General features: G+C 37.4%; 54 protein-coding genes (1 of these 54 running past the window's edge). 10 read left to right on the top strand and 44 right to left on the bottom strand.

Going from position 1 to position 57,671, the window contains the following annotated elements; all coding sequences use genetic code 11:
• The 15 genes from atpG to DET63_RS06470 form a co-directional block, all read right to left on the bottom strand.
• Window positions 1–15 carry the start of a F0F1 ATP synthase subunit gamma gene (gene atpG, locus DET63_RS06540; RefSeq protein WP_002016283.1) on the bottom strand. Its footprint begins 846 nt before the window's first position, so 15 of the gene's 861 nt are visible here — the first part of the coding sequence; its start codon is at window positions 13–15; its stop codon lies off the left edge, out of view.
• A gap of 326 nt (window positions 16–341) precedes the next feature.
• Window positions 342–1,850: a F0F1 ATP synthase subunit alpha gene (gene atpA / locus DET63_RS06535; RefSeq protein ID WP_113936192.1), complete on the bottom strand. Its 1,509-nt coding sequence runs from the start codon at window positions 1,848–1,850 to the stop codon at window positions 342–344.
• An 11-nt stretch (window positions 1,851–1,861) separates the two neighbouring features.
• A complete protein-coding gene (gene atpH, locus DET63_RS06530) occupies window positions 1,862–2,404 on the bottom strand; it encodes a F0F1 ATP synthase subunit delta (RefSeq protein ID WP_002113044.1) in 543 nt (180 codons plus the stop codon).
• Window positions 2,401–2,907 carry a F0F1 ATP synthase subunit B gene (gene atpF, locus DET63_RS06525; protein WP_002113045.1) on the bottom strand — a complete coding sequence of 169 codons (507 nt, stop codon included), beginning with the start codon at window positions 2,905–2,907 and terminating at the stop codon, window positions 2,401–2,403. The genes atpH and atpF overlap by 4 nt, the downstream gene beginning before the upstream one ends.
• 128 nt (window positions 2,908–3,035) lie before the next feature.
• On the bottom strand, window positions 3,036–3,254 hold the full coding sequence (atpE, locus tag DET63_RS06520) for a F0F1 ATP synthase subunit C (RefSeq protein WP_000052064.1): 219 nt from the start codon (window positions 3,252–3,254) through the stop codon (window positions 3,036–3,038).
• A 56-nt stretch (window positions 3,255–3,310) separates the two neighbouring features.
• Complete coding sequence (gene atpB / locus DET63_RS06515) at window positions 3,311–4,030, bottom strand: F0F1 ATP synthase subunit A (protein ID WP_002089740.1); 720 nt, start codon at window positions 4,028–4,030, stop codon at window positions 3,311–3,313.
• Window positions 4,031–4,037: 7 nt separating this feature from the next.
• Window positions 4,038–4,430, bottom strand: a complete 393-nt coding sequence (locus tag DET63_RS06510) for an ATP synthase subunit I (protein ID WP_002016288.1) — start codon at window positions 4,428–4,430, stop codon at window positions 4,038–4,040.
• Complete coding sequence (locus tag DET63_RS06505) at window positions 4,430–4,654, bottom strand: AtpZ/AtpI family protein (RefSeq protein ID WP_002089742.1); 225 nt, start codon at window positions 4,652–4,654, stop codon at window positions 4,430–4,432. The genes DET63_RS06510 and DET63_RS06505 overlap by 1 nt, the downstream gene beginning before the upstream one ends.
• Window positions 4,655–4,680: 26 nt before the next feature.
• Entirely contained in the window at window positions 4,681–4,794 is a 114-nt protein-coding gene (locus tag DET63_RS06500; RefSeq protein ID WP_000232963.1) for a DUF4024 domain-containing protein, read from the bottom strand.
• 375 nt (window positions 4,795–5,169) lie between these two features.
• A complete protein-coding gene (gene upp / locus DET63_RS06495) occupies window positions 5,170–5,799 on the bottom strand; it encodes a uracil phosphoribosyltransferase (RefSeq protein ID WP_002139017.1) in 630 nt (209 codons plus the stop codon).
• Window positions 5,800–6,070: 271 nt separating this feature from the next.
• Window positions 6,071–7,312: a serine hydroxymethyltransferase gene (gene glyA / locus DET63_RS06490; RefSeq protein WP_002016291.1), complete on the bottom strand. Its 1,242-nt coding sequence runs from the start codon at window positions 7,310–7,312 to the stop codon at window positions 6,071–6,073.
• A gap of 253 nt (window positions 7,313–7,565) precedes the next feature.
• On the bottom strand, window positions 7,566–8,138 hold the full coding sequence (locus DET63_RS06485; RefSeq protein ID WP_002089746.1) for a TIGR01440 family protein: 573 nt from the start codon (window positions 8,136–8,138) through the stop codon (window positions 7,566–7,568).
• Window positions 8,139–8,204: 66 nt separating this feature from the next.
• On the bottom strand, window positions 8,205–8,648 hold the full coding sequence (gene rpiB, locus DET63_RS06480; RefSeq protein WP_000869917.1) for a ribose 5-phosphate isomerase B: 444 nt from the start codon (window positions 8,646–8,648) through the stop codon (window positions 8,205–8,207).
• A 96-nt stretch (window positions 8,649–8,744) separates the two neighbouring features.
• Entirely contained in the window at window positions 8,745–9,185 is a 441-nt protein-coding gene (locus DET63_RS06475; RefSeq protein WP_113936191.1) for a low molecular weight protein arginine phosphatase, read from the bottom strand.
• 246 nt (window positions 9,186–9,431) lie between these two features.
• A complete protein-coding gene (locus tag DET63_RS06470) occupies window positions 9,432–9,929 on the bottom strand; it encodes a PTS sugar transporter subunit IIA (protein WP_002016294.1) in 498 nt (165 codons plus the stop codon).
• A 386-nt stretch (window positions 9,930–10,315) separates the two neighbouring features.
• Between DET63_RS06470 and DET63_RS06465 the strand changes: the two genes are divergently transcribed.
• Both DET63_RS06465 and DET63_RS06460 read left to right on the top strand, forming a co-directional pair.
• A complete protein-coding gene (locus tag DET63_RS06465; protein ID WP_113936190.1) occupies window positions 10,316–10,702 on the top strand; it encodes a DoxX family protein in 387 nt (128 codons plus the stop codon).
• Between the two features lie 167 nt (window positions 10,703–10,869).
• Window positions 10,870–11,481 (top strand): flavin reductase family protein, encoded by a 612-nt coding sequence (locus tag DET63_RS06460; protein WP_113936189.1) that lies wholly within the window; start codon window positions 10,870–10,872, stop codon window positions 11,479–11,481.
• A gap of 190 nt (window positions 11,482–11,671) precedes the next feature.
• Here the strand turns inward: DET63_RS06460 and DET63_RS06455 are convergent, their stop codons facing one another.
• The 15 genes from DET63_RS06455 to spo0F form a co-directional block, all read right to left on the bottom strand.
• Window positions 11,672–11,950 carry a DUF3935 domain-containing protein gene (locus DET63_RS06455; RefSeq protein WP_000197480.1) on the bottom strand — a complete coding sequence of 93 codons (279 nt, stop codon included), beginning with the start codon at window positions 11,948–11,950 and terminating at the stop codon, window positions 11,672–11,674.
• 81 nt (window positions 11,951–12,031) lie between these two features.
• Entirely contained in the window at window positions 12,032–12,163 is a 132-nt protein-coding gene (locus tag DET63_RS30550; protein WP_001037633.1) for a hypothetical protein, read from the bottom strand.
• A 19-nt stretch (window positions 12,164–12,182) separates the two neighbouring features.
• Complete coding sequence (locus DET63_RS06450; protein ID WP_113936188.1) at window positions 12,183–12,731, bottom strand: manganese efflux pump MntP; 549 nt, start codon at window positions 12,729–12,731, stop codon at window positions 12,183–12,185.
• Window positions 12,732–12,808: 77 nt separating this feature from the next.
• Entirely contained in the window at window positions 12,809–13,849 is a 1,041-nt protein-coding gene (locus tag DET63_RS06445) for an L-threonylcarbamoyladenylate synthase (RefSeq protein WP_113936187.1), read from the bottom strand.
• A gap of 108 nt (window positions 13,850–13,957) precedes the next feature.
• Window positions 13,958–14,416, bottom strand: a complete 459-nt coding sequence (locus DET63_RS06440; protein ID WP_002016300.1) for a GNAT family N-acetyltransferase — start codon at window positions 14,414–14,416, stop codon at window positions 13,958–13,960.
• A 49-nt stretch (window positions 14,417–14,465) separates the two neighbouring features.
• Window positions 14,466–15,326 (bottom strand): stage II sporulation protein R, encoded by an 861-nt coding sequence (gene spoIIR / locus DET63_RS06435; RefSeq protein ID WP_113936186.1) that lies wholly within the window; start codon window positions 15,324–15,326, stop codon window positions 14,466–14,468.
• A gap of 342 nt (window positions 15,327–15,668) precedes the next feature.
• The gene (gene prmC, locus DET63_RS06430) at window positions 15,669–16,520 is read right to left on the bottom strand and encodes a peptide chain release factor N(5)-glutamine methyltransferase (protein ID WP_002143879.1); all 852 of its coding nucleotides are present in this window, start codon (window positions 16,518–16,520) and stop codon (window positions 15,669–15,671) included.
• Window positions 16,520–17,587, bottom strand: a complete 1,068-nt coding sequence (gene prfA / locus DET63_RS06425) for a peptide chain release factor 1 (RefSeq protein WP_002139009.1) — start codon at window positions 17,585–17,587, stop codon at window positions 16,520–16,522. Before prfA ends, prmC begins: the two co-directional genes overlap by 1 nt.
• 352 nt (window positions 17,588–17,939) lie before the next feature.
• Complete coding sequence (locus DET63_RS06420) at window positions 17,940–18,524, bottom strand: thymidine kinase (protein WP_002016305.1); 585 nt, start codon at window positions 18,522–18,524, stop codon at window positions 17,940–17,942.
• A 110-nt stretch (window positions 18,525–18,634) separates the two neighbouring features.
• Window positions 18,635–18,880: a type B 50S ribosomal protein L31 gene (locus DET63_RS06415; RefSeq protein WP_000643447.1), complete on the bottom strand. Its 246-nt coding sequence runs from the start codon at window positions 18,878–18,880 to the stop codon at window positions 18,635–18,637.
• Between the two features lie 569 nt (window positions 18,881–19,449).
• On the bottom strand, window positions 19,450–20,721 hold the full coding sequence (gene rho / locus DET63_RS06405; RefSeq protein ID WP_002016308.1) for a transcription termination factor Rho: 1,272 nt from the start codon (window positions 20,719–20,721) through the stop codon (window positions 19,450–19,452).
• A gap of 503 nt (window positions 20,722–21,224) precedes the next feature.
• The gene (glpX, locus tag DET63_RS06395; RefSeq protein ID WP_002016310.1) at window positions 21,225–22,190 is read right to left on the bottom strand and encodes a class II fructose-bisphosphatase; all 966 of its coding nucleotides are present in this window, start codon (window positions 22,188–22,190) and stop codon (window positions 21,225–21,227) included.
• Window positions 22,191–22,373: 183 nt separating this feature from the next.
• The gene (gene murA, locus DET63_RS06390; protein WP_113936184.1) at window positions 22,374–23,663 is read right to left on the bottom strand and encodes a UDP-N-acetylglucosamine 1-carboxyvinyltransferase; all 1,290 of its coding nucleotides are present in this window, start codon (window positions 23,661–23,663) and stop codon (window positions 22,374–22,376) included.
• 347 nt (window positions 23,664–24,010) lie between these two features.
• On the bottom strand, window positions 24,011–24,868 hold the full coding sequence (locus DET63_RS06385; protein WP_002016312.1) for a class II fructose-bisphosphate aldolase: 858 nt from the start codon (window positions 24,866–24,868) through the stop codon (window positions 24,011–24,013).
• A gap of 211 nt (window positions 24,869–25,079) precedes the next feature.
• Window positions 25,080–25,448 (bottom strand): sporulation initiation phosphotransferase Spo0F, encoded by a 369-nt coding sequence (gene spo0F, locus DET63_RS06380; RefSeq protein WP_000398592.1) that lies wholly within the window; start codon window positions 25,446–25,448, stop codon window positions 25,080–25,082.
• A 202-nt stretch (window positions 25,449–25,650) separates the two neighbouring features.
• Here spo0F and DET63_RS06375 point away from each other — a divergent pair, with 202 nt between their 5' ends.
• Entirely contained in the window at window positions 25,651–26,175 is a 525-nt protein-coding gene (locus DET63_RS06375) for a DUF2529 domain-containing protein (protein ID WP_061690339.1), read from the top strand.
• A 33-nt stretch (window positions 26,176–26,208) separates the two neighbouring features.
• On the opposite strand, the gene pyrG is transcribed toward DET63_RS06375, so the two are convergent.
• From pyrG to DET63_RS06335, 8 genes are all read right to left on the bottom strand, one after another.
• Entirely contained in the window at window positions 26,209–27,816 is a 1,608-nt protein-coding gene (gene pyrG, locus DET63_RS06370) for a CTP synthase (protein WP_002016314.1), read from the bottom strand.
• A gap of 257 nt (window positions 27,817–28,073) precedes the next feature.
• On the bottom strand, window positions 28,074–28,604 hold the full coding sequence (rpoE, locus tag DET63_RS06365; RefSeq protein WP_002016316.1) for a DNA-directed RNA polymerase subunit delta: 531 nt from the start codon (window positions 28,602–28,604) through the stop codon (window positions 28,074–28,076).
• A gap of 165 nt (window positions 28,605–28,769) precedes the next feature.
• Window positions 28,770–29,399, bottom strand: a complete 630-nt coding sequence (locus DET63_RS06360; RefSeq protein ID WP_002034889.1) for a TetR/AcrR family transcriptional regulator — start codon at window positions 29,397–29,399, stop codon at window positions 28,770–28,772.
• Between the two features lie 64 nt (window positions 29,400–29,463).
• A complete protein-coding gene (gene acdA / locus DET63_RS06355; protein WP_002016320.1) occupies window positions 29,464–30,603 on the bottom strand; it encodes an acyl-CoA dehydrogenase AcdA in 1,140 nt (379 codons plus the stop codon).
• Between the two features lie 22 nt (window positions 30,604–30,625).
• Window positions 30,626–31,756, bottom strand: coding sequence for an acyl-CoA dehydrogenase (locus DET63_RS06350; protein WP_113936183.1), 1,131 nt, complete (start codon window positions 31,754–31,756; stop codon window positions 30,626–30,628).
• A 72-nt stretch (window positions 31,757–31,828) separates the two neighbouring features.
• The gene (locus tag DET63_RS06345; RefSeq protein ID WP_002089768.1) at window positions 31,829–32,680 is read right to left on the bottom strand and encodes a 3-hydroxybutyryl-CoA dehydrogenase; all 852 of its coding nucleotides are present in this window, start codon (window positions 32,678–32,680) and stop codon (window positions 31,829–31,831) included.
• 49 nt (window positions 32,681–32,729) lie between these two features.
• Window positions 32,730–34,013 carry an acetyl-CoA C-acetyltransferase gene (locus DET63_RS06340; protein ID WP_113936182.1) on the bottom strand — a complete coding sequence of 428 codons (1,284 nt, stop codon included), beginning with the start codon at window positions 34,011–34,013 and terminating at the stop codon, window positions 32,730–32,732.
• A 9-nt stretch (window positions 34,014–34,022) separates the two neighbouring features.
• Window positions 34,023–36,134, bottom strand: a complete 2,112-nt coding sequence (locus tag DET63_RS06335) for a (Fe-S)-binding protein (protein WP_002130078.1) — start codon at window positions 36,132–36,134, stop codon at window positions 34,023–34,025.
• 378 nt (window positions 36,135–36,512) lie between these two features.
• Between DET63_RS06335 and cls the strand changes: the two genes are divergently transcribed.
• From cls to DET63_RS06320, 3 genes are all read left to right on the top strand, one after another.
• Window positions 36,513–37,706 carry a cardiolipin synthase gene (gene cls, locus DET63_RS06330; RefSeq protein WP_113936181.1) on the top strand — a complete coding sequence of 398 codons (1,194 nt, stop codon included), beginning with the start codon at window positions 36,513–36,515 and terminating at the stop codon, window positions 37,704–37,706.
• Between the two features lie 33 nt (window positions 37,707–37,739).
• Window positions 37,740–38,693, top strand: a complete 954-nt coding sequence (gene uvsE / locus DET63_RS06325; RefSeq protein ID WP_113936180.1) for a UV DNA damage repair endonuclease UvsE — start codon at window positions 37,740–37,742, stop codon at window positions 38,691–38,693.
• A 128-nt stretch (window positions 38,694–38,821) separates the two neighbouring features.
• Complete coding sequence (locus tag DET63_RS06320) at window positions 38,822–41,500, top strand: DUF4084 domain-containing protein (RefSeq protein WP_113936179.1); 2,679 nt, start codon at window positions 38,822–38,824, stop codon at window positions 41,498–41,500.
• Window positions 41,501–41,516: 16 nt separating this feature from the next.
• Here DET63_RS06320 and DET63_RS06315 read toward each other — a convergent pair whose 3' ends face one another.
• Complete coding sequence (locus DET63_RS06315) at window positions 41,517–41,663, bottom strand: quorum-sensing peptide PapR (protein WP_002068556.1); 147 nt, start codon at window positions 41,661–41,663, stop codon at window positions 41,517–41,519.
• An 88-nt stretch (window positions 41,664–41,751) separates the two neighbouring features.
• Window positions 41,752–42,609, bottom strand: a complete 858-nt coding sequence (locus DET63_RS06310) for a helix-turn-helix domain-containing protein (protein ID WP_113936178.1) — start codon at window positions 42,607–42,609, stop codon at window positions 41,752–41,754.
• 191 nt (window positions 42,610–42,800) lie between these two features.
• Between DET63_RS06310 and DET63_RS06305 the strand changes: the two genes are divergently transcribed.
• Both DET63_RS06305 and DET63_RS06300 read left to right on the top strand, forming a co-directional pair.
• The gene (locus DET63_RS06305; protein ID WP_235661761.1) at window positions 42,801–42,959 is read left to right on the top strand and encodes a hypothetical protein; all 159 of its coding nucleotides are present in this window, start codon (window positions 42,801–42,803) and stop codon (window positions 42,957–42,959) included.
• Between the two features lie 62 nt (window positions 42,960–43,021).
• A complete protein-coding gene (locus DET63_RS06300) occupies window positions 43,022–43,345 on the top strand; it encodes a bacillolysin (RefSeq protein WP_113936177.1) in 324 nt (107 codons plus the stop codon).
• A 12-nt stretch (window positions 43,346–43,357) separates the two neighbouring features.
• On the opposite strand, the gene DET63_RS06295 is transcribed toward DET63_RS06300, so the two are convergent.
• The 4 genes from DET63_RS06295 to DET63_RS06280 are packed head-to-tail and all read right to left on the bottom strand — an operon-like array spanning window position 43,358 to window position 46,721.
• On the bottom strand, window positions 43,358–43,960 hold the full coding sequence (locus DET63_RS06295) for a response regulator transcription factor (RefSeq protein ID WP_002089785.1): 603 nt from the start codon (window positions 43,958–43,960) through the stop codon (window positions 43,358–43,360).
• Window positions 43,957–45,087 (bottom strand): sensor histidine kinase, encoded by a 1,131-nt coding sequence (locus tag DET63_RS06290; RefSeq protein WP_113936176.1) that lies wholly within the window; start codon window positions 45,085–45,087, stop codon window positions 43,957–43,959. The genes DET63_RS06295 and DET63_RS06290 overlap by 4 nt, the downstream gene beginning before the upstream one ends.
• A complete protein-coding gene (locus tag DET63_RS06285; protein WP_113936175.1) occupies window positions 45,088–45,822 on the bottom strand; it encodes an ABC transporter permease in 735 nt (244 codons plus the stop codon).
• Window positions 45,819–46,721 (bottom strand): ABC transporter ATP-binding protein, encoded by a 903-nt coding sequence (locus DET63_RS06280; protein WP_016102315.1) that lies wholly within the window; start codon window positions 46,719–46,721, stop codon window positions 45,819–45,821. Before DET63_RS06280 ends, DET63_RS06285 begins: the two co-directional genes overlap by 4 nt.
• 157 nt (window positions 46,722–46,878) lie before the next feature.
• On the opposite strand from DET63_RS06280, the gene map reads away from it, so the two are divergent.
• Both map and DET63_RS06270 read left to right on the top strand, forming a co-directional pair.
• Window positions 46,879–47,673 (top strand): type I methionyl aminopeptidase, encoded by a 795-nt coding sequence (gene map, locus DET63_RS06275; RefSeq protein ID WP_080001788.1) that lies wholly within the window; start codon window positions 46,879–46,881, stop codon window positions 47,671–47,673.
• Between the two features lie 722 nt (window positions 47,674–48,395).
• Window positions 48,396–57,671: SpaA isopeptide-forming pilin-related protein (locus DET63_RS06270; RefSeq protein WP_258550629.1), on the top strand; the 9,276-nt coding region annotated here is incomplete at its 3' end.

The following is a 57,671-nucleotide window of genomic DNA, read 5'->3' as shown; positions in this document are numbered from 1 at the left end:
GCGTAAAGATGCCACAGGTTTTCACCACCTTTTTTCCGGAAGTTGGCACGATTAGTAAGAATCCTCTTCCTAATCTACGTTGCAAGATATTCTTGCTCATGATTGAAGGAAAAGAATAGGTGCACCTACTCTTTTCCTTTACATAACCGTCAGCAATCTCAAAAGCTGAGATGCCTTTTATATGATCTAGCTAAGCCACAGTCGACTTCACTTTTTATTTATCTAGCTCCAGCGGCTTGAATGCTCGGTGGCTTCACTTCTTCCTACGAGGCAAAGACCGCCTCTTCGTCAGAAGCTCCATCCCCCTCACATTCAGAACGAGCCGCTTCCGCTTTTATTTATTATTCAGAAGCTACGAATACTTTTTTAAATCCGTTAATTGCTGCTGCAAATTTGTCGTCATCCGCAAGTTTCTTAGTTGTGCGAATTTCGCTTAATAAGTCAGTTGCATTTGAATCTAACCAAGCATGGAATTCTTCTTCGAAACGAGTGATATCTACTACTGGGATATCATCTAGGAATCCACGTGTTAAAGCGTAAAGAATGATAACTTGTTTCTCTACACGTAACGGTTTGTGTAATCCTTGTTTTAATACCTCAACTGTACGAGCACCACGGTTTAGTTTCGCTTGTGTTGCTTTATCAAGGTCAGAACCGAACTGAGCGAACGCTTCTAACTCACGGTAAGATGCAAGGTCAAGACGAAGTGTACCTGATACTTTACTCATCGCTTTAATCTGAGCAGATCCACCAACACGAGATACAGAAGTACCCGCATCGATCGCTGGACGTACGCCAGAGAAGAATAGGTCAGATTGTAAGAAGATTTGTCCATCCGTAATAGAAATTACGTTTGTTGGGATGTAAGCTGATACGTCCCCTGCTTGTGTTTCGATGAAAGGTAGTGCAGTTAAAGAACCGCCGCCTCTTGCATCACTTAATTTTGCTGCACGCTCTAATAAGCGAGAATGTAAGTAGAATACATCCCCTGGATATGCTTCACGACCTGGAGGACGACGTAATAGTAATGAAAGCTCACGGTAAGCCGCTGCTTGTTTTGATAAGTCATCATATACTACTAATACGTGTTTACCATTGTACATGAACTCTTCACCCATTGTTACACCAGCGTAAGGAGCTAGGTATAATAATGGAGCTGGTTGAGAAGCTGATGCAGTTACAACGATTGTGTAATCTAATGCACCGTGCTTACGTAGTGTTTCTACTACGTTACGTACAGTTGATTCTTTTTGTCCGATAGCTACATAGATACAAACCATATCTTCATCTTTTTGGTTAATGATTGTATCAAGTGCAACTGCTGTTTTACCTGTTTGACGGTCACCGATGATTAACTCACGTTGACCACGGCCAATTGGTACAAGAGCATCGATCGCTTTAATACCTGTTTGAAGTGGCTCATGAACAGATTTACGATCCATTACACCTGGTGCTGGACTTTCGATTGGACGAGTGTTTGTTGTATTGATTGGGCCTAAACCATCAACTGGTTGACCTAATGGGTTTACAACACGACCGATTAGTTCTTTTCCTACTGGTACTTGCATGATGCGACCAGTACGACGAACTTCGTCACCTTCACGGATTTCTGTGTAAGGTCCTAAGATAATGATACCTACGTTGTTTTCCTCTAAGTTTTGTGCTAGTCCCATAACGCCGTTAGAGAACTCTACAAGTTCACCAGCCATAACGTTATCAAGACCATGAGCACGCGCAATACCGTCACCAACTTGGATAACTGTACCAACATCACTAACTTCGATTTCAGACTGATAGTTCTCGATTTGTTGCTTTATCAGTGCGCTAATTTCTTCAGCTCTGATGCTCATGTGCTTCACCCCTATCTATTCTTCATTAATTCACGCTGAATACGTGCTAATTTTCCTTGTAAGCTTCCGTCGTAAATGCGATTTCCAATACGTACTTTAATGCCGCCTAGTAAATCTTCATCTACAACATTTTTCACGCGAATTGCATCTTTTCCTGTTTTTTTTGCAAATGCTTCTGCAATGTTAAGTTTTTCGTCTTCTGATAGAAGACGAATAGAATATACAGTTGCATCCGCTACGTTACGTTCTTCATTAGCAAGAACAACATATTCATCTGCAATTTCAGGTAGAATATCAATACGCTTGTTATCAATTAAAATATATAACGTATTTAAAATAGATTCAGAAACAGATGCGAATACGTTTGCAAGAAACGTTTTCTTCTGCTCTTTTGAAATGTTCGGTTGCGTTAAAAAGCTATGTAGTTCTCCGTTCTTTACATAAACGTTTTGTACAAGGCGTAATTCCTCTTCAAACATTTCTAATACGTGTTTTTCTTTTGCAATTTTGAAAAGAGCGACAGCATAACGTTTTGCTACAATCCCATTGCTCATCGCGCTTCTCCTACTTCTTTAATATAATCGCGAATTAACTTCACTTGATCTTCTTCTTTTAACTCTTTTTCAATTACTTTAGAAGCAATTTGAACAGATAAAGAAGCGACTTGTTCTTGTAAAGCAGCAATCGCTTGCTCTTTTTCGCGTTGAATTTCTTGTACAGCAGATGTTTTAATTGATTCTGCTTCTTCTTTCGCAGCAGCAACAATAACATCTTTTTGATCTACAGCTTGTTTTTTCGCTCTTTCGATTAACTCTTGTGCTTCAACACGCGATTGTTTTAACATTTCACGTTGTTCTTCTACTAACTTCTTCGCTTCAGTGTTACTTCTTTCTGCAGCGTCGATTTCATTAGTAACATGCTCTTCACGTTCTTTCATAATTCCCATTAAAGGACCCCACGCAAATTTGCGTAGCATTACTAATAGAAGTAAGAAAATGAACAATGTATAAGCAATCGTTCCAAATGGAATGGAAGCCCCTAATAATAAAGTTGGCACAAGGATTCACTCCCTTCAAAATATCTAAATTGATCATATGAAAAAAAAAGACATACGTTTAGTTCATAAAGCAATGGCGAAGAAAGTTCAAAAAACACTCTTCGCCATCTATGTAAGGGGAGTCTCCCTTATTTGTTCATTACGATGAAAGCAATAACTACACCGATAATTGGAAGTGCCTCAACTAATGCAACCCCGATGAACATAATTGTTTGAAGTGCGCCTTTTAATTCTGGTTGACGAGCAACACCTTCGATTGTACGTGATACGATAAGACCGTTACCAATACCTGCACCTAATGCTGATAAACCAATTGCAATTGCAGCTGCGATTACACCTAAACTCATTTAATTTGTCCTCCTTTGTATTATAAAAAAATAAATTTTTTCTTACTTAAATTATATTAATGGTCATGGCTTACTTTATGAGCCATATAAACCATCGTTAACATTACGAAAATAAATGACTGGATTGAACCAACGAATACGCTGAATCCCATCCATGCTAACATCGGTACAAGTGCACCTAATGCTCCTAAGAATGATGCCCCACCTAACTTAGCAAGTAATCCTAATAAGATTTCACCTGCGTAAATGTTACCAAATAAACGAAGACCTAACGTTAATGTGTTAGCAAACTCCTCAATAACCTTTAATGGGAATAAGAATTTCATAGGTTGGAAATAACCTTTAGCATATTCTTTCGTACCCTTCATCTTAATTCCATAGTAATGGGTGAGGGTAACTACCATCACGGCTAATGTTAATGCAACTGCTGGATCAGACGTTGGTGATCTCCACCATGCAATATGTTCGCCAGCCTCAACTGTTGAATACATGAATGGTAAACCAAGGAAGTTCGATACGATGATAAACATGATAAGCGTAACGCCAAGCGTTAAGAATCGTCCACCTGTTTTCCAGTCCATCGTACTATTGATAATCCCTTTCACGAAGTCAAACACCCATTCCATGAAGTTTTGCATTCCGGTTGGGCGAAGCGCTAAGCTGCGAGTTCCGATAACAGCGATTAAGAAAACAATAACTGCTGCTACAGTAACCATCATAACTGATGACAAATCGAACGTTAAACCTAGAAATTCAACTAATTTACCGTGTTCCACTAGTAATTCACCTCTCTTCCCTGCTCGTATACTCTAAATAAAGAAAATCTATGATCATGACAAGGTATCCTGTCAGCAATCCTACACCTAAGCCCCACATCGCAATTAACTCTTGATATTTGGCTGCAAATAAAATTAATAACCCAATCGTGGCGAATCTTGAATATGTACTTACCGCTGTCGCCTTAAACTTCACGTTTTCTCCATTTGTTACGCGATCTAATAGCTTGTCTGTTCTACGTGCAATGATGCGCAAACTAAGAAAACTGAAAATCGTTCCGATAATCAGCCCAAGAAATACATCCTTGTAAGAGGTAATTCCCCATCCTAGCACTAGAAGCGCAAGCAAGTAGTACATATATTTCTTTTGTCGTTGGACAAGTCCATGTACGTCTATCATCATTGCTCTCCCGAATAGTAATGTTGAATGAGTCGAATCATTGCGTATACCCCTGTTCCTAACCCGAGTAATAACCCTATAATAAGAAACAACGGAAACGTTCCAACCTTATTATCAATCCATTGCCCACCAAAGATTCCAATAAGAATAGAACCAACTAACTGAGCAAGTATTCCTGACATTAAAGCATACGCTTTTATATGGCTGCGATCGTTTTTTTGCAAGGATTCATCCCTCCAATATGTAACCCTCATTCACGATGTGTTAATAATAACTCATTTTTCTGCATAAATTCTATACAAAATAAAAAGTTTACATTTTCGTCACGGAATAGATGCATTTTTGTCACTGAAAGCCCTACCATCTATCCCCGTTGTTAGCATACAATAGGGTATTAACAGTGTCAACGAGAAATCGTAAAAAATCAAAAAATTTGAGTATTAGGCATTTCCTCCCAAAAATGAAAACGTTCCCCTTCTAAATACTGGTTAGAGATATGCAATTTCTAACAGTTTTCTCTTTATAATAGAAGAAAATGTTCACAAGTTTGTCACTATTATATTTTTAAGATATAGCGCTTTCCTTCCATAATATAGTGTCCCCAAGACGTAAGACTTCTATATTATATGTGATGTGTATATAACTTATGTTGTATATACCCTGTATATTTATCTCCCCCTCCCCCGTGCGCTGAGGGCGAAAAAAAAACGAGCGGGGAATCCCCCTCTCGTCTGTTGTCTTACTTCGTTCCGAATAAACGGTCACCAGCATCACCAAGACCTGGAACTACATAACCATGGTCATTTAACTTCTCATCTAATGCCGCTACATAAATATCAACATCAGGATGCTCTTCCTGCACTACTTTTACTCCTTCTGGAGCAGCTACGATACACATTAATTTAATTTGCTTTGCACCGCGCTTTTTCAGAGAATTAATTGCTTCAGCCGCAGAACCACCTGTTGCTAGCATCGGATCTAGTACGATAAAGTCACGCTCTTCTACATCCGTTGGAAGTTTCACATAGTATTCTACCGGTTGCAATGTTTTAGGATCACGGTATAGACCAACGTGTCCTACTTTTGCTGCTGGAATTAATTTCAGAATTCCATCAACCATTCCTAAACCTGCACGTAAAATCGGAATTAAACCAAGTTTTTTACCAGCGATCACTTTTGTTGTCGCTTTGCTTACAGGTGTTTCAATTTCAATGTCTTGAAGTGGAAGGTCGCGAGTAATTTCGAAAGCCATTAAGCTTGCTACTTCGTCCACTAATTCACGAAAATCTTTCGTACCTGTATTCTTATCGCGAATATATGTAATCTTATGTTGAATTAACGGGTGATCAAATACATACAGTTTTCCCATGTGAATCTCTCCTTTAGATGATATTCATGCGTTTACACGCTTTTTTACACTATTTACGATTGTAAAGAAAACGCTACTAATATTCAAGGGCAAATTTGGTAAAATCGTGAATTAGAATGAATCTATCTAGTATCTTTACCAATTATGGGAGCTGTATCCTTCATTATATCGCCAAAATTTATTCATCATTTGTATACATACTTTAAAAATAATATATGTCCACAAAAAAGACTGCCAAAACAATTACGTTTCAGCAGTCTTTTTCAATCTATTATAGATCTGTATACATTGGGAATTTGCTCGTTAACGCTTCTACACGCTTACTTGCTTCTTCTAATGCAACTTCATTCTCATGATTTTTTAATGTATAAGCAATAAGTGCCGCAATTTCATCCATTTCTTCTAAACCGAAACCACGAGATGTTACAGCTGCTGTACCGATACGTACGCCGCTTGTTACAAATGGGCTTGCTGTTTCAAATGGAATTGTATTTTTGTTCACTGTAATACCAACTTCATCTAATACGTGCTCTGCTACTTTACCTGTAATTTCTAAGTTACGAACATCAATTAAGATTAAATGATTGTCTGTTCCACCAGAAACAAGTGTAAGTCCTTCTTTTTGAAGACCTTCAGCTAAGCGGTTCGCATTATTAATGATATGTTGTGCATATGTTTTAAACTCATCTTGTAGTGTCTCACCAAATGCAACAGCTTTTGCAGCAATTACGTGCATAAGTGGGCCACCTTGAATACCCGGGAAGATTGATTTATCAATTTGTTTTGCAAATTGCTCTTCACATAAAATCATACCACCACGTGGACCACGTAATGTTTTATGTGTTGTCGTTGTAACGAAATGTGCATGTGGTACTGGGTTTGGATGTAAACCAGCAGCTACTAAACCAGCGATATGTGCCATATCAACCATAAAGTATGCACCCACTTCATCTGCAATCTCACGGAATCGTTTGAAATCGATAACACGAGGATATGCACTTGCACCTGCAACGATTAATTTTGGTTTATGTTCTTTCGCTTTTGCTAATACATCATCGTAATTAATACGGTGAGATTCAGCATCCACGCCATATTCTACGAAATTATATTGTACTCCACTGAAGTTAACAGGGCTTCCGTGTGTTAAGTGACCACCATGAGATAAATTCATGCCAAGTACTGTATCGCCTTGCTCTAAAATCGTGAAGTATACTGCCATGTTCGCTTGTGCACCAGAATGTGGTTGAACATTTACATGCTCTGCGCCAAAAATTTCTTTCGCGCGATCACGTGCGATATCTTCTACTACGTCTACGTGTTCACAACCACCATAGTAACGTTTTCCAGGATATCCTTCAGCATACTTATTCGTTAGAACAGAACCTTGCGCCTCCATTACTGCTTCACTTACGAAGTTTTCCGAAGCAATTAACTCGATCTTTGAACGCTGTCTTCCTAGTTCTGCCTCAATTGCAGCAAATACCTTTTCATCTTGACGTTTTAAATGATTCACCAAAATCCCCCTTTTCTGAACGAATTACATCAATTCCCAATAGTTTTTTCTCATTTATTCAGAAAAAACGAAAATTCAGGTTGTAATTCTTTCGAACCTTCATGTTTTCAACTACATTCTAACATGACTTTCTATATCATAAAAGAAAAAAAAAGACCAAAATTGGTCTTTTCTTTCTTCTATTATAAAGTCAGACCACATACCTTTTACCTTTCGATATAAAGCTGTTATAAGACTTTATAATTTTTCATGTTTAACGGCACGGAATAGCTTCTTCATTTGCCGCATAAACGGCACGTGCTCCACCTATTAGTTTCCCACGTGTTTTCGCCATCGTTACATGCGCACTTCCTATTTCCTTCACACTTGTACGAACCGGTACAGCTACATGCTTTAAATGCATACCGATAAATGTATCGCCGATATCCATTCCTGCATCTGCTTTAATAAACTCAATTACTACCGGATCTTTAAAATTGTGATACGCATACGTCGCTAATGCACCACCTGCTGATCTAACAGGCGTAACTGTTACAATTTCAAATTGATATTTCATCGCTACATCTCTCTCAACTACTAAAGCACGATTTAAATGCTCACAACATTGAAACGCCAATTCAATACCTGTTCTCTCTTGAAATTGTTTTAATTCAGAAAAAATCGCCTCTGCCACTTCCATCGTTCCTGATGTTCCAATTCTTTCACCTAGCACTTCGCTCGTGCTACACCCCACTACAAAAATTTGGCCTCTTTGCAGCGTGGCTTGTTCTTGGAAATCAGAAAGCGACATTTGCAGCTGTTCTCTTACCTTTACGATCTCTGTCATTACGCCTCTTCCTTTCACAGGTTGGTTCACCAAATTATATTTCATACTACTTATAGTTAGAATCTATTACTTTGTTTCGTACGTTTTAATTTTTCCTACGCGGTTTTCGTGACGGCCACCTTCATAGTCAGTTGTTAGCCAAATTTTCGCGATATCACGCGCTAGACCAGCTCCAATTACACGCTCGCCCATTGCTAACATGTTAGTGTCATTATGCTCTCTCGTTGCTTTCGCACTGAAAGTATCATGAACTAATGCACAACGAATACCATTTACTTTGTTTGCTGCGATTGACATACCAATGCCTGTCCCGCAAACTAAAATGCCACGATCTACTTCACCATTCGCGACCATTTCTGCTGCCGGAAACGCAAAATCAGGGTAATCAACAGAACCAGCTTCACATTCACAACCTAAATCAATATATTCAATATTTAACTCTTCTAATAAACTTACAAGTTCTTTACGGATATTCATACCGCCGTGATCAGATGCTACTACTACTTTCATTTTTACCCCTCCAAAGTTTCAATCAATTATCTTCATTTCACACTCGCTACCTTAATGCAACAAAGTGATCTCCAATATCGTATTATACACGAAACATTAACCTTCTGAATGTTTTTCCAGTAAAGTTTGTACAAGTTTTTCCATCTCTTCTAACGTTTCTTTATAAATAGAAAGCGATCCGCCAAATGGATCTGAAATATCCTTACTTATACCCTCAGTTAATCCATATAATGTATCCAATTTCTTTTCAACACTCGGATAATGCCCAAGTACAATTTGCTTATGGTTTTCCGTCATTGTTACTACAATATCCGCCCAATCAACCAAAGTATCGTTTACCTGCTGCGCGGCATGATCGATTACAATTCCTTTTTCAGCTAAAGCTTCCTTTGCATGTACCGACGCATCGCTTCCAGGATAGGCGAAAACACCAGCAGATTGCACTTCAAATTTACCTTCTCCATAATGGCGAAGCAAAGCCTCAGCCATCGGACTACGGCATGTATTTCCAGTGCAAACAAATAACACCCGTTTCATCTAAACCCACCCCTTTTTTCTGTTTCCTACCATTTATCATAGCGTACATTAGAATAGAACAAAAGGAATGTGAATATACGAAAGGCGCATTTCTCTTATATTTTTTCTAAGAAAAATGCGCCTTATCCACATATATGTGAAACCCTATTTCCAAGTGCCCAAAGTATTTCACCATACATAATGAACACACTACAAAACAAAATAAGGAATCCATTTCATACGAAACAGATTCCTTTCATACAATAATTATTTCATTGTAACTTTCATTACTTCTGTTGAACCTTTTGTAGCTGTTACACCTACAGTTGTCTTAATAGACTCAGCTGCATCTGTGTTTGTAATAACGATTGGAGTAATTGTGCTTTTCGCTTTTTCACGAATTAATTCTAAGTCGAATGAGATTAATTTATCTCCAGCTTTTACAGCTTGTCCTTCAGAAACGTGAGCTTCGAAACCTTCACCTTCCATTTTTACAGTTTCTAATCCAACGTGGATTAAAATTTCTGTACCGTTTTTCGCTTTAATTCCAATAGCATGTTTCGTGTGGAATAATTGTACGATTTCACCATCAACTGGAGATACAACTACACCTTCAGTAGGATCGATCGCAACACCGTCACCCATCATACGACCAGCGAATACTGGATCTGGTACTTCTTCAATATTTTTCACTGCTCCAGTTAATGGAGCTACGATTGTTTCTTCATTTGTTTTTGAACCAAAACCGAATAATTTTTTAAACATAGGATAGTCCTCCTTATAATTTACCTAAAAGTTTATAGGGCAATCTCTATTCAAGATCGAAATACACGTAAGACTTCATACTTCGAATGTTATACTGTAAAAACGCTTTCGAAATAAATTATGCCATTACTACTAGACTCTTATTGTAGCGCCTCACAAAATTCCAGTCAATTCTGATTGTCTGAATAACAATGAGAAGTTAACTTCTACTTATATTTTCTCTTTTTTTACCCAACTTGTCTAGAGGTCTTCACTACATTTTGTTTTTTGTTGTTAATTTGTAAAATTTAATTCAAACTTTTTTCGAAATCCACTTGACTAAAGTAAGTAACTATTTTATTATTACTTACATAAGGTAAGTTAATAACTTTTAGGAGGTTTTTTAAATGATGGATTTCGGTCTTCTTATTATTCGTCTTATTATAGGTATTACATTCATGGGTCATGGCGCTCAAAAATTATTTGGGTGGTTCGGCGGTTACGGTTTAAAAGGAACAGGTGGCTGGATGGAATCAATCGGTTTACGCCCTGGTGTATTCATGGCATTTATGGCTGGTGCAACTGAACTATTAGGTGGTTTCTTATTCGCATCAGGTATTTTCATTACAATTGGTTCATTATTTATCGTCGGAACAATGTTAATGGCAATCTTCACTGTTCACGGAAAAAATGGTTACTGGGTAACACAAAACGGATATGAGTATAATTTAATGTTAATCGCTGTTGCTGTTGGTGTAGCTTTAATTGGCCCTGGTGCTTACGTTTTACTTTAATATTTATCTCTATTTCAAGATATTTACCAAAAAAGAGATTACTTCAGTACAATCGAGGTAATCTCTTTTTTTTACATCATCAAAAAAATATTATTTTCAGCAGGAGATTCCCATTGATATCTTGTAAAGGAACAATAAGTATTCATATTTAGAAAGGGGATTACAACATGTTATCCATTAATCCAAACGAACAAACCGAAAAAGATAATTACAAATTACTAACAGGAAGTATCATTCCACGTCCCGTTGCATTCGTTACTTCTGTAACTAAAGATGGTGTATTGAACGGTGCGCCATATAGTTATTTCAATATCGTCGCTGCCAATCCACCACTTATCTCGGTTTCAGTACAACGAAAAGAAGGAAAACCAAAAGACACTTCCCGAAACGCAATCGAAAAAGGGGAATTTGTCGTACATATTTCTGATGAGTCTTACGTAGAAGCGATCAATGAAACAGCTGCCAACCTACCACCCGATGAAAGTGAAATCGAATTAGCAAAACTAACACCGATCGACAGCGATGTCATTTCTGTACCAGGGGTGAAAGAAGCAAATATTCGAATGGAATGTGTATTAGAACGCGCTATCCCGCTCGGCGGAACTGAAGACTCACCAGCTTGCGACCTACTAATCGGCCGCGTCGTTCGCTTCCACGTTGCAGAACACTTATACGAAAACGGCCGAATTCACGCCGAAGAACTAAAACCAATAAGCCGCCTAGCAGGACACAACTACGCAAAACTAGGAGAACAATTTGAATTAGTGAGGCCCATTTAAAGGCGGAAGCGGCTCGTTCAGAATCGCAGGGCATTGGAACTCTCGACCTTGAAGCGCTTTTTGCTTCGAGCGAGAGAGTGAAATGACCGGAGATTCTAGCCGCTGGAGCTGGATATATTTAAAAGCGCAAGCGGCTCGCTCAGCTCCTGCACTCAAACATAAAATCCCCCGCTAAAAGCGGGGGATTTTTTCACTGTAATTCTTCCTTCTTCTCTTCTAATGCAGGTAATTTCTCTTTTTTAGATTTACTAAGCTTTATTACAAAGAAATATAAAGAAAGCAATGTAATAAGGAAAACTATTAAAAACGGGTACGGAGAATAAAAAGTACGCGCTGCCTCCGTTTTCCCCGCAACAAATTTCAATGACTCAATATCTAAAAACTCAGCAAACATTTGTACACCGAGCATACTAAACCAAAAAACAAAAAAACTAATAATAATACCAAAAACTTGCTTCAATCTCGTCATCCATCTCATCCTTTCTATATTTGTAATTTTTTAGCGCGATCAATATAGTACAAACAGAACTATGCACAGAAAGGAACGATCTCACCATTCACAAATTAACTTAATCCAACCTAACATCGAAATTTGCAAAATAATACCCCAGATTATTAGCCTTCTTAGCCATCTAGGAAAGAAGGTTAAAAACTTAACATACCATTCCAATAACTTGTTCATAATTCCCTCCTATATAAAATTATATAGGAAAAAGGAGATATAATCCAAATCCAACCAGAATGATACCACCTACTATTTCACCATATGTACCAAGCATATTTTTGGCATGCCTACCGAGCAATAAACCCATCCACGCCAGTAACATACTTATTAGTCCGAACAATAATATCGTAATAATTGTCTCTGCTCCGTAAATTCCAAGACTAAGACCTACTGAAAAACTATCTATACTGACACCAAATGCAAATACAAATAAACTAATTCCAATTGGAGCAGTTCTAGTCTCTTCACTTTCTAAAATAGATGAATATACAATATAGAACCCTAGCCCAATCAATAAAATAGCTCCTGCAAAATTCGCGACATCCCCATACTTCTCTGATAGAAAACGTCCTAGTACCATTCCGATAAATGGCATAATAATATGAAATATCCCAATCGTCATACCTATATAAAGGATTTGTCTTAACTTTAATGTTACCATCCCCATACCGAGGCTCACTGAAAATGCATCCATCCCCAGGGCAAATGCCATAATTATTAAAGGTATTAATTGTTCAAGTGTCATTCATATCCCCCCTCGGACGTGCTACTTCACAATATGCTTATCCGAGGAAAAATATTCTGTTTGCTAAAGGTACATTATCATTCAGTGATAATATGATGTCCCGCAGCTTTTGTTAAACGATTCATAATTGCATTTCCTATACCTTCATTCGGGAATGATTCACTAAAAATAACATCTACTTCACTTGCATCAAACGTTCTAAGCACATCATATAACTTAGTCGCAACGCTGGCTAAATCGCTTCGCACACCACAAGACAATACAACATCTGCACTATACACATGTTGATACTCTTCGGTCGTTAATACACCTACTTTAAATCCTTCTTTCTTTTTCTCATCTACAATACGTTGAATAAACTCACGGGATCCTTCAACAATACTAAGTGGCGCTTTCGGTGCATAATGTGTATATTTCATTCCAGGCGATTTCGGTTTTTCTTTCTCATCCTTTAAAGCTGGATCTAAAGAAACATTTCCTATTACTGCTTCCAATTGTTCCTGCGTAATCCCACCAGGACGTAAAATCGTCGGAACTTCGCTCGTACAATCAATTACAGTTGATTCAACACCTACTCCTGTCGCCCCGCCATCAACAATACCAGCAATTTTCCCATTTAAATCTTCATACACATGAGAAGCTAACGTTGGACTTGGGCGTCCTGAACGATTCGCACTCGGTGCCGCAACAGGCACGTTTGCCTCTTCAATAAGGGCGAGCGCTACTGGATGATCCGGCATCCTCACTCCGACTGTATTAAGTCCTGCCGTAACCCTCTCTGAAATCCCTTTTTTTCTCGGTAAAATGATTGTTAATGGTCCTGGCCAAAAATGCTCCATTAACTTTTCTGCAACCGGCGGAATTTCTTTTACGATACCATCTAACTGAGATTTTGTTCCTATGTGGACAATCAGTGGATTATCGCTCGGTCTCCCTTTCGCTTCAAAAATTTTCGCTATCGCTTCATCATCCATTGCGTTTGCTCCTAACCCATAAACCGTTTCCGTTGGGAAGGCCACCGCTTCATTTTCTCTTAATAATCTCGCTGCTTCTTTTAATTGTGGATAATATTTTTTTCTTTCCACAACATTATCCACAACCCACATATTTGTATGCATTTTTTCCCACGTCCTTTTCTACCATGAAATACTTGTCTATTTTTAGTTTACTATGAGATTTATCCAAAAGACAAACAAGGTTTATCCACAAAATGTGGATAAACCTTGTTAATCCGTGGATAACTTTGTGAATAGCTGACAATTTAGTATTATTGCATTTAGCTCTTTTATATTTTTACAAAAGTGTTCTAACTGTCGAATTTCCTCTGGCACTTCCTCTTTCTCTATAATGACAAAGTTAAAAAACTGAAAGATGGTCACAGATTGTGGATGATTTGTGAGTAAGTACAATTGTCGAATATCTTTTTCTTTCATATACTGCAAAAACATCTCGAAAAAATATAAGAAAGTCTGTTTATCCACATTAGGTGTGAATAAACAAGAACGGATAAGTGCATTTTCTCCACTTTGTTCATATCCAATTACCGCTCGTATTTCTCCCGCCTCTTCCAAGATCATAAATTGTGCGTACAACTCATTTATTTTATCATCTTTTTTATTAGCTTGTCCGAAAAAAGAATGTAATCTTTCTACATCTGCTTTCGTAGCAAAATACACGTTCTTCATAGTAAATCCCTCCTCATTGATATATATGAGGAAGGATTTATTAATAGCACTATTTAGAGAATAAAGATGTAAAAGCTTCGACGATAAATAATTTAACCTCTGGTTTCTCTTCCTCTTCTACTGTTACATACTCATTTTGCTTTTCTTGTTTTTGCTCCACAGGTTTCTCCACTTTTTCCACAGTTTTTGTTTCTACTTTTTTTACAGGCTGTTCTTCTACTTGTGTTTCGTGTTTTACTACTTTCTTTTCAGAATCTGTTACTTTTTTTGCGACTTCCTGCTTTACAACCTTCGTTTCTTTCACTTTACCCTCTTTCTTCTCTGGTACACCCACTACTTCCTCATCTTGCTCCTTAACTTCCCCCTCCTCAGGAGATTCAGCCTTCACAACATGTTCTTCTTTCCTTACAGCTGTACCACTTGAAAAATCTAAGAAACACATCGGTGGAAATAATACACACCACCAGTTTGCACCTTCACCTTTTCCAATTGTAATAAGTACCGCTTCATATTCTCCTGCCGGATAAATAAAATTCCCATATACCTTTGTAGGAAACTTCACATTCTTACCGAATTTCACTTGAAACGCCTCTTTACTTCCTTCTCTTTTCAGCGTATTCGCCACTGTCTTTTCAATTTCAGGAATATGATTTTGAATTACTTTTCGAGCTTCTTCAAATGACGTTAAATCCGCTACCCATCCATCAATTTGCACTTTCACTTCATCACGTACTTTACGTTTTAATGCCTGATCTTTATCGGAATCACTATTAGCTAAAATACGTAATCGAACGGCCTCTTTCGGAATAACAGTAGGCCCTTTTGCATCAGCTTTCATATATCCAAACTGCACAAGTAACTGTGCACCAATTAATAATAAAAGAAAGTAAGCAATAACTTGTTTTTTCATTTCCTCCACCGTCCCCTCTAAAAACAGTGTGGACAGACTTTCATCTTTCTAAACTATTAAATTCGAAATCTATATAAAAAACCGATAGAAAAGCATTTTTTTAATTGGCGAGAGGGACTGGCTATGTATAGGAGCGGTCAGGGCCTTTTCCTGCCACGCGCAAAGTTTTAAAACAAAGACAGGCAACAAGGTGTATGTCCATTTTTATCTTTATGACAGCAATCTATAGGTAATAAGAGGCGTATTTTCTCTGGAATAATACCCCTTACCAAAATTCTAAATAAAATGTATGGCTGAGTAGTTACGAATTTTTCATACAAAAAATAGAGTAAGGCTTATGCCTTACTCCATCTCTGCAAATACCATGCGATCTTTTCCATTAATATCAAATACAACTTCGACTTGAGCGCGCGGGAAAGTTTGCTGTAATAATGCTTTCACATCTTCACCTTGCCCTACACCAATTTCAAACGCCACAATCGCCTTTTTCTGTAATACATTCGGCAATTCTTCCATAAAACGACGATAGAAATCTAGTCCATCTTCACCACCAACAAGCGCACGCTTCGGCTCATGCTCCTTCACAACAGTAGAAAGACCACGCCAATCTTCCTCTGGTATGTACGGAGGATTGGAAACAACAACATCTAACTTCTGACCTGTTTCATAAAACGGAGACAGTAAATCGCCGTGATAGAAAGTTACATCCGCCCCTAAAGTTTTTGCATTTTCTTTTGCAACTTCAATCGACTCCTGTGCGATATCTACTGTATACACATGAAGATTTTTATTTTCTAAAGCGAGCGTAATAGAAATCGCTCCACTACCTGTTCCAATATCCGCTATGTGAAGCTCCTCATTACCGAAATGGCGCTCAATTCTCTCTAGCACTCCAACTATAAGTTCCTCTGTTTCCGGTCTTGGTATCAATACCTCTTCATTTACAAAGAATGATCGGCCATAAAACATTTCATAACCGAGCATATATTGGATCGGAATACCTTCTACATGGTTGTGGATAAATTCTGCAAAACTTTTCTCTTGTTCCGCAGTTATTTCTTCACGCATATTCATGAGCATTCCGGTTCTGTTTGTCTTTAATACATGACAAAGGACAATTTCTCCCGCATTTTCATCTCGTCCATTTTCCTGTAAAAAAGAAGAAGCCCATTTCAGGGCTTCATAGACACGCATTACTCAGCTGCCTCCATCTTTTGCGCCTGATCTTCCATCACTAAGGCATTGATGAAATCATCTAACTTACCTTGTAGGATTTGATCTAGCTTTTGAATCGTTAAACCGATTCGATGGTCTGTAACACGGTTTTGCGGGAAGTTATACGTACGAATACGCTCTGAACGATCTCCCGTACCAACAGCTTGTTTACGGTTTTGATCATACTCAGCTTGCGCTTCTTGTCTAAATTTATCATAAACACGTGCGCGTAATACTTTCATCGCTTTTTCTTTATTCTTAATTTGTGATTTCTCATCCTGACAAGATACAACTACACCAGTCGGTAAATGTGTTAAACGTACCGCTGACATCGTTGTATTAACGCTTTGTCCACCAGGGCCACTAGAAGCAAACGTATCAACACGAACATCTTTTTCATGAATATTAATTTCTACTTCTTCTGCCTCTGGTAGTACAGCTACAGTTGCTGTAGATGTATGAATACGTCCACCAGATTCCGTTTCAGGAACACGTTGTACACGGTGAGCACCATTCTCGAATTTCAGCTTCGCGAAAGCACCTTTACCATTAATCATAAAGATAATCTCTTTATATCCACCTAACTCTGTATAGCTCGCTTCGATAATTTCAGTTTTCCAACCTTGTACCTCAGCATAACGGCTATACATACGATATAAATCACCAGCAAATAAAGCTGCCTCGTCACCACCAGCAGCGCCACGAACCTCAACGATAACGTTTTTATCATCATTAGGGTCTTTTGGAACAAGTAAAATTTTCAGACGTTCTGATAATGTTTTCTCTTGTCCTTCTAATTCAGAAACCTCTTCTTTTACCATATCACGCATATCAGCGTCTAACTTATCTTCTAACATTGCTTTTGCATCTCGTAATTGCTCACGAACATCTTTATACTCACGGTACACCTCTACCGTGTCCTGAATATCAGATTGCTCTTTTGAATACTCACGAAGCTTATTTGTATCGCTAATAACCTCTGGGTCACTTAACAATTCATTCAACTTCTCATAACGATTTTCTACAGCTTGCAAACGATCTAACACACCATTCACCTCTACATCCTAGTATCTAATACAAATAGTATATGGTACTTAATCAAAAAAACGCAAATTATATTTAAAAGCGTAAGCGGCTTGTTCAGAATCGCAGGACATTGGAACTCTCGACCTTGAAGCGCTTTTTGCTTCGAGCGAGAGAGTGAAATGGCCGGAGATTCTTGCCGCTGGAGCTAGATAATATTTAAAAGCGCAGGTGGCTTGTTCAGAATCGCAGGACATTGGAACTCTCGACCTTGAAGCGCTTTTGCTTCGAGCGAGAGAGTGAAATGGCCGGAGATTCTTGCCACCAATCTTCATCTATTTTCGAAAAAAACCCGCTCTACATAGCGAGTTTAATTTATCTTTGTTTTGTAGGTACTGCATGACAATGACGACAACGTGGTTCGTACGATTCTGAAGCCCCAACTAAAATAATTGGATCATCAAATGCCGCTGGTTCTCCATCAATTAAACGTTGCGTACGACTTGCAGGAGATCCACATTCAGAACAAACTGCCTGCAATTTAGTTACATGTTCAGCAATCGCCATCAGCTGAGGAACTTGTCCAAATGGTAGACCACGGAAATCTTGGTCTAATCCAGCTACAATGACACGATAGCCACGATTTGCCAATACTTGCACCACTTCCACAATGTCCCCATCAAAAAATTGTACCTCATCGATTGCAATAACATCCATTTCTTCTGTTACATGGTTAAATATATCTTTTGAAGCTGAAACAGGAACTGCTTTAACCTTTAATCCATTATGTGATACAACATCTTCTTCACTATAACGATTATCAATACATGGTTTAAATACAATTGCATGTTGTTTCGCAAATTGTGTACGGCGTATACGGCGGATGAGCTCTTCTGATTTTCCAGAAAACATACTCCCGCAAATCACTTCAATCCAACCATTTTGATTCATTAAGTACATTGAGCTCTCCTTTCATCTACTTTCCTAATCCAAAGTAGGGCAAAGGTTTAATATTTTCGCAAAAAAAACAGACAAGCGAATACATACACTTGCCTGTTTTATGTTCTTTATTACTTAATACCGTATTTCTTATTGAAGCGGTCAACACGTCCGTCTGCAGTAGCAAACTTCTGACGTCCAGTGTAGAATGGGTGAGAATCAGAACTGATCTCAATTTTTAGTAATGGATAAGTGTTACCATCTTCCCACTCAACAGTTTCGCTAGAGCCTTTTGTAGACCCGCTTAAGAATTTGAAGCCAGTGTTCGTGTCCATAAATACAACTTTATTGTAATTTGGATGGATTCCTGCTTTCATTCTTTTCATCTCCTTCCGCCCTGAATCATTTTCGAAACAGAGTTTTTCATCTTCAGCTGCTTACACAACTATATTGATGAAACACATATGATGAAATTATAACAAGGCTAACTCCATTTTGCAACTACCTGTTTTTGTCTTTTTAAAAATTAAAAGCACAAGCGGCTCGTTCAGAATCCAGGTCACTTCAAGCTCTCGACCAAGAAGCGCTTTTTGCTTCGACCGAGAGAGCGAAATGACCGGAGATTCTTGCCGCTGGAGATGGATATACCTAAAAGCACAAGCGGCTCGTTCAGAATGAGAGGGGGATGGAGCTTCTGACGTAGAGGCGCTTTTTGCCTCGTAGGAAGACGCGAAGCCACCGACCATTCTAGCCGCTGGAGATGGAACTAGATACACCTTAAAGCGCAAGCGGCTGGCCCAGAATCGTAGGGCACTTCAAGCTCTCAATCCAAATATGATTTTCATCTCAAAAAACAAATTTTTCCATATATTACTCTCTCTAATATTCCCTTAAAAACATAAAAAACTCGCTTACTACGAAATAAGCGAGTCCCCATCTTTTCCCTTTACTTAGTGGTTACATACCTTTTTGAGTCTGCAACAATGTTTTGTAAAAATTCTTCATTTGTCTTTGTTTGACGAAGTTTACGTAAGAAGCCTTCAACAAAGTCTGGTGTATCACGCATTGTTTTACGAATACCCCACAGCTTGTCTAAATGTTCTTTCGGAATTAATAGGTCTTCTTTACGCGTACCAGAGCGACGAATATCAATCGCTGGGAAGATACGGCGCTCAGCTAATGAGCGATCTAAGTGAAGTTCCATATTTCCAGTTCCTTTAAACTCCTCGTAAATTACATCATCCATACGAGACCCTGTATCAACAAGCGCTGTTGCTAAAATCGTTAGGCTACCGCCCTCTTCGATATTACGCGCAGCCCCAAAGAAACGCTTCGGTCTATGAAAAGCAGCAGGATCAATACCACCCGATAAGGTTCTACCACTTGGCGGAATAACAAGGTTGTAAGCACGCGCTAAACGGGTAATACTATCCATTAAAATAACAACGTCCCTTTTATGTTCTACAAGACGCATTGCACGCTCTAATACAAGCTCAGCTACTTTAATATGATTCTCTGGCACTTCATCAAAAGTAGAACTTACAACATCACCTTTAACAGAACGTTCAATATCTGTTACTTCCTCTGGACGCTCATCAATTAAAAGTACAATTAATTCTGCTTCCGGATGATTTGTTGTGACACTGTGTGCAATTTCTTTTAACAGACTTGTTTTACCAGCCTTTGGAGGCGCAACAATTAAACCACGTTGTCCAAATCCAACTGGTGCGATTAAATCCATGATGCGTGTCGGTAACTTTTTCGTTTCCGTCTCCAATTTCATTTGGCGATCTGGGTATAACGGTGTTAATGCAGGGAAATGTACACGCTCTTTTGCTGAGTCTGGATCATCTCCATTTACAGCTTCAACTTGTAGCAATCCAAAATAGCGCTCATTTTCTTTCGGAGGTCGTACTTTACCAGAAACCTTATCTCCATTACGTAAATCGAAACGACGAATTTGCGAAGCCGAGATATAAATATCTTCTGAGCTTGGAGAATAATTGATAGGACGTAAGAATCCAAATCCTTCTGATTGAATAATTTCTAATACGCCTTCCATGAAAAAGAAACCTTCTTTTTCTGCTCGAGCTTTTAAGATAGAGAAGATTAGCTCTTTTTTCGTTAACTTGCTGTAATACGAAATCTTAAATTCCTTCGCAAGCTCGTATAACTCTTTTAATTTCATGTTTTCTAATGCTGCAATTGACAAATTCATTCAGACACCACACTTTAACTTTATTCTCTTTTCACATGGGTAAAGGGAAAAATACGGAAGGCAAATAAATAATAATGAAAGGCAATAAGTTCAAGTAGGATAATATTCACTATTGTAACCCTTTTATCTAGTTTTAATCAATACGTTGAAACACAAATACAAGAAGCGAAGACAAGAAAATTTGTCTTCGCCTTTTCATATTTCTTTCTTTTTTCTACTCACCTGATTTTAAGGCAGAATAGATAAGGTATTTCTGCTTGTATTTAATCCAGCTTCAGCAGCTAGAATGGTCGGTGGCTTCACTTCTTCCTGCGAGGCAAAAAGCGCCTCTACGTCAGAAGCTCCATCCCCCTCCCATTCTGAACGAGCTGCTTACGCTTTTTATTTAATCCAGTTCCAGCGGCTAGAATCTCCGGGCATTTCACTCTCTCACTCGAAGCAAAAAACGCTTCAAGGTCGAGAGTTCCAATGCCCTGCGATTCTGAACAAGCCGCTTGCACTTTTTATTTAATAACCAAATTCGGTTTTTTATTTAAGCTATGGCGGCCGTCTACGAAGCGTACTGTGCCTGATTTTGCACGCATAACAAGTGATTGTGTTGTTCCGACGCTACCTTTAAATTGAACGCCTCGTAATAGTTCTCCGTCTGTTACACCTGTTGCTGCAAAGATTGCATCGTCACCTTTTACTAAGTCTTCCATACGAAGGATACGATTGATATCTTCAATACCCATTCTTTTACAACGAGCTAGTTCAGCTTCGTTTTGAGGTAAGAGCTTCCCGTGAATTTCTCCACCTAAGCATTTTAATGCGACCGCAGCTAATACACCTTCAGGTGCTCCACCAGAACCGAATAGAATATCTACACCAGTACGGTCAAATGCTGTATTGATTGCTCCAGCTACATCTCCATCGTTAATTAATTTAATACGAGCACCAGCTTTACGAATTTCTTCGATAATTGCTTGATGACGTGGACGGTTTAAAACTGTCGCTACAACATCTTCGATATCTTTATTTTTCGCTTTCGCCACTGCACGTAAGTTGTCGATAATAGGTGCGTCAATATCAACTGCACCAACTGCTTCTGGACCAACCGCTATTTTATCCATGTACATGTCAGGAGCATGTAACAAATTGCCGTGATCTGCAATTGCAATAACAGCAAGCGCATTCCATCCGCCAGCTGCTACGATATTTGTCCCTTCTAAAGGATCAACTGCAACGTCTACGCGTGGTCCATATCCTGTACCCAACTTCTCTCCGATATATAGCATTGGCGCTTCATCCATTTCACCTTCGCCAATTACAACTGTACCTTTCATCGGAATTGTATCAAATACATCACGCATAGCTGATGTTGCTGCACCATCTGCCTCATCTTTTTTTCCGCGCCCCATCCAACGCGCTGATGATAATGCTGCAGCCTCTGTTACACGTACTAACTCCATAGATAAACTTCTTTCCACGATAATCCCTCTCCTTTAAATCTTTATATTTCTGCCGTATTTTGTGAACCTTGTTTTTCTATAAAGTGTACTTCCGTTAGTAGTGATTCTTCGCTCCCCATTAACGGAAGTATCACCACCTTATCCCGATTGGTGAGGGTTAATAATCAGCGTGGGATACCCCATACTGATTAAAGTTTCACTTTATGCATTCTTCATTTCTTCAATTTCTTGCTTTGTCATTTGTTCTCGCCAAATGTTTGCACCAAGCCCTTTAAGCTTGTCTACTATATTTTCGTAACCTCGATCAATATGATCAAGTCCCGTCACTTCTGTAATGCCATCCGCCATTAAACCCGCAATAACAAGGGACGCACCAGCTCGTAAGTCACTCGCTTTCACCTTCGCACCTTGTAATAAAACAGGTCCAGTCACAATTGCTGAACGGCCTTCTACTTTAATTTGCGCGTTCATACGGCGCAATTCGTCAATATGCTTGAAACGTGCGCTGTAAATTGTATCGGTTACAACTCCTGTTCCATGCGCTTTTGTTAAAAGCGTTGTAAACGGCTGTTGTAAATCTGTTGGAAACCCTGGATATACAAGCGTTTTTATATCAACTACTTTTAACCTTCTATTGCCGTTCACTGTAATTTGGTCATCGTTCGTTTCAACTTGAACACCAGCTTCTCTTAGCTTCGCCGTAACGGACTCTAAATGCTGAGGAATAACATTATCAACTGTTACTTCTCCTCCTGACGCTGCTCCTAAAATCATATACGTACCAGCTTCAATACGGTCTGGAATAATAGTGTGGTGACAACCGTGCAGTGAATCCACACCATCAATTCGGATTACATCTGTACCAGCACCTTTAATACGTGCGCCCATACTCGTTAACAATGTAGCTACATCAATAATCTCTGGTTCTTTCGCTGCATTTTCAATAACAGTTCTACCTTTCGCTCGTACAGCCGCTAGCATAATATTAATCGTAGCTCCTACACTAACAACATCTAAATAAATACGTGCCCCACGTAGTTCGTCTGCTCTTAAATAAATGGCACCTTGTTCATTTGTAACATATGCCCCTAACGCTTCAAACCCTTTAATATGCTGATCAATCGGTCGTGGCCCTAAATGACATCCACCTGGAAGCCCAATAACAGCTTTTTTAAAACGGCCAAGCATTGCACCCATTAAATAATAAGAGGCGCGCAATTTTTTCACTTTTCCATTTGGTAAAGGCATCGCAACCATGTTAGAAGGATCGACTACCATCTCTTCTTCCTGCCCATAAGTTACTTTCCCTCCAATTTCCTCTAGTAAGTCTCCTAACATTTTCACGTCCGAAATATTAGGAACACCGCCAATAGTTACTGGAGTATCTGCTAAAATTGTCGCTGGAATTAGTGCAACAGCACTGTTCTTTGCACCACTCACACGAATCGTTCCATTTAAAGCTCTTCCGCCTTCAATTAGCAACTTTTCCATATTGAGCTCCCTTCTTGTGAATGTATTTATCTTCTACTTCTTTATAAGAAGTAGAAGATTCCCCCTTAAGAATCTCAATCACTCTTTCCATCCTGAAACTCAATAAGTAGAAAACCATCACCTGTAGCTCCCCTGCTATACAAATAGATGAAGATTAACTATTCATCGAATCAAATTACTCAATTCAGATACTTACCACATTTATTAATAGGACTATGCACATTATTTTCTATATTCGCAAACCAAAAATTCACTTTATAAAATCTTTAGACTTGTTCGCGCTTTCATTATACAACGAAAGGAAACCGTCTAAAAGACTAGACGGTTTCCAAAACGGAATTTTATTCTTACGCTTTACCGTTAGAACCGAACTCACGCATTTTACCAGCAACAGTTGCTTTGATAGCGTCGCGGCCAGGTCCAATATATTTACGAGGATCGTAAACTTCTTGGTCTTTGTTTAATGCTTCACGAACAGCTTTTGTAAACTCAATTTGGTTCTCAGTGTTTACGTTAATTTTTGAAGTACCTAAAGAAATAGCTTTTACGATATCAGCAGTTGGGATACCAGTACCACCGTGTAATACTAAAGGTACGCCAGTGAAGTCGCGAACTTGTTCCATTTCAGCGAATCCTAAGTTAGGCTCACCTTTGTAAGGACCGTGTACAGAACCTAAAGCTGGAGCTAGGCAATCGATACCTGTTGCTTCAACAAGGTGCTTACACTCTGCTGGATCAGCGTAAATTACGCCTTCAGCGATGATGTCGTCTTCTTGTCCGCCAACTGTTCCAAGCTCAGCTTCAACAGATACGTTACGAGCGTGTGCGTATTCTACCACTTTTTTAGTAGTTTCAACGTTTTCATCGAATGGGTGGTGAGAAGCGTCGATCATTACAGATGTGAAACCTGCATCAATTGCTTCTTTACATTTTTCGAAGCTTGAACCATGGTCAAGGTGAATCGCTACAGGAACAGAAATGTTCATTTCTTCGATTAAAGCTTTAACCATAGCTACAACTGTTTTGAAACCAGTCATATGACGAGCTGCACCCTCAGATACACCTAAGATTACAGGAGATTTTTCTTCTTCCGCAGCAGCTAAGATAGCTTGAGTCCACTCTAAGTTGTTCATGTTGAATTGACCAACTGCGTATTTTCCTTCTAGTGCTGTGTTTAGCATTTCTTTCATAGAAACTAAAGGCATGGTGAATCCTCCTAAAAAACGTTTTTTGTATCCGATAAATTCTTATCGCTGGTAGTATGACCAGAATAAGGTAAAATATGTATATTTACATACCGGACTTCTTTCTACACTCAATAGGATAACAACTTGTACTCAAAAACTCAACTGTATTCACCTGCTCAATAGTCCATGTAAACGCTTTTTTCCATATTTTTTATAAAAAATTCATTTTTTACGCCTCTACAGCAAGCTGATCTCTCACTGCTTGACGAATCTCATCAATATCAAACGGTTTAGCAAAGTGCATTAAAGCTCCTAAATCTTTCGCTTCTTGAATCATATCCAATTCTCCATAAGCAGTCATTAAAATCACTTTAATACTCTCATCAATTTCTTTTACATGTTTTAAAATCTCTATACCATCCATACCTGGGATTTTCATATCTAACACTACTAAATCCGGATTATCTTTTTTCACGATATCTAAAGCTTGAAATCCATTCGCTGCTTGGAACGTCTGATAACCTTCTTTTTGGAACACTTCATGCAATAAAACACGAATGCCATATTGATCATCAACGATTAAAATTTTCCCTTCCATAACTCCCAACCTTTCTGTGTAAGTACAAGATTTAAAGCTTCTTATATCTTATCGGTTTATTTTCGCTACTCTTTGCCAAATCCCTTCCTATTCTTTCTTATTTTACCGTTTCCTATTTTGTTATGCCACCCTACTATTTCCCCTTTCCAAAAAAAATAAGCTATAATGAGAACCAGCTAACACGAAAGAAAGGAGCAACAACATGTTAAAAATTTTCTCGACTCAATTAAGTGGATATTTCTCCCGAATTTCTCAAAAAGAAGAAATGAATATAGAAGATAGCGCTCGTCTACTTGCCCAGGCGTTAGTTGGCGATGGCTTCATTTACTTGCACGGTACAAACGAAATGGAAGGTATTGTTTCAGAAGCATTATTTGGCGCCGAACCAATGAAACAAGCAAAACGTTTAATAGAAAACAGTGAACCGGCGGCAGTGACTTCTGCGGACCGCGTACTTCTTATTAGTCGTTTTTCGACAGATGAAGAAATTATAAAAACCGCGAAAAAACTTCATGAAGAAGGCCAATCTATCGTTGGAATCTCGGCTATTCAAGAAGGTGTTGAATCACTGGAACAATATACAGATGTACATATTGATACAAAGCTGTTAAAAGGTCTTATTCCAGATGATGAAGGTAACCGCTATGGGTTCCCAAGTTTAATTATAGCTTTATTTGCTTATCACGGATTGAAATTTACAATTGATGAAATGTTAAACGAATATTAAAAAAAGCGCCCTATTTCAGGCGCTTTTTTTTTATTACTTGCTCTCTTTATTCGTAATAGAAGCACTTACGAAGTCATGGAACAATGGTTGTGGACGGTTTGGACGAGATACAAGTTCTGGATGGAACTGTGCTGCCACGAACCAAGGGTGATCTTGTAATTCAATAATTTCCACTAGACGACCGTCTGGGCTTGTACCAGAGAATACAAATCCTGCTTTTTCCATATCTGGACGGAATTGATTGTTGAACTCATAACGATGACGATGACGCTCATATACAACCGGCTCATTGTAAGCATTGTAAGCATTTGTTTCTTCAGCAAGCTTACATGGGTATAGACCAAGGCGAAGTGTACCACCTAAATCTTCTACATCTTTTTGTTCTGGTAATAAATCGATAATTGCATAAGGTGTGTCAGGATTAATTTCAGAAGAGTTAGCTCCTTCTAATCCTAATACGTTACGTGCAAATTCGATTGATGCAAGTTGCATACCTAGGCAAATTCCTAAGAATGGAACTTTGTTTTCACGAGCATATTGAATTGCAACGATTTTACCTTCTACACCACGATCGCCGAAGCCACCTGGTACAAGGATACCATCTGTATCGCCAACTAATTCTTTTACGTTCTCTGCTGTTACGTGCTCAGCATTTACCCATTTCACTTCTACATCTGTGTCGAATGAATAACCTGCATGACGAAGCGCTTCTACAACAGAAATGTATGCATCTTGAAGCTCTACGTATTTACCAACAAGAGCGATTTTTGTTTTCTTAGAAAGGTTACGTACTTTATTAACTAGCGCAGTCCAATCTGTCATATCTGCAGCTGGATTGTCTAACTTCAAGTGATCACAAACGATTTGGTCCATGTTTTGTTCTTGAAGAGATAATGGAACTGCATATAAAGTATCTGCATCGCGTGCTTCGATAACTGCTTTTGTATCGATGTCACAGAATAATGCAAGCTTGTCTTTCATGTCCTGAGAAACAGGTAGTTCTGTACGAACAACGATAATATTTGGTTGAATACCTAAGCTGCGAAGCTCTTTAACGCTATGTTGCGTTGGTTTTGTTTTCATTTCACCCGCTGCTTTTAAGTACGGGATTAACGTACAGTGAATGTACATTACATTGTCACGACCGATGTCGCTCTTAATTTGACGAATTGCTTCTAAGAATGGTAGAGACTCGATATCACCAACAGTTCCACCGATTTCTGTAATAACAACGTCGGCATTTGTTTCGCGACCAGAACGATATACACGTTCTTTAATTTCGTTAGTAATGTGAGGAATAACTTGAACTGTTCCTCCTAAATATTCACCACGACGCTCTTTTTGAAGAACTGAAGAGTAAATTTTACCTGTTGTTACGTTGCTGTATTTATTTAAGTTGATGTCAATAAAACGCTCATAGTGACCTAGGTCTAAGTCCGTTTCTGCACCATCATCTGTTACGAATACCTCACCGTGTTGGTAGGGGCTCATAGTCCCTGGGTCTACGTTAATGTATGGATCAAACTTTTGAATAGTTACGTTTAAACCACGATTCTTTAAAAGTCTTCCAAGAGATGCTGCTGTAATACCTTTACCTAAAGACGATACTACACCGCCTGTTACAAAAATATACTTAGTCATGAAAAAGCTCCCTCCTATTTTGCTGTTATATAATCACCGTTGCAAAGCGCAACGTATGTAGATAACACTGTATCCATCTTATTGTTAGACTCTTTTTATTTTCTAAACAAAAAACAAAAAAGAAAATTGCTCCCCTCATCACATAAAGTAATAAGTAGGGAGCAATTTTCTTTTATATTTACACTTTAAAAGTATTATCGTCTTTTTTTAAAGAGCCCAAAAATGATTCTACATGGACGATAATGAAAAGTCAAGAACTACCGCTCTTCCTCTTCTTCTTCTTCAGTTTCATCATACTCAAGTTCTTCTTCTGCGAAGTCTTCATTATCTTCTTCTAAATCATCAAGATCATCATCTTCATCGTCTGCGTCTTCGTCTTCAAGAACTTTGTCCAAATCTACTACATCTTCTTCTACTTCTTCTGCTTCTTCTTCTTCTACATCATCTTCTTCAATGTAGTCGTCAAAACCGTCTTCTTCAACTTTGCGTTTCTTCTTCGGTTTTGGCTGAGGCAGAATTTCTTCATCAATTTGCTCATATGGGTACCAGCTACGTAGCCCCCAACGATTTTCTCCTAAATTAATGAAACGTCCATCGATGTTTAAATCTGTATAAAATTGTGCGAGTTTCGTATTAACTTGCCCTTGAGATAGTCCCAGCACTTGAGCGATTTCTTGAACCAACTCGTTGAATGTCGTTGCTTGTCTTTTATTCCCTAAAACACTATGTACAACTTCAATCATTGAACATTCTTTTAGCTCTTCTGGTGAATATTGCTTAAAACCCACTTATGCGGCACTTCCTTTCTTCAAATATAAGCTTATATATAACGGTCTGCTTAAAAAAATCCATACTATTCATTATAAACAAAAGTCGCACAAATATGCTACAAAAAAAACGGGAAACTTTTATCCCGCTATTTACGGGCAATAAAATTATAATTTGTCCATTCTTTATTTCGGAGACATATGTGCTCCTTGCAGTACATACCTAATTTGCATTTCTGTATATTCTTCGAGAGTATACAGTTTTTGTAGGGCCCAACGTCTAAATCCCCACATTTGTCCTTGTATGAAAATATTATGTGCAAGAAGCTGTATTTCCTTTTTATTTAGTGTAAATGTCCCATTTTCCGTACACTGCTCTAAAATATCCTCAAACATCCCGACCATTTGAAACTCTTTTTCTAATACATATGGAAGTGATTCTTTCGGTAAAAAACGTACCTCTTGATACATAATTAATACTTCTTCTTGCAATTCATCCATCACTTTAAAATAATTCATTATCGCTATCTTTAAGCTTTCTATACTTCCCTTCTCTGTACACACTACTTCTTCTAACCGCTCTTTTACATGTTCATAAATACTATCACAAACTAAATATAATACATCATCTTTTGTGCGAATATACTCATAAAGTGTTCCGATACTAAATCCAGCCGCTTTCGCAATTTCTCTCGTTGTTGTACGCGGGAATCCTTTTTGCTTAAACAGCTGCACCGCACCTTTAATCATTTGTTCACGTCTTAACGCAACTAATTTTTCATCTTTCACTGACGCATGTACATTATGTTTAACCATCCCTTCACCTCTCTCTATTATTTTTGGAAGTAAAAAGCGTAGGAAAATACCTACGCTTTTGTTCCTACTTCGTTAACATACGAGAAATTACAAGCCTTTGAATCTCTTGTGTTCCCTCATATATTTGTGTAATCTTTGCATCGCGCATATAACGCTCTACTGGATAATCTTTCGTATAACCATAACCACCAAATACTTGTACCGCTTCAGTCGTTACCTTCATCGCTGTATCACCTGCAAATACTTTTGACATCGCTGACTCTTTCCCATACGGAAGCCCTTCAGATTCAAGCCAAGCCGCTTGATATGTTAAAAGACGCGCTGCCTCTACATCCGTTGCCATATCCGCAAGTTTAAAGCCAATTCCTTGTTGCGCCGCAATTGGCTTCCCAAACTGATGACGTTCTCTTGCATATTCTACAGAAGCATCTAAAGCAGATTGTGCAATACCGACTGCTTGTGCCGCAATACCATTACGGCCGCCATCTAATGTCTGCATCGCAACTTTAAATCCTTGGCCCTCTTCCCCTAGTAAATTCTCTACAGGAATACGGCAGTCTTCAAATATAATTTCAGTTGTTGGCGAAGAACGAATCCCTAGCTTACTTTCCTTCTTCCCAACCGAAAATCCTAGCGTATCACTCTCCACAATAAATGCACTCGTGCCGCGCTGCTTCGAATCAGGATCTGTTAATGCAAAAACAACATAAATATCAGCAATACCGCCATTTGTAATAAAGATTTTCGAACCATTTAAAATGTAATGGTCCCCATCTCGTTTTGCAGTCGTCCTCATTCCACCAGCATCTGATCCAGAGCTTGGTTCTGTTAAGCCATATGCACCAATTTTCTTCCCTTCAGCCATTGGGCGCAAAAACTTTTGTTTTTGCTCTTCCGTTCCAAATTTAAAAATTGGCCATCCAGCAAGTGAAGTATGTGCAGACAACGTTACACCTGTAGAAGCACATACGCGGGATAATTCTTCAACGGCAATTACATACGCCAAGTAATCGCTTCCAATTCCGCCGTATTCTTCAGGCCACGGAATACCGGTTAAACCAAGCTCTGCCATTTGATCGAATAAAGCGCGATCAAATCGCTCTTCCTCATCACGCTCTGCTGCTGTCGGTGCTACTTCATTCCTTGCAAAATCCCGAACCATTTTTCTTATCATTTCATGTTCTTCTGATAATTTAAAATGCATTCCCGTCTCCCCCTCTGCCTTTTTATAAAGCTCGACTAATTACAAGCTTTTGTATTTCGCTCGTTCCTTCATATATTTGCGTGATCTTCGCATCACGGAAAAATCTTTCGACTGGATAATCTTTCGTATAACCATAACCACCAAATACTTGCACCGCTTCAATCGCAACTTCAACAGCCGTCTTAGAAGCAAATAATTTCGCAATAGAAGCCTCTTTACCGCATGGTAATCCTTGTGCTCTTAGCGATGCTGCTCTGTATACAAGTAATCGCGATGCTTCTACACTTGTTGCCATATCTGCAAGTTTGAATCCGAGTCCTTGCTGCGCCGCAATTGGCTTTCCGAATTGCTCACGCTCTTTCGCATAATCAATCGCACATGCAAGCGCCGCTTCCGCGATTCCTAATGCTTGCGCTCCGATTCCAATTCGCCCAACATCTAAATTCGCCATTGCCACCTTAAATCCTTGTCCTTCTTCACCAAGTAAATTCTCGGCCGGCACTTTCATATCTTCAAACGTAAGTTGCACTGTACGAGAACCAAGAAGACCCATCTTATGCTCATCTTTTCCAATGATTAAGCCTGGTGTATCTTTCTCTACTATAAATGCTGAAATACCACTTTTCCCCGCCTCTGGATTTGTAGACGCGAAGACGATATATGTACTTGCTTCACCACCATTTGTAATAAAGACTTTCGATCCATTAATGATGTAGTGATCGCCCTTTTTTACAGCTCTTGATTTCAAACTACCTGCATCTGATCCTGCATTCGGTTCTGTTAGAGCAAATGCGCCTAAATATTCACCAGTCGCCAGTTTAGAAACATATTTCTGCTTCTGTTCTTCTGTTCCGAAGTATAAAATCGGATTCATTCCAACTGACGTATGTACAGCTAAAATTACACCAACCGTTGCACTTACCTTTGAAATTTCCTCAATTGCTAGAATGTAAGAAATAAAATCCATTTCTGCCCCACCATATTTTGCAGGCGCTGGAATACCCATTAGTCCAAGCTCACCCATCTTTTGCAAAATCTCTTTCGGGAACACCCCTTGTTCCATACTAGGAACAAAGGGAGCTATTTCCTTCTGCGCAAAATCTCGAACCATTTTCCTCATCATTTGTTGCTCTTCAGTAAAGTGAAAATTCATGTACTTCGCCTCCGTTTGCTATATATCTTTTTAACAATCTGGTAAGACCACTACTTCAATAAAGGGAGGCCTTTATTCGTAAACGTAGAAACCACGACCCGTTTTACGTCCTAACCATCCTGCATTCACATACTTACGTAATAATGGACATGGGCGATATTTACTATCTCCTAATCCTTCATGCAACACTTCCATAATGTATAAACACGTATCTAAACCGATAAAGTCAGCTAACGTAAGTGGTCCCATCGGATGGTTCATACCAAGCTTCATTACGTCATCAATCGCTTCCTTCGTCGCTACTCCTTCGTATAACGTATAAATCGCTTCGTTAATCATCGGTAATAAAATACGGTTCGATACAAACCCTGGGAAATCATTTACTTCAACTGGCACTTTCCCGATTTTTTTCGTAATATCCTCAATCGTTTCGTACACTGCATCATCTGTAGCTAAACCACGAATAATTTCAACGAGTTTCATAACTGGAACCGGATTCATAAAGTGCATGCCGATTACTTTCTCAGGACGTTTCGTTACCGCTGCAATTTCCGTAATTGGTAACGATGACGTATTCGTCGCTAAAATTGCGTGTTCTGGAGCGATTTCATCTAAATTCGCAAAAATTTTCTTTTTAATATCCATTTTTTCAACAGCTGCTTCAATAATAAGATCAGCTTCTTTGACACTATTTAAATCGAGCGTCCATGTAAGACGATTTAAAGTCGCATCTTTCTCTTCTTCCTTCATACGGCCTTTTTCTACTTGGCGGGCTAAATTTTTTGAAATAACAGCTAGCCCTCTATCTAATTGCTCTTGCTTTAAATCTTGCACTTTCACATCATAGCCTGCCATTGCACACACTTGTGCGATACCTGAACCCATTTGCCCTGCACCGATTACAACAATCTTTTGTACACTCATTTTTTCTTCCCCCTTAATTGTTAATAAACTATATATCTTCTAATCTTAATTAGTGAATTTCAATCATCACTGCATCACCTTGACCGCCACCGCTACAAATAGAAGCAATTCCAATTCCGCCGCCGCGCTGCTTCAGTGCATGGATAAGTGTAACGATAATACGTGCTCCGCTCGCTCCAATTGGATGCCCCATTGCTACAGCACCGCCATTTACATTCAATTTTTCCGGATCGATCCCTGCGATTTCTGTACTTGCAATTGCTACAGCCGCAAATGCCTCATTGATTTCAAATAGATCTATGTCTTCAATTGTCTTACCTGTCTTTTTCAGCAATTCATTAATTGCATAACCTGGCGTTCTTGGGAAATCCTTCGATTCTACCGCAATCGCCGTATGCGCCAAAATTGTCGCTAATGGTTTTCTTCCTTCTTGCTTCGCTCTGTCCTCGCTCATTAATACAAGTGCAGCACCGCCATCATTTAGTCCCGGAGCATTACCTGCTGTCACCGCTGACGTCTTATCAAATACAGGCTTTAATTCCGCTAATTTTTCAATCGTTGTATCCGCGCGTGGTGCCTCATCCTTAGCCACGACGATAGGATCGCCTTTTCTTTGCTGAATTGTTACTGGTACAATCTCCTCTTCAAAACGCCCTTCTTTATGTGCCGAAACCGCACGTTGATGGCTACGATATGCCCATTCATCTTGTGCTTCGCGAGAGATTCCATCTTCCTTCGCAACTTCTCCGCCATAAACACCCATGTGTATACCTGAAAATGCGCACGTTAAACCGTCTGCAACGTTTAAATCGATAACTTCGTTGTTACCCATTCTGTATCCCCATCTTGCGCCTCGTAAAATGTAAGGGCTGTTACTCATCGATTCCATTCCACCAGCTACAATCAGTGATTGATCACCAGTACGAATAATTTGATCTGCTAACGTAACTGCGCGAAGCCCTGATGCACAAACTTTATTTATTGTTTCTGTCTGTACTTCCCAAGGAATGCCGGCCGCTCTTGCTGCTTGGCGTGATGGAATTTGTCCTTGCCCTCCTTGGATAACCGTTCCAAATATAACTTCTTCAACATCACTAGCGGAAACATTCGCCCTTTCAAGCGCTGCCTTAATTGCGATTCCTCCAAGCTCTGTTGCTTTCACGTCTTTTAAAGTTCCTCCAAATTTTCCAACCGGTGTTCTTGCAGCACTTAAAATAACTGTTTTACTCATGTTTCTTTCCCCCATTTCTTTTTTTAGCACCGAGCGCTCGCTCGGTATCCTTGCGCCTAGAAGAGGTGCAATTATTGCACCTCTTTCTAATTTTGAATGCATTCCTACAAACTACATTGCTTCTTTCTTCTGTCCGATAACTGAGCGTTCTAAAATCTCTGTTACGTCCAAAGTTTGAACTGTTTCTTCAACTTCTTTCGCTTTCGTGCCATCACTAATCATCGTTAAGCAATACGGGCATCCTGTACCGATAATTGACGGCTGTACAGCTAGCGCTTGTTCTGTACGAGCAACGTTAATACGAGAACCTGTCGTTTCTTCCATCCACATTAGGCCGCCACCCGCACCACAGCACATTCCCGTTTCACGGTTACGCGCCATTTCTACAAGGTTTACACCTGGAATTGCTTTTAGAATATCGCGCGGCGCTTCGTATACTTCGTTGTATCTTCCTAAGTAACAGGAATCATGGTACGTAACTGTCTCTTCAATAGAATGGACAGGTTTTAAACGACCTTCCTTCACCCACTGGGCTAGTAATTCTGTATGATGATAGACTTCTGCTTGTAAGCCAAAGTCCGGGTACTCATTTTTAAAAGTGTTATAAGCATGAGGGTCGATCGTAACGATTTTCTTCACTCCTGCTTTTTCAAATTCTTCAATATTTTTTGTCGCCATTTCCTGGAATACAAATTCATTTCCAAGGCGGCGCGGTGTATCACCAGAGTTCTTTTCCTTATTACCAAGAATTGCGAATGAAATGCCTGCTTCGTTCATTAGCTTCGCAAATGATATCGCAATCTTCTGACTGCGATTGTCATACGAACCCATTGATCCAACCCAGAATAAGTATTCAAACTCTTCGCCAGCTTTTGATTTCTCCTTTACAGTTGGAACTGTTACTTCATCGTCACCTTGGCGCCATGTTTCACGCTCTTTACGGTTCAGTCCCCACGGATTACCTTGACGCTCAATGTTTGTCATTGCACGCTGCGCTTCCGCGTCCATTTTTCCTTCTGTTAAAACGAGATAGCGGCGTAAATCAATAATTTTGTCAACATGCTCATTCATAACTGGGCACTGGTCCTCACAGTTACGGCACGTTGTACACGCCCAAATCTCTTCTTCTGTAATAACGTCTCCGATTAAACTTGGGTCGTACGCTAGCGCTGTAGCCGCTGATTCTTGTTGTCCTTTTCCAGCTGCCATCATCGCTAACTGATTTCCTTGTGTATTATTAAAAGCAACAACTGGAACCCACGGTGCTTTTGATGTTACCGCTGCGCCTTTATCAGTTAAATGATCACGAAGTTTTAAAATTAAATCCATCGGTGATAACATTTTCCCTGTTCCTGTTGCCGGACACATATTTGTACAACGACCACATTCGACGCAGGAATATAAGTCGATAAGTTGATTTTGTCTAAAGTCTTCAATTTTACCAACACCGAATGTTTCTTGCGTTTCATCTTCAAAATCAATTTTTTCAAGTTTTCCCGGATTTGAAAGACGACCAAAAAACACGTTAACTGGTCCAGCAATTAAATGCGCATGTTTTGATTGTGGAACATAAACTAAAAACGTTAACAAAATTAGTAAATGCACCCACCAAGAGAAATAGAACACTGAAATAGCTACGGTTTCATTTAATCCCGAGAAAACGTAAGCGATTGCAGAAGCGATCGGTTCACTCCATGAAAGCTCCTCGCCGTGCCATATAATTCCCATTCCATTACCAAGTAGCACAGAAATCATTAAGCCACCAATAAAGATAAGAACAAGGCCTGATTTAAAATTACGTTTCAAACGAACAAGCTTTTCAATATAGCGTCTATGAAAAGCCCAAAAGACTGCAATTAAAATAACGAGTGTGACAATTTCCTGGAAGAATGTAAATGCAGGGTATAGTGGTCCAAGTGGAAGATGCGATCCTGGTGCAAGTCCTTTCCAAACGAAGTCAATTGCTCCAAATTGGACAAGAATAAATCCGTAAAAGAACATAACGTGAATGATGCCGCTCTTTTTATCTTTCAGCAGCTTTTTCTGACCGAAAACATTGACCTTAAGAAGATCCCAACGCTCTTTAAAACGACGGTCAAATTCGATCTTTTTTCCTAATTGTATGTAGGCCATCCTTGTTCGTATAAGATATACAAACAAATACCCCGCATAAGCAATAACAGCAATGGCAGCCAGCCAATTAATGATTAGTAAGCTATTCATTTTATGCTACCCCTCTCTTTGTAAGCTCTCTTTCTTTTTTAGAATCTTCGAAAATATATAATTTTCTGAATTATATCCCCTATTCCCATTATATAATGAGTGAGCATTCAGTCAACAGTTTTTTGTTATACAACAACACATTTTTTAATAAAGCTGTTTATTTCGGTGAAACTATAAAGTGAAACTTTAATCGGCGGAGAGCTATTCATCCCCACTAAGTATTAGCCCTAACCAATCGGGCTTTTACGGGCGGCCCGAATCCCAACCAACTTCTTTGCTTTAGTTGGGCGTCTTACTGCCCGCAAATAGCGGGATACAGTGAAATTTTGATTTGTAAAAAATTGATGGTGAAAAGACCGTGAAGGAGGGAATTTACTTATGTTTTTCTTATCTCTCTTGTTATTAGGCAGCGCTCTCTGGATTACAATCGACCTTTCATATGGGAGAATTGTTCATTTAAAGCGTGTACGTTCTCGTTCTTTCCCTTTACGTCAAAGTGATTTTCGCCTTTATACATATGGAAATGATCTATACGATGCTCTCTTTACTGATATAAAACAAGCTAAACACCATGTGCACGTTTTATTTTTTATTGTAAAAAACGATGATATAAGTCGTACGTTTTTAAAGTTACTTATCGATAAAGCACAAGAAGGAATTGAAGTAAGACTTTTACTCGACCGGTTTGGAAGTCATTATTTATCAAAAGAAGCGATTTACTCCCTACAAAAACATGGTGTCTCTTTTTCATTTTGTCATAAAGTGAAATTTCCTTTTCCTTTCTTTTCTGCAAATCAAAGAAACCATAGAAAAATTACAGTTATTGACGGGAAAATTGGTTATATTGGTGGATTTAACATTGGCGAGGAATATTTAGGGCATAATCAAAGGTTAGGGTTATGGCGAGATTATCATTTACGTCTTACAGGAGAAGGGATACAAGATTTACAAAAACAATTTTTACATGATTGGCTCGACGATACAGACCAAAATTTATTAGATTCATCTCTTTATTTTCCTACGCAACAACCAGGGACCATTCTACATCGTTTCATCCCTACTGATGGTGCCTATTTACAAAATACATTTTTACATTTGATCGAAAGCGCGAAAAAAGAACTCTTTATCGGTACACCATATTTTATTCCTGGAAAAAAAATTATGAATGCATTATTAAAAGCGCGAAAACGTGGGGTTCAAATAACTATTCTCGTTCCACAAAAGGCTGATCACGCCCTCGTTCGAGAAGCAAAATTCCCATATTGCCGAAAGTTAATACAAGCTGGTTGTAATATTTACGCTTTTCAGCAAGGATTTTTCCACGCAAAAATTATTATAGTAGACGATCATACTTGTGATATCGGAACTGCTAATTTCGATATGAGAAGTATATATATTAACCATGAAATCAATTGCCTTTTATACGATAAACATTTCATACAAGAAGTAAAACGTAAATTCGAGGAAGATTTGGGACGCTCCTCATTACTTTCCTTTGAAGATGTCAGCCCCCTCTCCATTATCGATAGAGGAAAAGAATGGATAGGAACGATACTCGCGTTCTTTTTATAGAGAAATTTCAAGAGCCAAGGAGGTGCATCACATATGATAATTCGATTTGGATATGTCTCACATGCTACGGCATTATGGGACTGTTCGCCTGCCAAAACAATGACATTTACAAGCTGGAAAAAGCTAAAAAAACAAGAGCGTGAAGATAAATTATATAATGTTACACTGCAAAATCTAGAACACACAATACGCATCCTTCATTACAATATTGCACACGAAATTCCATTATATCGTTTATCATCTTCTATCGTCCCGCTTGCAACACATCCTGAAGTTGAATTTGATTACATTCAACTATTTGCTCCACTATGGCGTAAAATAGGAGCATTAATTCAAGAACACAATTTACGCGTAAGTTTTCATCCCAACCAATTCACACTATTTACAAGCGACAAACCACATATTACAACCAATGCTATTACAGATATGACCTATCATTATAATGTGTTAAATGCTATGGGAATTGCAGATTCTTCCTACATTAATATCCATGTAGGTGGTGCGTATGGAAATAAGGAGAAGGCAATCGAACGTTTTCATGAAAATATACAAAAACTCCCTTACCATATAAAAGGACAAATGACTCTTGAAAATGACGATAAAACGTATACAACTTCTGAAACTTTGGCCATTTGTCAAAAAGAAAAAATCCCTTTCGTGTTCGATTATCATCATCACATAGCGAATCTTTGTAATGAACCGCTAGAAGAATTGCTTCCTATGATATTTAAAACTTGGTCACATACAAATGTCCTTCCTAAAGTTCATATTTCTTCTCCTAGATCAGAAAAAGAATTTAGGGCCCACGCAGATTATATAGATTTAGAATTTATTAAACCCTTTTTACACATTACAAAAAAAATTGATCATGATTTCGATATTATGATTGAAAGTAAACAAAAGGATTTAGCACTTCTTCAGTTAATAGATGAAATCTCTTCTATAAGAGGGATAAACAGAAAAAATGGCGCAACGTTACAATGGTAAATTGTAACGTTGCGCTATTTTTTTCAAAAAAAAGTAATTTTTATAGTAAAAAACATCCCCGTTTGTATGCTATTATTTAGATTAGCATTTTCCCCTGAGATTCAACCTTATTGAAACGGAGTCATAATATGATTAATCAAAAAAAATATGTACAATTTGTCATGATGTATATAATTATATTTTCTCTTTGGATATTCCTTATCCCTAAGGATTTAAATATAAAAGAAATTGGAATTCTCTTCTTATTTTGTTTTGCTGCACTCTTTTCTTGCTATTGCTTATATAAAGCAATTAAAAAAATGAAGCGCGGTGATAAACTATTTTGGGCTTTACTACTATGTACTTGCATATGTGGACTAATTATGGAAATAACTTTATTTCTTCATTCACTTTCTATTTATGATCAAGTTATATTCTCATATGAATCACTACCTTTTTTCATCATACAATATATTTTGCTTTTTTCTGGCTTTGCTATAAAGTTTATAAAACATTACTCCATTAGGGGTCTTGCTCAATTTTCATTCGATAGCATATTCATTATTATTATGAATATTTATTTTACCTTAACCTTTATTTTAGATATTTCAAGCTTTCGTATGTTAACAAAGGACACGTGGATTTTGATTGGGTATTTTATCGCACAATCATTAGTAATTTACGCCGTTATTAGCCTATATAGAAGAGAACGGTATTCTTCTAGTAGAATCTCATTAATTATTGGCTTTACTATCATACTTGCATACGGATATATACATCTATTCCAATTAAAAACGGGAATGGGAACTTCTTCTGAAGTCTCTTATTTAATACATACTGCTTCGATTTTACTAATCGGTTTATCGTCCATACTGTACATTTTGGATAAACCAATGCAACATGAAACGAAAACGAAATATTATCGATTCGATTATGTACGCTTTATATTACCTTATTTTAGTATAATCATTACTTTTTCCTTTGTTGTTATTCAACCTTGGGATGATAAGTTCATGCTAATCGGTCTAGTATTATCACTAGTATTATTATTCCTACGACAACTTTACATGTGGAAAGATAATCAAGTATTAATCGATACGTATGAACAGTTGACTACACAACTAGAAGATGAAGTTGAAGAAGGCGTATCTGCCCTATCAAAAAGTGAACAACGTTATAAATCTTTATTCGAAGATCATCCTGATGCTGTTTTTTCTTTAAATATGAACGGGATTTTTCAACAATCTAATAAGGCTTGTGAAAGTTTATTTACAGCCTATTATTGTGAAGTAACAAGCTATTCTCTTCAACACTTCATTGATCCACAAGATCATGAATTATTGAAGAAATCTTTACAAATTACAAAAGAAGGTAGACCACAAACTCTAGAAATTCGTACAAAAGAAAAAGAAGGCTATTATTATCACCTTCACATTACATTCATCCCTATTTTTATAAATAAAGAAGTTGTTGGGATGTTTGGTATCGCACGTGATATTACAACTTTATATGAAAAACAAAAGCAAGTAGAGCATATGGCTTTCCATGATGCACTTACAGGACTACCGAATCGACGGAAATTCGAAAAAGATTTAAAAACGATTTTAAATCTAGCTCAAAACAACACTAATGACGTTGCGGTTATGTTCCTCGACCTAGATCGATTTAAAAAAATTAACGATCGACTCGGCCATGATGTCGGGGATTTATTATTAATTGAAGTAGCAAAAAGATTACGTGGATGTTTACGTTCAAAAGATATCGTTGCCCGCCAAGGCGGAGATGAATTTACGATTCTATTACCAGATATGTACTCTGAAAAAAGTGCTTCTTTTATAGCTGAACAAATTTTAACTATCTTAAATAAGCCTTACTTTATTAAAGATGAAGAACTTTCTGTTACACCGAGTATCGGAATTGCAATGTACCCTGACTATGGAACCGATGTAACCGAATTAATGAAAAATGCAGATATGGCTATGTATCGAGCAAAAGCTAATGGGAAAAATAGATTCATTTTCTTCTCAAAAGAAATGAGTATTGCACAAAATGAAATACACTTCCTAGAAGGTGAACTTTCAAAAGCTCTGCAACAAAATGAATTTTTCCTTGAATATCAACCGCAAGTAAATACAAAAACAAAACAAATTATCGGTTTTGAGGCATTAGTTCGCTGGAAACATCCAAAACTCGGAATTGTATCGCCTGCCCAATTCATTCCTCTAGCAGAGGAAACAGGATTTATTATTGAACTTGGCAATTGGATTTTACGTACCGCCTGCTTAGAAGCAAAAAAGTGGCATAACCAAGGATTTTCTCACTTAAAGGTTGGTGTAAACTTATCTGTTGTTCAATTTAATCACGCATATTTAATATCAACAATTTCAAAGGTCTTGGAAGAAACAGAACTAAAGCCGGAAGCGCTAGATATTGAGATTACAGAAAGTATCGCAATTAATCAAAATCATTCTGTAATTGCTAAACTAGAAGAACTTCAAAATCTCGGTATCCAAATTTCAATTGATGACTTTGGAACTGGTTATAGTTCTTTAGCTTATTTAACGAAATATCCAATCAATACATTAAAAATTGCTCGAGAATTTATTTGTGGAATTACAAATAGCCCTTTAGAAGAAGCGATTATCGCTTCCATTATTAAGCTATCGAAAGAATTAAATTTAGAGGTTATTGCGGAAGGTGTAGAAACAGAAGAACAATGGAAGTTTTTACATGAACAAAACTGTGACCATATTCAAGGATTCCTCTTTAGCAAACCTGTTTCTAGTAAAGATGTTTGGATGTTACTCCACAAAAAAACAACCGTCTAAGTAAGACGGTTGTTTTTTAATACTCAAAAGGCATATCTGAAGCTAATTGTACCTCTTGATCATTATGAGAAATTACTTGGCTTTTCTCTAAAGCTGTATCTGCTAATGAAATACCCCATGCCATCGCTAACGTTAATAGACTACCAATAAGTAGTTTTTTCATATTCCATCACCCACATTTTTCTTTTAATATATCATGAAAATTTATCCATATCGTATGCAATTATGCATATCTATTTTTTAGGTCGTTTTTATTTCTTCATTTTTTTTATAAGCGTTTCTTTATACGCATGCATTTCTAATATATCGAAAAAGAAGCAAGCTTTTTCATAAGCATCTTCAATCTCTGCCCCATCATACTCTAGCTTTTCTAAGCATTCACCTTTTTGATAGTATAACTGTCCAATCAATGCCATACTATTAATTCGACATGATATTTCAATGGCTTTATTTATTTGATAAAGTGCTTCTTCATATTGATTATCTAAGTATAATGTTTTTGCATGATTATGTCTTACCTTCACATCAAACTCTTTATTTTCAGGCAATGCCTCTAATTGCTTTAATATACCTTCAAATAACTCCATACCCTTCTTAAAATAACCATTTTCAGCATAAATATTTGCAATTGCATTTTCTATATAAAGTTTTTGATACACGTCTATTCCAGTTAACTGTTGATTTAGTAGCTTTTTTAGCTCCAGAATACAATATTCATAATCAATCTTCTTTAGCACATACGCAGATACATGATATTGCCATTGAAGAAACTGCTGAAACTCAGGATGATATTCTTCCTTTTTCAGTTCATTCCATACTTTATTATATATTTCTTTATATTTCTTTTGCTTACAAAGCATAATGATTTGATCTTTTAACTGCTTTTTCCTCTCAATATCAGAATAAATGAGTACCTCATAAAAATGAATAATGGGAACTTGTAACTTTGCTGCAATACCTTGCAATATATCCATACTTGGGTATACCGCGCCCGACTCAATTCTGCTCACCTCCGATTGATGACATACATTATCGGAGAGTTGTTTCTGTGTGAATCCTCTCATTCCCCTAATTTTCTTTATTTCGCTTCCTAGTTTTTCTGCGTGCATACTTGCTCACCGTCCCATTATAACAATCTAATTTTTTCAAGTTGTCATACCACTACAATAATGTGAATTCGACAATTTTTGATATGAAATAATGCATAATATATATAAAATTCCGCAAATTCTTCATATAATTCATCTCACATACAATAATAGATTAGAAGTTTTATAGATAAATTATAGAAAACTTGCTCGTGCTTTTCGTTACATTCGGTCTTCTTTATCCTTTATCAGCAGAAGCTGTTCACACCCAAGAATTAGACAAAAATGAAGTAAAAGTTGAAATTGCTCAGCCTAGTTTAACGATAAAAAAATTAACACAACCTCAAAATAATACGAAAAAAATATGGTGAAAAAGTATTTAAAAGATGAGATAAACGAGGCTAAAGCTCAACAAGAGTGAGTGACAACTGAAATGAATGTAGATTCCCAACCTACAAATAAAGAAACAAAAGAAAGTCAAACCGAAGTTCGCCTTGCACAAACTTACGAAAATTATAAAGTATATGGCCAAGATCTTATTGTAAAAGTAGATAAAAATGGAGTAATTACAACTGTTAGTGGTAAAGTTGTCCAAAATTTAGACCAACAACTTAATCTTACTATAACAAATTTTTTGTCGAAAAATGAAGTAAAATCTAAATTACGCGATATACTTCAAATTCTGAGCGATGCGACTGCGACGAAACTTTCTGTTGAAATACTTGTTTATAAGAAAAAAGAAGTTTACCACTCGTAGGTAAACTTCTTTTCATATCCATCCCTTTTCTTCCGCAATTGTAATTGCCTCAATTCTATTTTTCGCTTCCAGTTTTGCTAATACTTCCGAAATATAATTACGCACTGTACCAGGCGAAAGATAGAGCATCTTAGCAATTTCATTTGTAGTCTTTCCTTCTTTCGCAAGTACCAGCACTTCTTTTTCACGATCTGATAGCGGATTTTGTTCCTGCCATAAGCCAAACATTAGCTCCTGCGAAATTTCTCGCTTCCCTTTCATGACATTTCGAATTGCTGAAGCTAAGTCCTCGCTTGGGCTATCCTTTAATAAATACCCGTGAACACCAGTTTTCATTGCCCGTTCAAAATAACCAGGACGCGCAAATGTTGTTAAAATCATTACTTTACAAGGTGACTTTTCCTTCTTCAGCGCTTCAGCAACATCTAAACCACTTTGAATCGGCATTTCAATATCCATAATACTTATATCAGGCCTTAGCGATTCGATTAATTTTAACGCTTCTTCACCATTCGCAGCTTGCCCAACTACTTCAATATCATCTTCCAGATCAAGCAGGGCTCCTAATGCACCACGAAGCATTCGTTGATCTTCTGCAATAATAATTCGAATCATGCCCTCACCTCATCTTTTCCTGTTCTAATTACAATTGGAACTTTCACCGTTAACAGTGTCCCTGGATTGATCGTATCCAGTTCAACTACTCCATCAATAAGGGAAATCCGCTCCTTCATACCACGAATACCGTTTCCATCATGATTTTGCTCCTCTAAACCGACGCCATTATCTTCTACTTTCAAAATCAACTCACCTTGTGATTCTAATATAGAAACTGTACATGCCTTTGCCTTACTATGCTTCACGACATTCGTAACTGCCTCACGTAAACACATACCTAAAATATTTTGTTCAATTGGTGATAACGAGCTAGAATTAGCCTCCTGCTTTACTTCTAATTCAATATTGGCAGCTTGCAAAATCGCTTTTATTTGCTCAAGTTCTTCTTCCACTGTAATCATACGCATATCAGAAATTAATTCTCTCAGCTGTTTTAAAGCGGTGCGAGATGTTTGTGTAATTTCCTTCGCTTCCATACTTGCACGATCTGGATTTTTCACAATTAACTTCTCCACGAGCTGACTTTTCAAAGTAATAAGAGATAATGTGTGTCCTAACGTGTCATGAAGATCTCTTGCAATTCGCTGCCGTTCCTCACGTTTTACTAAGTCTTTAATTTGTTCGTTTGCTTCGTTTAGTTGATTTTTTAACATCTTTTTCTGATTAAAATTACGCATTCCAAATGGCGTAAGAAGCATTAAAATAAACATCGGAACGATATTCACTAAACTCGGGATTGTTAGTTGATTAACATTTATAAATATAAAAGCCCCAAGCATTACAACTAATAAACATAACAACACACGAAATGCCTTCTTACTTGGCGCAAATCCCATCGCACTTGCCGTAAAAAAGCCAAAGAATATCATGAAAGGATTATAAAATACGGCAAATAAACAGGTTAGTATCATTTGAATACACGCCCACAACACGAACGTCCTCTGAACAAAATAAAGTTGACGGTATGTGATAATGAAAACTATCAACATACCGATCCCTATTACAAGCTTCCATCCCGATACTTGTGTTAAATTATAAATTGGAAATAATAAATACACTAACCACATATATGGGAAGAAACCCATGTGTTTCGGAAAAAACTCAAACCTCTTCTTCTCTATCATTTATACCGCTTCCTGTCTCTTTCTTATATATATTGATACTACAACAAATATAAAGAAATAACCTCCTAGTACTGCGATATTTTCCCATCCAATTGATTTTCCAGCTACAATATCCCATGCCCCGCTACCAAAATGATATGTTGGTGTCCATTCACCGATAGATCTTAATACTTTTGGGAATACTTCAATTGGCATCCATAATCCGCCAATTACTGCTAGACTCATATTTAAAATATTCGCTAATCCAGCTGCTGCATCCGCCTTCTTAATTGAACCTATTACTGTTCCAAGGGCTAAAAATGGTGTCACGCCTAATAATAACCATAATCCTGCACCAATCCATTGGCCTATCGTTAACTCAACATTATTAATTAATATTCCTGCCATAAAAATAACTAAGATTGAAAAAGCATTCACTACTGTTTGAGCAATAATTTTAGCTGCTAAATATGCGCCCTCTGGAAGCGGTGTAATTTTTAACAAATGTGTCCATCCTTGCCCTTTTTCCTGAGAAAGTCTCACACCGAAACTAAAAAGGGCAGTCCCTACAATACTGAAAGTCGCCATTGAAATTAAATAATGTGCTTTCCATGCATCTCCGTTTTGCGGGACTTGAATAACATTTGTAAAGATGTAATAAAACATAACTGGCATTAATAATGAGAAAAAGATGAATAATTTATTGCGGAACGTACGTAAAACCTCTATTTTACATTGCATCCATAATGCTCTCATGCGATTCCCTCCTTCTGATTTGCAACAAACTGTTCAAATGCTTCATCTAGGCTTCCACGTTCAACTGAAACGTCTGTTACAGGTAGATTCCTCTGATAAATTGCTTGTAAAGTGGCATCTGTATCTTCCGTCGTTAAAGTGAAGCGCCCTTCATTTGACTGTACTTCTGTTACATGCGGTAATTCCTTTAGTAAACTCTTAGGAATTTTCTCTTTCGAATAAAACGAGATTGTTTTTCGAGAAATCGTCGCTTTCATCTCATCTGGTGTGCCATCTGCGATAATCTTTCCGTTCGCAAATAATAAAATTCGATCTGCTAGCGCATCCGCTTCTTCTAAATAATGTGTTGTTAAAATAATCGTTTTCCCTTCACTTGCTAATTTTCTAATCGTTTCCCAAAACGTTTTTCGAGATGTTATGTCCATCCCTACAGTTGGTTCATCTAAAAATAACAATTCTGGATTCCCTGCAAGTGCCAGCGCAAAATTTAACCTTCTTTTTTGACCGCCCGATAATTTCTCACACCTTTGCTTTCTTTCTGGTTCTAAGTTTGACAACTGCAGTAATATTTCTTTCTCTACGGGATTCGTATAATAACTACGGAATAACTCAATTGCCTCTTCTACCGTGATACTATCAATGACACTTACTTCTTGTAGCATCGCACCGAGGCTATTACGAACATCTCTATGCTTCGGACTCTTTCCAAATATAGAGACATTCCCCTCTGTCGGATCTTTTAATCCGAGCATCATTGAAATTGTCGTTGTTTTCCCCGCACCATTTGGACCGAGTAATGCTACTATTTGCCCTTTATTTACATGAAATGAAACGTTATTTACTGCTTTTTTATGTTTAAATGTTTTAGAAACACCATTTACTTCAATAATCTTTTCCATCTCTCCACCCCCGCCGTTTCTTATATTTACATTGTATGATCTGGAAAAGTTAGGAAACAGTATGATGCGTCATGACATCAATATGACAATTGTCATGTATTCTTTATGAGAGGAATCAACCCGCATACCGCACGCGAGTAGCAGTACAAAAATAAACATGATACAATCGGATAAGACATATATTCGAGGAAGGACAGTGGTTTTCATGATTATTCGTAATGAACAAGATTTAGAAGGTTTACGAAAAATCGGCCGCATCGTTGCACTTGCACGCGAAGAAATGAAAAAGCAAGCGAAGCCAGGTATGACAACGAAAGAGCTTGATTTAATTGGTAAAAAAGTATTAGATGAGCACGGTGCTATTTCAGCGCCTGAAAAAGAATATAAATTCCCAGGTGTAACTTGCATTAGTGTAAACGAAGAAGTTGCTCACGGCATTCCAAGCGATCGCGTATTAAAAGAAGGCGATTTAGTAAACGTAGACGTATCAGCAGCACTTGACGGATATTATGCAGATACAGGTATCTCATTTGTTCTTGGCGACGATGAAGAAAAAGAAAAACTTTGCCAAGCAGCAGTAGACTCATTTTGGGAAGCAATGAAAAAAGTAAAAGCTGGCTCAAAACAAAATCAAATTGGTCGTGCTGTTTCTAACTTTGCACATAAAAGTGGATATAACGTTATTCAAAACTTAACTGGTCACGGCATTGGTCTTAGCTTACACGAAGCCCCAAATCACATCTTAAGCTACTATGATCCAATGGATAATGCCCTTCTAAAAGACGGCCTTGTTATCGCTGTAGAACCATTCATCTCTATGAAAGCTGATCATATTATTGAGCGCGGTGATGATGGTTGGACATTCGTTACACCAGATAAAAGCCTTGTTGCACAATGTGAACATACAGTTGTCGTAACACGCGGTGAACCGATTATTTTAACAGAAATATAAAAAAGAACCGCTTCTTAGTAGGAAGCGGTTCTTTTTTATGCTCTTTTGAAAAGAAGTAATACGGTTGAACTCTTTTTCATTTACGTATATAATTTTTAACGAAGGTTATTGATGATTATCTCTCATAAAAGATGATCAAGGGAGTACCTTCTTTTTTTTATTTAATAGCACCGATTAAAGGAATGCGTTCTATTTATCATAAAACGCTTTCTTCGCTTTAATCTACGAATTGTATACTCTTTTAGACAGTACATATTTTCTTCATCCTGACCAAATTCAAGCTACATTTTATTACTACCTCAATACGAAAGAATTTTTTACAATGGATACATTATTTTGGTTAGCATATATCGTAAAACTTACCTTTATAACGATTCTTTGCACATTGCAGAGCATGAATCAAAAAATAGTGTACGCATCTCACTGCATATTTTTTGCATACACCTATTTTATGAAGATCCACTCAAACAGTCATACCCTATAAAGGTCTGATATCATTCCTTATCAGTATTTCACTCGACATTTTTTGTCGAAATTTGTATATCCACTCCCTATATTATTAGGATATACATTTCGTTTTACGTTACAAAGCATCGAATATGGACACTTTCCTAAAGAGTATACGTAGTAAAGGAGGCATCACGTAAAGCACATTGATCCATGACAAACAATCTCTTCACAAAGCATTTTTATGCAATAAAAGGATCCATAGAGGAGGCACAATGAAAAAACTTTTCAATATATGTTTAATTGTATTCGTACTATTTTCGCAGCTTGCTAGTTTTCCATACAATCAAGTAAAAGCAGAAATATTAACAGGGAATTCATTATTTGACACTGTTGAAATGAAAGATGCAACAAATCATATTATTGACGAAGCATTAAATCCTAAAAACTTAATACAAGTAGGATCAACCATTCACCTAGAATATGCTTGGTCAATAAAAGATCATCAAACAGACTCAACGGTGCTCCAAATACCTAACACATTAAAAATTAAAAGTAATCAACAAGGAAATCTGATGGCAGATCAGCAAATTATTGGTCAATATTTTGTTACAGCAAACGATAACAAAATGAAACTAGTATTTAACGATCAAGTAAAAGATTCCAAAGGTGCTAGCGGAAAAATCAATTTTGATACAGTATTCAATCCAGATTTAAAACCTGGTGCAAAATCTGTTCAACTCTCGTTCCCTCTAGGTACAACAGCTAAGTCTATTTCAGTTCCTGTTCAAGTAGATAATCCAACTTCACCTACTACGAATAAGGATACCGTCCAACAACCTACGGAAGAGCAAAAGAATGGCGACACTCAGCAACCTGTGGAAGAGCAAAAAAATGGTGATGCTCAGCAACCTGCGGTAGAGCAAAAGAATGGCGACGCAGAGCAACCTGCGGTAGAGCAAAAGAATGGCGACGCAGAGCAACCTGCGGTAGAGCAAAAAAACGGTGACGCTCAAAAACCTGTAGAAGAGCAAAAGAACGGCGATGCTCAGCAACCTGTGGAAGAGCAAAAAAATGATGATGCTCAAAAACCTGTAGAAGAGCAAAAAAACGGTGACGCTCAAAAACCTGTAGAAGAGCAAAAGAATGGCGATGCAGAGCAACCTGCGGTAGAGCAAAAGAATGGCGATGCAGAGCAACCTGCGGTAGAGCAAAAGAATGGCGATGCAGAGCAACCTACGGTAGAGCAAAAGAATGGCGATGCAGAGCAACCTACGGAGAATCCTGGTGATAACACAACAGGGCAACCTGTTGAGAATTCAGATCCATCACCTAAGCAAATTACAGAAAATATTTTAACAAGTGTCACACTAACAGATAAAGACGGTAAGCCATTTAATAATACGGATAATCGTCCAAGTCCAGATTCTATTACCAAAATCAATTTTACATGGGAAGTTTTAAAATCGCTGAACGTCAAAGAAGGTGATTACTTTACTTTCCAGCTCCCAGAATACTTTATTGTCCACAATACCATTACACAAGATTTAATAGATGGAAAAGGACATACGATTGGATCATTCGTTGTTACGCCTGATGGAAAAGTAACGATGACTTTTAATGAATATGTTGAAGAGCATCCTGATATAGCTGGTCATTTAAACATTCGTACGGAGTTTAATGAAGTAAAAATTACAGGGACTACAGAAAAACAAATCCCATTCCCTATTAAAGAAAAAGAAGTTGTTATTGAACTTGATTTCAAACCTAAAGTAACAAAATCTATAGATAAAAAAGGTGTACCTGATAGACCAATTAATACGAATCAAATTAATTGGAAAGTAGAAATGAACAAGACGAAAGATAAGCTTACAAATGCCGTCTTTCAAGATGACATTCCAAATGGGACTAGTCTCAAAGAAGATTCTATTAAGGTTTACTATTTAGAAGTAGATATTAACGGGAAAACAACTCGTGGTGCAGAAGTTCCTAAGGAAGAATATGAACTTACTTCATCCTCTAATAAATTAAATATTGCTTTTAAAAAGGAAACGAATAAAGCATATGAAATTGAATATGCGACAAAGATTACAGATGAAAGTGTTACTAGTTTCAAAAACAATGCAAAAGTATCTAGTGATAATCAAGATAGTGTATCAACAAATGCAACTGTAACTGTTTCACGTGGTACGCATCTAAAGAAAGATAGTAAGTACAACCCAAAAACACAAACAATCGAATGGACAATCACTTATAACGGTGACCAGAGAGATATTAAAAAAGCTGATGCTCTTTTAAAAGATGTTTTGGATAAATCTCATAAAGTTGATAAAAATTCTATCGTAGTAAAAAACGCTTCTTATGATGATACAGGGAAACTTGTTACAGGTGACAATGCCACAAACTTTACTGTAAAAGAAACCGATGAGGGATTTGATTTACAGTTTACTGAAGATATTAATAGTGCCTATGTGATTACTTATACATCGAAAGCTACGAATGATGTCATAAAAGATGGCGAAATCGAAAATAAGATTATTGCAGATGGTAAATGGAATAAAACAAACAAAGTTACGTTAAAACAACAAAACATCATAAAGAAACATAATAAAAATGCAGGCGATACAGATTACAATGCGAAAACAACAAAATGGACAATTGTTGTAAATGATAACAAATATGTGTTAAACGATGCTGTTATCAAGGATACATTTGACTTTGGTGGTCTAACGTTACAGGAAAATAGTTTCAAGATTACTGACGGATCAAATGAACTTAAATTAGGGATTGATTACACACTTCATGTAACTGATAAGGGATTCGAAGTGAAGCTAGCTGGTATTTACAAGTCTAATATGGATAAAACTTTAACTATCACATACACAACAGACTTTAATTACGAGAATCTATCCAAAGAGAAGGATAATAAATCATTCAAAAATACAGCAAATTTATCATGGATAGATATAAATGGGGACGATAAAAATAGTTCATCCGATGATACATTCAATCCTGACGGCTATACAAAAGGAAACGGATTTAAATACGGTTCTTACAATGCCCAAACGAAAGAAATTAAATGGGACATTGGATTTAACTATAATAATAGAACGATTAAGGATCCTTCTATTGTTGACGTATTAAGAGATAACCAAAAATTAATACCGGAATCTATTGAAGTTCGACATATGAAATTAACTGGTGGTGCACATGGATTTGAATTAGGTGATCCTGTTCCATCTAGCGAATATACGATAGAAACTCCAACAAAAGATAACAACAATACATTAACGGTTCATTTTAAAAACGAAATTAATTCTGCGTATTATATTAGTTTTAAAACTTCACTCGCAGGCGAACAAATTAATAAACGCTACGATAATTATGCCGATTTAAAAGATGGATCGAAAACTGTTACTACTATCCATGGTGCATTCGAGATTACCAACGGTGGTAGCGGTGTTACGAAAACAGCGAAACAAAATGACAAGCATATTGATTGGAGCATTTCTATTAACGCAAGTCAGTCAACTATTGAAAATGCTGTCGTAACAGATGACCCAACTGATAATCAAATTCTCGATGAAAAGTCTTTCCATCTATATCCGACAACGGTAGCCGTAGATGGAACTTTAACAAAAGATACAGCAAATGAATTAAAAGAAGGAACAGACTATAAACTCAAAGTAACAACAGACAACGATACGGGGAAACAACAGTTTAAAGTTGAATTCCTTCATACCATTGATCGGGCTTATATTTTAGAATACCGTACACTCATTAATGCAGACCATAATGAAAAGGTAAGTAATAAAGCGACGATTACTGGTCATCGTTTAACATTAACGAAAACTGAAGATGTTAAAGTAGTTGAAGTTAAAGTATCTTCTGGATCTGGAGGTGGTTCTGCTAGTAAAGGACGCGGAAGCCTTCAAATTATAAAGGTTGATGATAAAGATAAAAAAGTACCATTAGCCGGAGCAGAATTTACTTTATATGATCAAACAGGTACAACCGCTATTCGACCAATTACAACAGGTGATGACGGTGTCGCTAAGTTTAACAACCTACGACGTGATAAATATTTAATTAAAGAAACGAAAGCACCTAAAGGTTATGTAATTAGTAAAGAATTAAAAGAAGGTATACTTGTTGAACTAGGTTCAAAAGAAATTACAACTTATACCCTTACAAATAAGAAGTTTGTCGGGAAAGTAGTACTTACAAAAACTGATGCTCACAGTAGGGAAAAACTTGAACATGCTGTTTTCTCTTTACTGGATCAAAATAAACAGGTCATTCCTGAACATAAAAAATTAACAACAAATGATAAAGGACAAATTACTGTAGATAATTTAAAACCAGGAACTTACTACTTACAAGAAACAACAGCTCCTGAGCATTATACATTAGACAGTAAACCTATTACATTTACAATCAAAGAAGATCAAACGACAGTAGTAAACCGAACTGCAACAAATAGTTTAATTCCAGGATCGGCTATTTTAACAAAAGTCGATAAAGATGGAAAAACCTTAGCAGGTGCAGAATTCAGTGTAAGAGACCGAAATAACACAAAAATTCCTGGATATGAAAAATTAACGACAAATGATCAAGGACAAATCGAAGCAAAAGATCTACGTCCTGGAAAGTACCAATTTGTCGAAGAGAAAGCACCTGAGCATTACACATTAGACAAAACACCTATTTTATTTGAAATTGAAAAAAGCCAAAAGAAAGCAACTACTGTTACAGCGACCAATCACTTAATTAAAGGTGGTGTTACTTTAACAAAAGTTGATGATATCGATGGCTCTGCCCTTGAAGGCGCAGTATTTAAAATTGTTGATGCGAATGACGATAAAAAGGTAATTCGCGAAAATTTAAAAACAGGTTCAGACGGTAAAGTAACTGTTAAAGATTTAGAACCGGGTACGTATAAGTTTATTGAAACAAGTGCCCCTAAGGATTATGTATTAAATACAACTCCTATTGAGTTCACAATCGATAAGAGTCAATCAGCTTTCGTCACTGTTACGGCAAAAAACAGTTTAAAAACGGGCGAAGTTGAATTATTAAAAGTTGATGAATTTGGTGAGAAAAAACCTCTAAAAGGTGCAGTATTTAAAATTGTTGATGCGAATAACAATGAAGTTCGCACCGACTTAACTACAGATGCTAACGGAAAATTGAAAGCTGATAAACTACGTCCTGGCACATATCAGTTTATTGAAACACAAGCGCCTGAGCATTATAATTTGCGCACAAAATCTATTGAGTTCAAAATTGATAGAAGTCAAAAAGAGCCTATACTTGTGACCGCTGAAAATACTTTGAAACCAGGAGATGTCGAACTAACAAAAGTTGATGATATCGATGGTACCGCTCTTGAAGGCGCAGTATTTAAAATTGTTGATGCGAATGACGATAAAAAGGTAATTCGTACAGACTTAAAAACAGGTTCGGACGGTAAAGTTGTCGCTACTGGCTTACGCCCTGGCGATTATAAATTTATCGAAGTAACAGCACCGAAGTATTACGATAAGAATACAAATGCGATTAAATTCACGATTACAGAAAGTCAAACAACTAAGACCTTCGTTACTGCTAAAAATAGCTTAACAAAAGGCGGTATTGAATTAACAAAAGTAAATGCTGCAGATGAAAAGGAAACACTTGAAGGTGCAGTATTTAAAATTGTGAATATGGATACTAATGAAGATGTTCGTGCGGACCTTGTTACGAATAGTAAAGGAATGCTAGTTGTAGATGACTTACGTCCTGGTAACTATAAACTTATCGAAACAAAGGCTCCAACTTATTACGATGTAAATGTAGAACCAATTGAATTTACAATCGAAAAAGGACAACAAAAACTTCTTCCACTTACATTTAAAAATAGTTTAACGAAAGGAAAAGTTAAACTAATTAAAGAAGATGATGTGGACAGCAAAATAGCTCTTGCCGGTGCGGTATTCAAATTACAAGACGCAAACGGTACAGAAATTGCAAAAGATTTAAAAACAGATGATTATGGAGTACTAGTTATTCCTGATTTAGCACCAGGGGATTATCAATTTATTGAAACAGAAGCCCCTGCACATTATAAATTAGATCAAACACCTATTAAGTTCACGATTAAAAAAGGTAGCAAGGAAGATCTTCCTATCCCTGTTACTGTAAAAAATAGTTTACTTACAGGTGGCGTCACTTTAACAAAAGTAGATGACGTTGATGGCACTACACTTGAAGGTGCGGAATTTATAATCGTTGACGCTCATGACACTAAAAAGGTAATTCGCAAAGGCTTAACGACTGATGAGAACGGTATAGTTACCGCTTCTGATTTACGTCCGGGAGATTATCAATTTATTGAAGTAAAAGCTCCAAAAGACTATGACTTAAGCAAAAACCCTATTCCGTTCACTATCGGAAAAAGTCAAAAAGAAAATATTACCGTTACTGCTAAAAACAGCTTAACGAAAGGTGCTGTCACCTTAACAAAAATCGATGACATCGATCGTACGATGCTGAAAGGCGCAATCTTTAAAATCGTTGACATGGACGGTAAGGAAGTTCATACAAACCTTGTTACAGATGACAATGGCGAAATTTCTGTTTCTGATTTACGTCCGGGAGACTATCAATTTATTGAAACAAAGGCTCCTGAGCACTATGTATTAGACGAAACACCGATTCCATTTACAATTGAAAGAAGTCAAACGAAAAAGATTACTGTTACAGGTAAAAACACTTTAACAAAAGGTAGCGTTGAATTAACTAAAATTGACGATATTGATATCGATACAAAACTTGCTAACGCTGTATTTAATTTATTAGATGCAGACGGAGAACTAGTTGAAGAAGGCTTAAAAACAAATGATGAAGGAAAAATTGTTGTTGAAAATCTACGTCCTGGTACGTATCAATTCGTGGAAACAATAGCTCCTGAACATTACGATTTAAATAAAAAACCTATCGAATTTACAATTAAGAAAAGCCAAACTGAAATTCTTCATGTTACAGCTAAAAATGCTCTAACAAAAGGTGCAGTGGAACTTTCTAAAGTAGATAACATCGATGACACTACCCTTGAAGGTGCAGTATTTAACATTGTTGATATGAATGGTACTGTAATTCATAAAGACCTTGTTACAAATAGTAAAGGGAAGATCGAAATTAACGACCTACGTCCTGGTGATTACCAATTCATCGAAACAGAAGCTCCTAAGCATTACGTTTTAGATGAAACGCCTATTGGTTTCACTATTGAAAAAGGACAGACAAAAGCTATTTCTTTAACTGCTAAAAATAGTTTAAAACAAGGTAGTATCGAATTAATTAAAGTTGATGATTTAAACGATCAAACAAAACTTGCCGATGCTGTATTTAATTTACTAGATCAAAATGGCAAAGTACTTAAAACAGATTTAAAAACAAATGGTGAAGGAAAAATTGTTGTTGAAAACTTACGTCCTGGTACGTATCAATTTGTCGAAACAACGGCTCCTAAACATTATGATTTAGACAAAAAGCCTATTGTAGTTACAGTTGAGAAAAGCCAGAAAGATATTGCTACTGTTACTATGAAAAATAGTTTAACAAAAGGCGGCGTTGAACTTACTAAAGTGGATGACATCGATGGCTCTACTCTTGAAGGCGCAGTATTTAACATTGTTGATATGAATGGTACTGTAATTCGCGAGAATCTTACTACAAATTCACAAGGTAAAATTAGCGTTTCTGACCTGCGTCCTGGTGATTATCAATTCATCGAGACAACGGCTCCGAAACACTACGATTTAAATAAAGAACCGATTCCTTTCACTATCGAAAAAGGACAAGCTGAACCTATTTCTGTTACTGCTAAAAATAGTTTAACGAAAGGTGCGGTAGAGCTTTCTAAAGTGGATGATATTGATGGTACTGTCCTTAAAGGTGCTGTATTTAAAATTGTTGATATGAACGGTAATGATGTTCGCACTGATCTTACGACAGATGCATATGGTAAAGTTGCTGTTCCTGATTTACGTCCGGGAGACTACCAGTTTATTGAAACGAAAGCTCCTGAACACTATAAATTAAATGATACACCAATTAAATTTACAGTTAAGAAAAGCCAAACAGAACAGCTGCAAGTTACTGCTACTAACAGCTTAACTGAAGGTGCGGTAGAGTTAATTAAAGTTGATGATATAAATCCAGATACAAAACTTTCTGATGCGGTATTTAACATCATTGATGCGAAAGGTAAAGTTGTTCGCACGAATTTAACTACTGATGAACACGGGAAAGTTTCTGCTTCCAATTTACGACCGGGAGATTATCAATTCGTAGAAACGACAGCTCCTAAAGATTATGATTTAAATAAAACACCGATTCCTTTCACTATCGAGAAAAGCCAATCAACTCAAGTTTCTGTTACTGCTAAAAATGGCTTAACAAAGGGTGGCGTGGAATTAACGAAAGTTGACTCTTTAGATGCGAAAGAAACGCTGGAAGGTGCGGTATTTAAAATTACTGATATGAACGGTAACGACATTCGTACGAATTTAGTTACCAATAAAGATGGAAAAATCATCGCTAAAGACTTACAACCTGGAGACTATCAATTTATTGAAACGAAAGCTCCGAAACATTATGACTTAAATGAAGAACCGATTAAGTTCACAATTGAAAGAAGTCAAACAAAACATGTCTACGTTACAGCTACGAACAGCTTAACGAAAGGTAGTGTGGAGTTAATTAAAGTTGACGATGTTGAAGAAAACACAACACTTGAAGGTGCTGTATTTAAAATTGTTAATAAGGATGGACACGACGTCCGTACTGATTTAACTACTGATAAAAACGGCCGTTTAGTTGTGGATGAATTACCACCAGGAGACTATGAGTTTATCGAAACAAAAGCTCCTAATCACTATGACTTAAACGAAACACCTATTAAGTTCACAGTTAAAAAAGGACAAGAACAAATCGCTTCCGTTACTGCTACGAATAGCTTAACAAAAGGCGCTGTGGAACTTTCCAAAGTGGATGACGTTGACGGTTCTGTCCTTAAAGGTGCAGTATTTAAAATCGTTGATATGAACGGAAAAGACGTCCGTTCTGATTTAACTACTGATAAAAATGGAAAAATCTCTGTTTCTGATTTACGTCCGGGAGACTATCAGTTCGTTGAAACGAAAGCTCCTCTGCATTACGACTTAAATCAAAATCCTATCAAGTTTACTGTTGAAAAGAGTCAAGCTGCTAACGCTTCTGTTACTGCTACTAATAGCTTAACTAAAGGTTCAGTCGAACTAATTAAGCTTGACGACGTTGACAGCTCTACTCTTGAAGGTGCTATCTTTAAAATCGTTGATCAAAACGGCAATGATGTTCGTTCTGATTTAACTACTAATAAAGATGGAAAAATTTCTGTTTCTGATTTACGTCCTGGGGACTATCAATTCGTTGAAACAAAGGCTCCTACTCATTACGACTTAAATCAAAACCCTATCAAGTTTACTGTTGAAAAGAGTCAAACGGCTAAAGCTTCTGTTACTGCT

Source organism: Bacillus sp. DB-2 (genome assembly GCF_003315125.1).
Lineage (GTDB): Bacteria > Bacillota > Bacilli > Bacillales > Bacillaceae_G > Bacillus_A > Bacillus_A mycoides.
Note: the sequence above shows the minus strand (reverse complement) of the source record. Positions and strands in the feature narration are given on the sequence as shown.

What these genes read in the sequence shown, in the direction of transcription:
- atpA (WP_113936192.1), bottom strand. Translation starts at nt 1,850, where the DNA reads ATGAGCATCAGAGCTGAAGAAATTAGCGCACTGATAAAGCAACAAATC.
- atpH (WP_002113044.1), bottom strand. Translation starts at nt 2,404, where the DNA reads ATGAGCAATGGGATTGTAGCAAAACGTTATGCTGTCGCTCTTTTCAAA.
- atpE (WP_000052064.1), bottom strand. Translation starts at nt 3,254, where the DNA reads ATGAGTTTAGGTGTAATCGCAGCTGCAATTGCAATTGGTTTATCAGCA.
- DET63_RS06510 (WP_002016288.1), bottom strand. Translation starts at nt 4,430, where the DNA reads ATGATAGACGTACATGGACTTGTCCAACGACAAAAGAAATATATGTAC.
- DET63_RS06500 (WP_000232963.1), bottom strand. Translation starts at nt 4,794, where the DNA reads ATGGTAGGGCTTTCAGTGACAAAAATGCATCTATTCCGTGACGAAAAT.
- upp (WP_002139017.1), bottom strand. Translation starts at nt 5,799, where the DNA reads ATGGGAAAACTGTATGTATTTGATCACCCGTTAATTCAACATAAGATT.
- DET63_RS06485 (WP_002089746.1), bottom strand. Translation starts at nt 8,138, where the DNA reads ATGACAGAGATCGTAAAGGTAAGAGAACAGCTGCAAATGTCGCTTTCT.
- rpiB (WP_000869917.1), bottom strand. Translation starts at nt 8,648, where the DNA reads ATGAAAGTAGTAGTAGCATCTGATCACGGCGGTATGAATATCCGTAAA.
- DET63_RS06475 (WP_113936191.1), bottom strand. Translation starts at nt 9,185, where the DNA reads ATGAAACGGGTGTTATTTGTTTGCACTGGAAATACATGCCGTAGTCCG.
- DET63_RS06470 (WP_002016294.1), bottom strand. Translation starts at nt 9,929, where the DNA reads ATGTTTAAAAAATTATTCGGTTTTGGTTCAAAAACAAATGAAGAAACA.
- DET63_RS06465 (WP_113936190.1), top strand. Translation starts at nt 10,316, where the DNA reads ATGATGGATTTCGGTCTTCTTATTATTCGTCTTATTATAGGTATTACA.
- DET63_RS06460 (WP_113936189.1), top strand. Translation starts at nt 10,870, where the DNA reads ATGTTATCCATTAATCCAAACGAACAAACCGAAAAAGATAATTACAAA.
- DET63_RS06455 (WP_000197480.1), bottom strand. Translation starts at nt 11,950, where the DNA reads ATGACGAGATTGAAGCAAGTTTTTGGTATTATTATTAGTTTTTTTGTT.
- DET63_RS30550 (WP_001037633.1), bottom strand. Translation starts at nt 12,163, where the DNA reads ATGAACAAGTTATTGGAATGGTATGTTAAGTTTTTAACCTTCTTTCCT.
- DET63_RS06450 (WP_113936188.1), bottom strand. Translation starts at nt 12,731, where the DNA reads ATGACACTTGAACAATTAATACCTTTAATAATTATGGCATTTGCCCTG.
- DET63_RS06445 (WP_113936187.1), bottom strand. Translation starts at nt 13,849, where the DNA reads ATGCATACAAATATGTGGGTTGTGGATAATGTTGTGGAAAGAAAAAAA.
- DET63_RS06440 (WP_002016300.1), bottom strand. Translation starts at nt 14,416, where the DNA reads ATGAAGAACGTGTATTTTGCTACGAAAGCAGATGTAGAAAGATTACAT.
- spoIIR (WP_113936186.1), bottom strand. Translation starts at nt 15,326, where the DNA reads ATGAAAAAACAAGTTATTGCTTACTTTCTTTTATTATTAATTGGTGCA.
- prmC (WP_002143879.1), bottom strand. Translation starts at nt 16,520, where the DNA reads ATGCGTGTCTATGAAGCCCTGAAATGGGCTTCTTCTTTTTTACAGGAA.
- DET63_RS06420 (WP_002016305.1), bottom strand. Translation starts at nt 18,524, where the DNA reads ATGTACTTAATGAATCAAAATGGTTGGATTGAAGTGATTTGCGGGAGT.
- DET63_RS06415 (WP_000643447.1), bottom strand. Translation starts at nt 18,880, where the DNA reads ATGAAAGCAGGAATCCATCCAAATTACAATAAAGTTGTATTTATGGAC.
- rho (WP_002016308.1), bottom strand. Translation starts at nt 20,721, where the DNA reads ATGAATTTGTCAATTGCAGCATTAGAAAACATGAAATTAAAAGAGTTA.
- murA (WP_113936184.1), bottom strand. Translation starts at nt 23,663, where the DNA reads ATGGAAAAGTTGCTAATTGAAGGCGGAAGAGCTTTAAATGGAACGATT.
- DET63_RS06385 (WP_002016312.1), bottom strand. Translation starts at nt 24,868, where the DNA reads ATGCCTTTAGTTTCTATGAAAGAAATGCTAAACACAGCACTAGAAGGA.
- spo0F (WP_000398592.1), bottom strand. Translation starts at nt 25,448, where the DNA reads ATGGAAGGGAAAATTTTAATCGTTGATGATCAATATGGCATTCGTGTT.
- DET63_RS06375 (WP_061690339.1), top strand. Translation starts at nt 25,651, where the DNA reads ATGTTAAAAATTTTCTCGACTCAATTAAGTGGATATTTCTCCCGAATT.
- pyrG (WP_002016314.1), bottom strand. Translation starts at nt 27,816, where the DNA reads ATGACTAAGTATATTTTTGTAACAGGCGGTGTAGTATCGTCTTTAGGT.
- DET63_RS06360 (WP_002034889.1), bottom strand. Translation starts at nt 29,399, where the DNA reads ATGGTTAAACATAATGTACATGCGTCAGTGAAAGATGAAAAATTAGTT.
- acdA (WP_002016320.1), bottom strand. Translation starts at nt 30,603, where the DNA reads ATGCATTTTAAATTATCAGAAGAACATGAAATGATAAGAAAAATGGTT.
- DET63_RS06350 (WP_113936183.1), bottom strand. Translation starts at nt 31,756, where the DNA reads ATGAATTTTCACTTTACTGAAGAGCAACAAATGATGAGGAAAATGGTT.
- DET63_RS06345 (WP_002089768.1), bottom strand. Translation starts at nt 32,680, where the DNA reads ATGAGTGTACAAAAGATTGTTGTAATCGGTGCAGGGCAAATGGGTTCA.
- DET63_RS06340 (WP_113936182.1), bottom strand. Translation starts at nt 34,013, where the DNA reads ATGCATTCAAAATTAGAAAGAGGTGCAATAATTGCACCTCTTCTAGGC.
- DET63_RS06335 (WP_002130078.1), bottom strand. Translation starts at nt 36,134, where the DNA reads ATGAATAGCTTACTAATCATTAATTGGCTGGCTGCCATTGCTGTTATT.
- cls (WP_113936181.1), top strand. Translation starts at nt 36,513, where the DNA reads ATGTTTTTCTTATCTCTCTTGTTATTAGGCAGCGCTCTCTGGATTACA.
- uvsE (WP_113936180.1), top strand. Translation starts at nt 37,740, where the DNA reads ATGATAATTCGATTTGGATATGTCTCACATGCTACGGCATTATGGGAC.
- DET63_RS06320 (WP_113936179.1), top strand. Translation starts at nt 38,822, where the DNA reads ATGATTAATCAAAAAAAATATGTACAATTTGTCATGATGTATATAATT.
- DET63_RS06315 (WP_002068556.1), bottom strand. Translation starts at nt 41,663, where the DNA reads ATGAAAAAACTACTTATTGGTAGTCTATTAACGTTAGCGATGGCATGG.
- DET63_RS06310 (WP_113936178.1), bottom strand. Translation starts at nt 42,609, where the DNA reads ATGCACGCAGAAAAACTAGGAAGCGAAATAAAGAAAATTAGGGGAATG.
- DET63_RS06300 (WP_113936177.1), top strand. Translation starts at nt 43,022, where the DNA reads ATGAATGTAGATTCCCAACCTACAAATAAAGAAACAAAAGAAAGTCAA.
- DET63_RS06295 (WP_002089785.1), bottom strand. Translation starts at nt 43,960, where the DNA reads ATGATTCGAATTATTATTGCAGAAGATCAACGAATGCTTCGTGGTGCA.
- DET63_RS06290 (WP_113936176.1), bottom strand. Translation starts at nt 45,087, where the DNA reads ATGATAGAGAAGAAGAGGTTTGAGTTTTTTCCGAAACACATGGGTTTC.
- DET63_RS06285 (WP_113936175.1), bottom strand. Translation starts at nt 45,822, where the DNA reads ATGAGAGCATTATGGATGCAATGTAAAATAGAGGTTTTACGTACGTTC.
- DET63_RS06280 (WP_016102315.1), bottom strand. Translation starts at nt 46,721, where the DNA reads ATGGAAAAGATTATTGAAGTAAATGGTGTTTCTAAAACATTTAAACAT.
- map (WP_080001788.1), top strand. Translation starts at nt 46,879, where the DNA reads ATGATACAATCGGATAAGACATATATTCGAGGAAGGACAGTGGTTTTC.